The organism is Shinella sp. JR1-6 (assembly GCF_004284735.1).
GTDB lineage: Bacteria > Pseudomonadota > Alphaproteobacteria > Rhizobiales > Rhizobiaceae > Shinella.
The window spans coordinates 1-53,835 of record NZ_SHMI01000003.1 but is presented as its reverse complement, the minus strand read 5'-3'; the positions used below and the strand labels follow the sequence as shown (position 1 = coordinate 53,835).

Genomic DNA, 53,835 nt, shown 5'->3' with positions numbered 1-53,835 from the left:
CATGCGGTCCCAGTCGAGCAGGAGATAGAAGGCAACGACGGGCGTGATGACCAGAAGCGAGACGATGTTGACCAGCGCCATGCCGGAGTTCCAGACCTGCTTGAACACCGTGCCGAGGAAACCCGCGCCTTCGGCGAGGATGGAGGAAAAGCTCTGCTTGATCGTGCCCATCTGGCTGCTGATCCAGGTGGGCAGCAGGTCGGGATTGAAGCTCGCCACCAGCTCCTGCAACTGCGTGACGTAGCCCGGCAGCTTCTCCAGGAAATCCGCCGCCTGCGTGGCCAGCAGCGGGATGACGATCATCAGCGACAGCGCGAAGAGGATGACGAAGGCGACGAGGATGACCACCGTCGCCATCAGCCGGCTGAGGCCCCAGCGCTCCAGCCGGTCGGCGACCGGATCGAGGAAATAGGCGAGCGCCATGCCGGCGATGAAGGGCAGCAGGATATCGCTGAACACGAGGAGGAAGAGGAGGAAGAAGGCGAGCGCGATGAGCCAGAAGACCACCTGCCGCTTCAGTCCCGCACCGCTGATATGGGCTGCCATCGCGTTTCTTCCTCGTGTTTTGCCGCAATGCATGAGGAGATAGGATGCGGGCATGAGAAAGGTCAAGGCTCGGTGGGGTGATGGGGGAATGGCGTTTGTCCTCAATTTTCCCCTCATCCGGCCTGCCGGCCACCTTCTCCCCGCAAGCGGGGCGAAGGAAATGTGCCGCGCCGTTTTCCCCTATTTCCACATCATGCGGGGCAGGTCCCCTCTCCCCGCCTGCGGGGAGAGGGCTAGGGTGAGGGGCAAGCAGCGCCGCCATCCCCGCAAACCGGTGAAAAAATCCCTGCATTCCCGGCATTCTGCTTGCACTTCATCCCCCGTCATGCCAATCGGGCGCGACAAGCCTCAAGCGGGCCTCAAGCCGGAGACGTGAGCATGAGCCAGTCGGAAAAGAACGGTCTGACCTATAGCGACGCGGGCGTCGACATCGACGCGGGCAACCTGATGGTCGAGAAGATCAAGCCGGCCGTGCGCTCGACGCGCCGCCCGGGCGCGGATGGCGAGATCGGCGGATTCGGCGGCCTGTTCGACCTCAAGGCCGCCGGGTTCAAGGATCCGGTCCTCGTTGCCGCCAATGACGGCGTCGGCACCAAGCTGAAGATCGCCATCGACGCCGACAGGCACGACACGGTCGGCATCGACCTCGTTGCCATGTGCGTCAACGATCTTGTCGTCCAGGGCGCCGAACCCCTCTTCTTCCTCGACTATTTCGCCACCGGCAAGCTCGACCCCGACCAGGGCGCCGCAATCGTCGAAGGCATCGCCGAAGGCTGCCGGCAGGCCGGCTGCGCGCTCATCGGCGGCGAGACGGCGGAAATGCCGGGCATGTATTCGCATGGCGACTATGACCTCGCGGGCTTTGCCGTCGGCGCGGCCGAGCGTGGCGAGCTGCTGCCCTCGGGCGACATCGCCGAAGGCGACGTCATCCTCGGCCTCGCCTCCTCGGGCGTGCATTCCAACGGCTATTCGCTGGTGCGCAAGATCGTGACGCTCTCGGGCCTCGCCTGGGATGCGCCCGCCCCGTTCGACACCGCAAAGAGCCTCGGCGAGGCGCTGCTGACGCCGACGAAGATCTATGTGAAGCCGCTCCTGAAAGCGATCCGCGAGACCGGATCCATCAAGGCGCTGGCGCATATCACCGGCGGCGGTTTTCCGGAGAACATTCCGCGCGTGCTGCCGAAGCACCTTGCCGCCGAGATCGACCTTGCCGCCGTCAAGGCGCCGGCCGTGTTCTCGTGGCTGGCGAAAACCGGCGGCGTGGCGGCCACGGAAATGCTGCGCACCTTCAACTGCGGCGTCGGCATGATCGCCGTTGTACCCGCCGACAAGGCCGACGCGGTTGTCGCTGTCCTCGCCCGCGAGGGTGAAACCGCCTTCCGTCTCGGCCGCATGGTCGCGCGCGACGAGGGCGCCGCCGGCACGATCTACAAGGGCACGCTCGCCCTATGAGCGGATCCCGCAAGCGCGTCGTCGCCTTCATTTCGGGCGGCGGCTCCAACATGCTGGCTCTGGCGAAGGCCGCGGAGGCCCCGGATTTCCCGGCCGAGATCGTCGCCGTCTTCTCCGACAAGGCGGAGGCCGGCGGCCTAGCCAAGGCCGAGGCGCTGGGCATCGCGACCCGCACCTTCCTGCGCAAGGACTATGCCAGCAAGGACGCGCACGAGGCCGCCATTCTGGAAGCGCTCGAGACGCTCTCGCCCGATCTCATCTGCCTTGCCGGCTACATGCGCCTCATCTCCGGCGCCTTCGTCAACCGGTATGAAGGCCGCATCCTCAACATCCACCCGTCGCTGCTGCCGCTCTTCCCCGGCCTCCACACGCACCAGCGCGCCATCGACGCCGGCATGCGCGTCGCCGGCTGCACGGTGCATTTCGTGACCGAAGGCATGGATGAAGGCCCGGTCGTCGTGCAGGCCGCCGTGCCGGTGCTGCCGGGCGACACGTCCGACACGCTCGCCGCACGGGTGCTGACGGTGGAGCACCGCAGCTATCCGCTCGCGCTGCGGCTCGTTGCCGAGGGCAAGGTACGCATGGAGGGCGGCAAGGCCGTTTCCACCGATGACCTGCCGCAGATCGACGGCGCGCACCTGATCTCGCCGGCGGCGGTTTAAAGCCGTCCTGCGGCTGCTTTCTCCTGCCCGTTCATTCGGGCGGGCTTGCCCTACCCACCAGCGTCATCCTCGGGCTCGCCCCGTAGATCCATCACCGCACCGGAGTGTGGATGGTCGGGTCAGGCCCGACCATGACGAAGGAGGTTGGCGGGGAACGGTTTGCGCTCAGATCACCAGGATCGGCGCCTTGCCCTTCACGCGATCGTAGAGATCCATCACATCCTGGTTGAGCATGCGCACGCAGCCGGAGGACACGGCCTTGCCGATGGATTTCCATTCCGGCGAACCGTGCAGGCGATAGAGCGTGTCCTCGCCGTTCTGGAAGATGTAGAGGGCGCGCGCGCCGAGCGGGTTGTTGAGGCCGCCGGGCATACCCCCATTGGCGGCGGAGTATTTGACGAGTTCCGGCTGGCGCGCGACCATCTCGTCCGGCGGCGTCCATTTCGGCCAGGCCTGCTTCCACTGGATAACGCCGCGGCCCGACCAGGAAAAACCCTGCCGGCCGATGCCGACGCCGTAGCGCATGGCGCGGCCGTTCGGCTGGATGAGGTAGAGGAAGCGGTTTCCCGTATCGACGATGATCGTGCCCGGCCGCTCGCCGAACGGGCTCTCGACCTCCTGGCGGTAATAACGCGCGTCGATCTGCTGGTAGGGCACCGCCGGCACCTGATAGCCCCCGTCGGAGACCGGGGCGTAGATCGCGGCGTACCGGGAGGATTCGGGCAACAGGCCCGATGGCGGCGTCTGGCCGTAGATGCTGGTCGGCTGCCTGCCGTCGATATATTCCGGCCGGCCTTCGAGCGCGGGATTGCGGAAATAGGGCCGTGTCTCCTCGCGGAACCGGTCGGTGTTCATCGAGGATGTGCAGCCCGCAAGCCCCGTCGCCATGGCAAGGCCGGAGAACTGCAGAAAACGGCGGCGGGAGAGCGCGGTGTCGGTCATGGAGATCGTCAAATCCGTTGTGCGGAAACGTAGAATGGGGCGAGAGGCTGAATCACTAACTAACAAGCGGCAAATTAGGTCCATAACCCTGCCGCAATTGTGGCAATTGCGGCTGACCTCAGGCTTGCGCGCCCGCTTTTCGCCGCGCTGTCGCCGCCCGGCCACGGCGGGCCCGGTTTGTGAACGCTGTGTCAATCACCGGACGAATTGCCGTTTTCGCGCGCGCGGACTATCCCGGATGGCAACTTCAACCGAAACGAGGGTGGCACGATGCTTGTCAACGGCAAATGGACGGAAGACTGGCAACCCGTCCAGGCAAAGGACGCCAAGGGCGGCTTCGTGCGGCAGGTTTCAAGCTTCCGCAACTGGGTGACGCCCGACGGCAGCGCCGGCCCGACGGGCGACGGCGGCTTTGCGGCCGAGGCCGGGCGCTACCAGCTCTATATCGCGCTGATCTGCCCGTGGGCCTCGCGCACGCTGATCACCCGCACGCTGAAGAAGCTCGACGACGTGATTTCCGTCTCGATCGTCGAGCCGGCGCTGTCCGCCCAGGGCTGGCGCTTCGGCGACTATCCCGGCGCGAACCGCGACGACCTCAACGGCGCGACCTACATGCACGAGCTCTACACCCGCGCCGCGCCGACCTTTACCGGCCGCGCCACCGTGCCGGTGCTCTGGGACAAGGCATCGAAGACGATCGTCAACAACGAATCCGCCGACATCATACGCATGCTGAACAGCGGTTTCGGCGCGCTGGCGGACGAAAGCGTCGACCTTTATCCCGAAGCCCTGCGCGGCGAGATCGACACGCTCAACGAACGCATCTATCCCGCGCTCAACAACGGCGTCTACCGCGCCGGCTTCGCCACCACGCAGGCCGCCTACGAGGAGGCCTTCGACGGCGTCTTTTCGATGCTGGACGAATTGGAGGCACGCCTTGCCGCCGGCGGGCCGTTCCTCACCGGCACGATCTTCACCGAGGCCGACACCCGCCTCTTCGTCACCCTCGTCCGCTTCGACGCCGCCTATTTCGGCCTCTTCAAGTGCAACCGCCGGCAGCTTGCCGACTATCCGGCGCTCTCGGCCTATACGAAGCGCGTGCTCGACCTCCCCGGCGTGCGCGAGACGGTCAGCATCGACCACATCAAGCACGGCTATTATTCGATCAAGACGCTGAACCCGAGCGGCATCGTGCCGCTCGGACCGGATCTTTCGGCACTGGGGCTTTAAGCCTCCTTCGCCTCCACCATCGCCATCAGCGTCTCCAGCCGGTCGGCGTCGGCGGGCAGCTTGTCCTGTCGCAGGCGGGCGATGCGGGGGAAGCGCATGGCGACACCGGATTTGTGGCGGGTGGAACGGTTGATGCCTTCGAAGGCGACCTCCAGCACGAAGCCGTAGCCGGGCTCGGCCCGGACGGCGCGCACGGGGCCGAAGCGGTCTGTCGTGTTGTTGCGCACATAACGGTCGAGCACGTCGAGTTCGGCATCGGTGAAGCCGAAATAGGCCTTGCCAACGGGAACCAGCATGGGGCCTTCTGGACCATCGGTCCAGACGCCGAAGGTGAAATCGGAATAGTAGCTCGACCGTTTGCCGTGGCCGCGCTGGGCATACATCATGACGGCGTCGATGTTGAAGGGATCGCGCTTCCACTTGAACCACGGACCCTTCATGCGGCCGGCCTGATAGGCGCTGTCGAGCCGCTTGAGCATCACCCCCTCGATGACCGGATCGGGCGGATCGCGGCGGATTTTCTCCAGTTCCTCCCACGAGGTGAACGGGACCAGCGGCGAGAGGTCGAACCGGTCGTGCGGCGCCCTTTCGATGATCGCGCCGAGGCGGGCGCGGCGAGCGGAAAAGCCTTCGGGACGCACATCCCCGTCGCCGTCGAAGAGCACGTCATAGGCCCGCACGAAGGCGGGATAGTCTTCCAGCATGCGCGCGGTGACGGTTTTCCGGTTGAGGCGCTGCTGGAGGTCGGAAAAGGTGCGCGTCGGGCTGTTCGTGCGGGCCGTGCCGCCGACCAGCAGCTCGCCATCCACCACGCCCTCGAAGTTGATCGCGTCGAGCACATCGGGAAAGGCGGCGGAGATATCATCGCCGGAGCGGGAATAGAGGCGGCGCGTGCTGCCGGCCGCGGAGAGTTGCACGCGAATGCCGTCCCATTTCCACTCGGCAGCAAAATCCGCGGGATCGAGCGTGTCGAGGTCCCCCTCGCCCACGGGATTGGCCAGCATGACGGAATGGAAGATGGCGGGCGTTGCGGGCACCGGGCGCTCCGCCCTTCCCTCCAGCCAGGCGAAGAGCGGCTCATAGGGCGGCGCAAGCCCGTGCCACAGCGTCTCGATCTCGGCGACATCCTTGCCCGCGAAATCGGCGAGCGCCTGCTTGGCGAGGCGGGCGGAGACGCCGATGCGCAGGCCGCCGGTCGCCAGCTTCAGGAAGGCGAAGCGGGCGGAGGGATCGAGCCGATCGAGAAGATCGCGCACGGCGCCGCGTACCTCCGTGCGGCCGAGCCCGTTCATGCGCGCGACGACCGTACCGAGCCGGGGCTGTGTTTCGTCCGGCACCCGCTCCTTGCGCTCCTGGTCCCAGACGAGCGCGATGGTTTCCGCGAGGTCGCCGACATAGTCGTAGGAATAGCGGAAGAGCACCTCGTCCATCCGCTCCAGCACGAGTTCGCGCAGGAGCGCCGGCTTGACGCTCTTCAGGTCCAGCGTGCCGGCAAGGGCGGCAAGGCCGTAGCCGCGATCGGGATCGGGCGTATCGCGGAAGTAGTCGGCAAGCAGCGTGAGCTTGCCGCCCCGCGACGGGGTGAGAACGAGGCGGTCGAGGAGTGTGGCGAAGGCTCTCATGGATGACCTTTCGCGCGATGGCAGCGGGTGCGTTTCAGCCTCAATCCCCCTCATCCTCATAGCCAACGAGATGCAGCGGCCGGGCCGGGACGCCAGCGAGTTCGCACCAGCGCACCAGTGCCTCCTCACGGCCATGTGTCACCCAGACCTCACGCGGCGCAAGCTCGCGGATCGTCTCGGTCAATTCAGGCCAGTCGCAATGGTCGGAGATGACGAGCGGCAGCTCGACGCCGCCCTGTTTTGCCCGCTGGCGCACCATCATCCAGCCGGAGGCGAAGGCGACGAGCGGCTCGTTGAAGCGCCGCGCCCAGCGGTCGGCGAAGGCAGAAGGCGGGCCGACGACGACGGCGCCGCGGAAATCGGCGGGGCTGCTGCCCTCCGTCGTGGCGGGACGCAGATCGCCGAGCGCGATGCCGCAGCTGACATAATAGTCGCAAAGGCGGGCGAGCGAACCGTGGATGTAGATCGGTGCGTCATAGCCACAATCACGCAGCAGGCGGATGACGCGCTGCGCCTTGCCCAGCGAATAAGCGCCGAGGAGATGGCTGCGCTCTGGGAACTGCCGCAGCGAGGACAGCAGCTTGCCCATCTCGCCCTTCGGCTCGGGATGGTGGAAGACCGGCAGGCCGAAGGTCGCCTCGGTGATGAAGACGTCGCAAGGTACCGGCTCGTAAGGGGTCGAGGTCGGGTCAGCGCCGCGTTTGTAATCGCCCGACGCGACGATGCGCAGCCCGTTCCGTTCGACGGCGATCTGTGCCGAGCCGAGCACATGCCCGGCGGGATGGAAGGAGACGGTGACGCCGGAAAGGTCGATGCGCTCGCCGAAGGCCGCCGCCTGCCTCGTCCCGCAAAAATCCGCGCCGTAACGGATTTCCATGATGTCGAGCGTCTCGCACGTCGCCAGCACTGCGCCATGGCCGGCGCGGGCATGGTCGGAATGGCCGTGCGTGATCAGCGCCCTCGCCACGGGGCGGACGGGATCGATGTAGAAATCGCCGGCAGGGCAATAGAGGCCGGCGGGCGCCGGATGGAGGAGCTGGTCGGGCTTCATCGGGGAGAAGATAGTGGGTTTCGCGCGCGCCGCCAGTGGCAGGCGCGCGCGGCGGGCCGCAAACCGAGGCTCTCGCCCTGTGCGTCCGCTCAGGCGATCGCCAGCATGCCGGCGCGCAGCACGGCCATGTCGACGTCCGAAAGCTGGCGGTCGATCTTCTCGTGCGTTTCCTTCCAGACCGGGAAGGCCTTCGTCAGCAGCCGGCGCCCCTCGCCCGTCAGGCGCAGCAGCCGACCGCGCCGGTCGCGCGGATCGGCCTCGATGACGACGAGGCCGCGACGCTCGAGCGGCTTCAGCGCGGCCGTCAGCGTCGTGCGGTCCATGGCTAGCACGGCGGCGACCGGGCCCATCGGCGGCGGTTCCGGCCGGTTCAGCGCCATCAGCAGCGAGAACTGGCCGTTGGTAAGACCATAGGGGCGCAGGGCGTCGTCGAACCGCCGGGCCAGCGCCCGCGCCGCGCGCTGGGCATGCAGGCACAGGCAATTGTCGCGCACGAAAAGGGTCGTCTCGTAGGGAATCAGGACATCGTCGGACATGCCCCTTACTGTTGATATCAACATAACAATGTCAAGGCCCATTCGGCCAACGAAGAAATCCCGCCTGCGAAAGCCTGACAATCGTCATTTTTAGACTTTGTTTAACAAGAAAATTCATACTTCGTGCACCAGTCGCCGGCAGCGAGGATTCCGCCCCCATGATGACAGACAAGACGCTTCTCGAGCAGATGCGCATCAACGAGATCGAAATCTTTCATCGCATGCAGCTGCTCGACCTCAGCCAGGACGAGCTGGACCTCATCGCCAGCCTGAAGAAACTGATCGAAAGCGAGATCGAGGACATCGTCGAGGCCTTCTACCGGCACCAGACGGAATTTGACGAGATCTCCATCGTCATCGGCGATTCCGAGACGATGCGCCGGCTGCGCGCGGCCCAGCGCAAATACATCATCGAGATGTTCTCCGGTTACTACGACGGCGAATATGTCAACAGCCGCCTGCGCATCGGCCTGGTGCACAAGCGCATCGGCGTCGAGCCGAAACTCTTCCTGTCCGGCGTGCGCACGCTCAAGCACATCCTGTTCTCCACCCTCGAACGGCATTTCGCCGATCCGGCGATCCTGCGCCCGATCATGGTCGCGATCGACAAGTTGTTCTTCTTCGACATCACGCTCGTCTTCGACACCTATATCGACACGCTGGTAAGCGAGGTCGAAAGCGCCAAGAAGCGCACCGAGGCCTATGCCTATGCGCTGGAAGAAAAGGCCAAGACGCTCGGCAACCACGCCGAACGGGACTCGCTGACCGGCCTCTACAACAAGCGCGGCATGATGAAGATCATGAAGAGCGAGCTGCGCATGGCCCAGCGCCGCCACACGCTGCTCAGCCTCATCTATATCGACGTCAACAAGTTCAAGCACATAAACGATACCTACGGCCATGCCAAGGGCGACGAGATCCTCATCTCGCTCGGCCACTGCATGAGCAACCAGGTGCGCTCGGCGGATTTCGCCTGCCGGGTCGGCGGCGACGAATTCTGCGTGATCCTGCCCGATTGCGACCATGCCGGCGCTCAGCAAATCGCCCAGCGCATCGCCAGCGAATTCTCTCTGGAAAACCCGGATTTCTCGATCAGCATCGGCGTGTCGGAAACCGGCACGCAGGAATATATGAGCGAGGACGCGCTCATCAAGGACGCCGACCAGCGCATGTACCTGCACAAGACCGGTGCGAACCTGCGCGCGGGCGCAGCGCCGGAGCAGACCGCGCAGAAGCGCTACAAGGCCGCCGGCTGAAGGCGAGAGCATTTCCGCCTTTCCTTGAATCGCGAAGGCGCTCCAGCTCCTTATTTTAACGCTATTCCGGGCGCAAAACCGCTGCGCACTTTTGCTGGAGTTGCCCTAGAGACTGGGAATACAGAGGATCGCCTGGAGGGCGCGGGCGTCGATGGGGCGGGAAAGGTAATAGCCCTGGATCTCGTCACAGCCGGCGTCGCGCAGGAAGTCCACCTGTTCGCGCGTCTCGACGCCTTCGGCGATCACCCGCAGCTGCAGCGTATGGGCGAGCGAGATGACGGCGCGGGCGATGGCGGCATCGTCACCGTCGTCGGGAAGGTCCTGCACGAAGGAGCGGTCGATCTTCAAGCGGCCGACGGGAAAGCGCTTCAGCGAGGAAAGGCTGGAATAGCCGGTGCCGAAATCGTCGATGGCCAGGTGCACGCCGAGCTTTTCGAGACGGTGCATGGTCTCTACCGCCTGCTGGACATCCTGCATGATCAGGCTTTCGGTGAGCTCCAGCTCCAGATAGCGCGCCTCCAGCCCGCTTTCGGCGAGGGCTGCGGCAACGCGCTCGACCCAGTCCTTCTCCTGGAACTGGCGGGCCGAGACGTTGACGCTGACGACGATGGGCGGCAGGCCGCTTTCCTGCCACGCCTTGTTCTGCCGGCAGGCGGCGCGCAGGGTCCAGTCGCCGATCGGGCCGATCAGCCCGGTCTCCTCGGCCAGCGGAATGAAATCACCTGGGCCGATCAGCCCGCGCTCGGGATGGCGCCAGCGGATCAGCGCCTCGACGGCGAAGATGCGCCCGGTCGCAAGATCCATCTGCGGCTGGTATTGCAGGAAGAGCTCGCCCTGGGCGAGTGCGTGGCGCAGTTCCTCCTGGCGCTCCAGCTTCTCGTGCGCCCGGTTGGCAAGCTCGGCGGTGAAGACCTGCATGGCATCGCGGCCGATCTCCTTGGCGCGGTACATGGCGGCATCCGCGCGGGCCATCAGCTCGGTCGCGTTGCGTCCGTGCTCCGGATAGGCGGCAACGCCCATGCTGCAGGTGATCTGGAAGGAACGGCCCTCGATGAGAACAGGCTCGGCGACCGCCTCGCGCACGGCGCGCAGCCGGTCCTCCACGCTCTCGCCCTTGCGCATAGCACCGTTGATCAGCACGACGAACTCGTCGCCGCCGAGACGCACGATGCTGTCGCTCGCCCGCACGCACTGCTGCATGCGCGCGGCGACGATCTTCAGCAGCGCGTCGCCGGCATGGTGGCCGAGGCTGTCATTGACCAGCTTGAAATTGTCGAGATCGAGGAAGGCGAGCGTCATCGAGCCACCGCGCTCGTCCGCCGCCTCGATGGCCGAGGCGACGCGCTCGTCGAGCATGCTGCGGTTCGGCAGGCCCGTCAGCGTGTCGTGATGGGCCATGAACTGGATGCTGTCTTCCGCTTCCTTGCGCTCGATGGCGATGCCGGCAATGTGCGTCGCCATGCCGACGAGCTTCATGCATTCGGCAGTGGGCTCGCCGCTGCTGAGCGAATAGAGCGCGAAGGAGCCGAGCACCTTGCCCTGGTAGGAGCGGATCGGCGAGGACCAGCAGGCGCGGAAGCCATAGGGCGCAACGAGCGCCTTGAAATCCTCCCAGAGCGGGTCGGTCTGGATGTCGGAGACGATGACGGGTTCGCCCCGCCACATGGCCGTGCCGCAGGAGCCGACCTTCGGGCCGATCTCCAGGCCGTCGATCAGCTTGCAATAACCGGGATCGAGATTGGGCGCGGCGCCGCTCAGCATGCGCTTGCCGTCGTGCGCTAGCATCAGGACGGAGCCTAGGACATCGGGCACATGCGCCTCGATGAGGAGGATGAGCGAAGAGAAGACCTCGGTCAGCGGCGCGCCGAGCGCGATCATCTTCAGAAGATGCGCCTGGCCGACATGCAGGCTCTCGGAGCGCTTGCGCTCGGTGATGTCCCGCGCGACGCCGACAAGGCCGATCACCTCGCCCTCGCCGTTGCGCACGGGCAGTTTCGAGGTGAGCAGCCATTTGAGCCGGCCCGTGGAATCGCGGATCAGCTCCTCCATGTCGAGCATCGGCCGGCCGGAACGGATGATCTCCTGTTCGGTCTCGAAGAAGCCGCGCGCGACATGTTCCGGATGGATATCGAAATCGGAGAGGCCTTCGAGGCTCTCCAGCCCCTCGCGCCGGTTGTCGATGACGATCGCGCGGTTGGCGACGACGAAGCGGCTGTTCCTGTCCTTGAAGTAGAGGTAGTCGGGCACCTCGTCGATCATGGCCTCGAGCCACATCGTGCGCTCGCTCTGCGCGGAGGCGAGCGGGAAGAGCCGGGCCGCCTCGCTGATGAGACGCTGGCTGGCGGACATCAACCGCACCGTCGGGTCGGCCTCGTCGTTGCCAAGGTGAGACAGTTTTGTCGACATGAATCCCTGCAAGTCCCAAACGCGAGGAAAGACATTGCCGGCCGCCTCTCCTTTCGGAATGCCCGACGGTACACCTAGAGTCGTTATCCAACCCTAAAGGAAACCGGCGAAATGCTGCCAATCCGGGGCCTTCCGCCCCATTTCGGCAACCCTGGCGCGCAGCATCCTTACCGTGCCGTTTCGGCACAACACCACCTGGCACGGTTCCTGCTCCTTTGCCGGCAAGGAGCTTTCATGGTTAGCAGACGGTTGTTCCTCTCGGGTCTCGGTCTCGGCGCGGCAGGCATCGCCGCCCCGGCACACGCCCGCACACAGCTGCCGGTCGTCGACGTCGACCTCAGGGGCAGCATCGATGCGTCGGCGCACGGCATCCGTCCCGGGGCAGACGACCGCAAGAGCAAGGCCTTCGCCAAGCTGCTGAAGGACGCGGCGGCGAAGAACACGCCGGTCTTCCTGCCGCCGGGCGACTATGCCGTCTCCAACATCACGCTGCCCGACAACACCCGCCTCACCGGCGTACCGGGCGCCACCCGCATCGTCTATGGCGGCGACGGCCACCTCTTCGCGGCCGATGGCGCGGGTCGGATCGAGCTTGCCAATCTCGTCATCGACGGGGCGAACCGCTGGCTCGGCGACACGGTGGACGGTCTCGTGCATTTCAGCAACGTCGCCAATGTGATCATCGAGAACTGCGAGATCCAGGGCTCTTCCAAGACCGCCGTCAGCCTGCAGCGCTGCGGCGGGCGCGTCGAGCGCAGCCGGCTTTCGGGCGCGGCCGAATACGCGCTCTATGCCGTCGAGAGCCGCGACCTCTCGGTCACCGGCAACCACGTCTTCGACTGCGGCAACGGCGGCATCCTCATCCACCGCTGGGAGAAGGGCCGCGACGGCACGATCGTCTCGGGCAATCGCATCGCCCGGATTTCCGCCACCCATGGCGGCACCGGCCAATATGGCAACGGCATCAACATCTTCCGCGCCGACGCGGTGATGATCAGCAACAACCACATTTCCGGCTGCGCCTTTTCCGCCATCCGCGCCAATGCCGGCTCCAACGTGCAGATAGCGGGCAACACCTGTCTCGACAGCGGCGAGACGGCGATCTACTCCGAATTCGGCTTCGAGGGCGCACTGGTCAACAGCAACCTCGTCGACGGCGCCGCCAACGGCATCCTCATCGTCAATTTCGACGAGGGCGGGCGGCTGGCCACCGTCAGCGGCAACGTGGTGCGCAACCTGAAGCTCGAAGGCCCCTATGTCCACGACGGCGCCGGCTTCGGCTTCGGCATTGCCGTGGAGGCCGATACGGTCGTCTCCGGCAACACGGTGGAGAATGCCCCGAAATGGGGGCTGATGCTCGGCTGGGGGCCCTATATGCGCGGCCTCGTCGTCAGCGGCAATCTGGTGCGCCAGAGCCCGGTCGGCTGCGCGGTGACGGTCGTGGAGGAAGCGGGCTCGGCCCTCATCTCCGGCAATATCTTCGAGGATACCCCGAACGGCGCCATTGCCGGCTACCGCTGGAACGAGCGCACCACCGGAGACCTTGCAAGCGAGGGCTCGACCTTCGCGCATCTGACGATCGAACGGAACCGGACGGGCTGACCCCGTTCCGCGACGCGTCTCTCCTTCCTGCCCGAACGGAGAGGCGCCATGGTGGATGAGGGGGCAGCCGCATCGCCCCCTCATCCGCTCTCATCCCCTGGTGGCCACCATCACCCCTTGGTGATCAGGATCAGCACCGTGAAGATCACCGGCACCATGGCGAGCGCCGGCAGGATGATCGCGGGGTAGCCGAAGATCGCGATCGCGAGGATCCAGATCAGCAGGCAATTGACGACGAACAGCGTCTTGGCGACCGCCGGGCCCTCGGCGGCTTCCCGCAGCATCCACCCGAAAACGGGGAAGGCATAGGCAAGCCGCAGGACGAGCGGCCGCCCGCTCGCTCGCGTCTCTTCACCCGCAGCCACTATTGATGGCCTTCATGGCTGGCGGCGGCGCCGTCAGCCGGCTTGGCACCCGGCTTGGCGGCCTCGATCTTGAAATCCACGTCGATCTTGCCGGCCTTCTTGAAATTCAGCGTCGCCTTGAATGTCTCGCCTTCCTTGAAGGGATGCTTGATGCGCATGAACATGACGTGCAGGCCGCCGGACTTCAGCTCGACCTTGGCGCCGGCCGGGATCTCGATGCCGTCGGGCAGCTGGCGCATCTTCATCACGTCGTTCTCCACGGCCATTTCGTGGATCTGCACGTCGTCGGAGACGTCGGGCGCGGTGATGGAGACGAGGCGGTCGGCCTCGGTGCCCTTGTTGGTGATGGTCATGAAACCGCCGCCGACGGGCTGGCCTGGCAGCGTCGCCTTGGAGGCGGGATGGCCGATCTCCAGGCTGCCGAGGGTGAACTCGTGGGCGAAGACGGCCGAGGCGGAGAGCGCCAGGGCGACGACGGAGGCAAGAATACGTTTCATGGAGAAAATCCTTTCTGGCTTTCGGTTCAGGAAAAGAAGCGCCGCAGCGGCGGCACGAAGCGGATGACAACCTGGTCGAGGAGGATCATGGCGAGGATGGTGAGGCCGGTCAGCGGGAAGAGCACGCCGAAGATGGCGGCGATGGCCCACAGGCCGGCATAGATGCGCCCCTCGCGCGGGCCAGGCGGCACGCCGATGCGGCCCTTCGGCCGGCGCTTCCACCACATGACGACACCCGACAGGCTCATCGCAATGACGACGAGGCAGGTGGAGAGCATGAGAAGCTGGTTGAACAGCCCCCACTCCTGCCCCTTGTGCACGTTGATGCCCCATTCGATCAGCTTGCCGGTCGCCGGATAGTCGGCATAGGCGGTATCGACGAGGCGTTCGCCGGTATACTGGTCGATGTGCAGCGTACGCTCGTATTGCAGGTCGGCCGGATAGATCGCCGCAGTGTAGACACCGGTCTCGCCCGAGGGCGGCGAGAGGTCGTAGCCGGGCAGCATGCCGGCAGCATTGGCGATCGATACGGCATTGTCGAGGCCGATGGCGGGCAGTGCCACCTGCCCCTCGCCCGGCGGCGTGGAAGTCGGCACCGGCGCGTTTTCGAGGAGCCAGGCGGTCTTCGGCAGCACATCCGTGGTGACCAGCATGGAATGCGGCACCCGGTCCCACAGCTCGACCGGATAGCCCATGCCGTTCGCCGTGAGATAACCGTTGACCTTGCTGCCCCAGAAACCGGTCCACAGCAGGCCGCTGAAGGCCAGGAACAGGATGAGCACGGCGGCGAAGATGCCGGTGACGGCATGCAGGTCGCGCCAGAAGACGCGCCGGGCCGGCGTGCCGCGCACGCTGAGCACGCCGCCCGTCTGGTTGCGCGGCCACCAGAGATAGACCCCGGTCAGGACGAGCACCACGGCAAACCCGGCGACGACCTCGATGATGCGCTCCCAGGAGGTGCCGAAGTAATCGAGGCTGTGCAGGTCCTCGACGACCTGGTTGAACTCCTCCTTGGCGCCGACCGTATCCAGAACGGCGCCGTCATAGGGATTGACGAAGACCAGCACCTTGCCGGCCTCGGTGGAGACGGTCACGCGGGCCGAGCGGTCCGTGCCGGCCGGCGTGCGGTAGGAGGAGAGCGCCGCGCCGGGCACGGCGGCGACGGCCTTTTCCACGATGGCCGAGGGCGGCAGCTCCGTGCCGCCGACCGCGACATAATTGCGGTAGCGGAACAGGCTGGCGTCGATCTCGTCGTTGAAGAGGTAGAGCCCGCCGGTGATGGCAAGGCTGATCATGAAGGGCACGGCGAGAAGGCCGGCGAAGAAGTGCCATCGCCAGATGGCGCGGTAGAGGCGCTGCGCGAGCGCGGAGGGTTCAGCGGCGGCAACGGCCGGCGCATCGGAAATCACGGACATGCAAGGGTCCTGTCAGGCTGGAGTTTCGGCACACGGCGGTAAACCGGCGTGCGGGCGCAACGATCAGGCGGACAGGAAGGGAGGCGCGCGGGGCGGCGCGCCGGGACGCTCGCGCCGCGGGCGCAACGCCTCCTCGACGAGGGGGAGCGCCGCGACACGGCGGAAGACAAACACGGCGCCGTCAAGATCGGCCGGCGTCGGTATCAGCATGGCACTGCCGATGCGGCAGGCCTCGCACTTCACCGGCGTCACATGCTTGACCTTGCCGTCGACCATGTCGTTGAGGCAGATGTCCGGCAGGGTGCCGTCGGGAAGAACGTACTGGGTGAGCTCCAGCGCGCTCGGCTGGGTGGCCGAGGCCGGCTGGTGGGCGAAACCGACGAACAGCAGGGCGACCGCGCAGAGAATGCGCAGGCAAGCGGCCCAGCGTGTCATGCATCGTGTCATCGGTCGTCCCCATCCGCGATCCGCACGGACCCTTCGCCCTTAGCCCCAGGCCGGCGGAAGGTCAATGCGACAATGCAGGCCCGGCACCATCACGACAATTCATGGATCGATCAGGCCGGCGCTCTACCGCTTCCCCGAACCGCCGCCTATGGTGCGGCACGGCCCGGGCCGTTTCGTCTTTCATCTAGCGCGAGAGATCGTCCGGGTTCTTTGTTCTGACGCAAGCCCGCACCAAGCCGGGCATCCCAGGGAGGATCCATGCTCACCATCTACGGCGTCTACCGCTCGCGCGCCTCGCGCAACTACTGGCTTGCCGGCGAACTCGGCCTTCCCTTCGAAAGCGTGCCGGTCATCCAGGCCTACCGGCTCGACGACCCGCAGGCGGCCGACGCCCCGCTCAACACCCAGTCGCCGGCGTTTCTCGCCGTCAATCCGACCGGCCTCATTCCCTGCATCGACGACAATGGCTTCGTCATGATGGAATCGCTGGCGATCAACCTCTACCTCGCCCGCAAGCATGGCGGCCCGCTCTCCGGCCAGACGATCACCGAAGAGGCCGACATGCTGCAGTGGACGATGTGGGCGGCAACCGAGGTCGAGCCGCATGCCGTGAAGATCATCATGCTGAACAACAGCAAGTCCGCCGAGAGCGAGGAAGGCCGTCTTGCCATCCGCGGCGCCGCGCGGGCGCTGAGGACCTGTTTCAGGCGGCTGGATGCCCATCTTGCCGCCACCGGCCATGTCGTCGGAGACCGCTTCACCGTCGCCGACCTCAACCTTGCGGAGGTCTTCCGCTATGCGATGAGCCAGGAGCAGCTCTTCGACGCGGCGCCGAACGTCAAGGCCTGGCTTGCGGCCTGCCAGGCGCGCCCGGCCTTCAAGGCGATGATAGCGACGCGGCTCGCCGAGCCGGAATGACCGCGCCGGCAAAGCCGTCCTCGTCCTCGGCGAGCGCCGCGCGCAGCCAGCGCTTGAACAGCGAAACCTTGCGCGGCTCCGGCACGCCCGGCGCCGTCACGAAATAATAGCCCATGCCGGTTTCCACCCGGATGGGGAACGGCGCGACGAGCCGCCCCTCCTTCAGTGCCCAGGAGGCCAGCACCGGATAGGCCAGCAGCACGCCCTGCCCCGCCAGCGCCGCATCGAGGCAGAGCGAGGCATCGGAAAAGACATGCCGCGCCTTGGGCGGCGGCACGGCGAACCCGGCAAGCGCCAGCCAGCGCTCCCAGGTGAAGGCGTCGTTGCCGTCGACCACGGCCGGTTGCTCCGACAGGTCCTGTGGCGTCCGGATCCCCTCCGCCAGCGCCGGCGCGCAGACCGGGAAGACGACCTGCGGCACCAGGAATTCCGCCGCCACATCCGGCCAGGTGCCCGGGCCGACACGGATGCAGAGGTCGACATCGGAGCGCGCCAGATCGACCAGTGTCGTCGAGGCCTCGATGCGCAGGCTGATATCGGGATGGGCGGCGGCGAAACGGTCGATGCGGTGGATGAGCCAGCGCGAGGCGAAGATCGGCGCGACCGAAATCGTCAGGATCGCATCGTCGCGGCGCTGGGTGGTGGCGACCGCCTCGGAAAGCTGGCCGAAACCTGCCGAAAGCCGCGCGAGGAACGGCGTGCCGAAGGCCGTGTGCTGCAGGCCGCGCGCGGTGCGGTCGAAGATCGCCCGGCCAAGCTGGTCCTCCGCCTTGATGATCTGTTGGCTCACCGCGCCCACCGTTACGCCGAGCTCTTCCGCCGCCGCCTGCAGCGAGCCGAGCCGACCCACCGCTTCCAGCGCCCGCAGGCCGTTGAGATGCACGCGATTGAGGTTTCTCATATAGCTTTTCTATATCCTCATCCTGAACTGCTCGATTGCGGGAACGGCCTTTCAGCGCGATTATCAGCCATCATCCATGGTAACGAACCACAAGGAGAAGGCAATGTTCAAGATTTTCTCCAGAGCCGCAGAAGCACTGCGTGCCGAGGCCGATGCTGCGGAAGCGCCCGTCTGGCTGCGCGATCCGCTGTCCCATCCCGAGATCGAGGCGATGGATTCGCGCGCGCTCGGCGACCTGCCCTTCGGGCTCTTCCGTACCCCGGCCCTGCGGGCCGAGGCCTGCACCCGGCCACTCTGATCCTCCCCTCGCCGTTCCCCCCGGTCCGGTCTATCCTGGCCGGGGAGGATGGCACATGCCTGAAGACACGATCGAAGCGCTCCTGGCGCGGCTCAAGCGCCTCGCAACAGGCCTGCCGGGCGTCGAGACGGGCACATCCTACGGCACGCCCGCACTCAAGGTGGCGGGAAAACTCTTCCTGCGCATCAAGGATGCCGAGACCTTGGTCTTGATGGCGCCGATGGACGAGAAGGAGCGCCTGATCGAGATGGCGCCCGAAATCTACTATGAAACGGGCCACTACAATGGCTGGCCGGCCCTCCTTCTGCGCGCCGCCGCGATCGGCGATGCGGAACTGCGGCAGCGGATGACCGAGGCCTGGCGCCTCAAGGCGCCCGCGCGGCTGCGCAAGCTGTTGGCGTAGGATCTTACGGAGCAATCGCCGGGGATGCGCGGTCTCATCGAGTGAAAAAGGCCCCTCATCCCGCTGCCGCGACCTTCTCCCCGCAGGCGGGGAGAAGGAGTTGCCGCACCGCTTTCCCGAAACGGCGCCAATTTCCCAGACATTTCCGCCCGTTCCTTCTCCCCGCTTGTGGGGACAAGATGCCGGCAGGCGGGCGGATGAGGGGCGGGACGCCAGTCTCCGCGCAGTCCCTCGCCCGCCCTCAGCCGCCCGACTGGTCCATGTGCATGAACTCCCAGACATTGCCGTTCGGATCCTGGAAGGAGCAGCCGTACATCGGGCCGAACTCGATGTTCGGCTTCCATTCGCGCCCGCCGGCGGCGAGCGCTTTCGCCTTGATGTCGTCGACCTCCTGACGGCTCGCGGCGGAAAGGCAGGTCAGCACCTGCGTCGCCTCCTCGGGATCGCCGACCTTGCCCGTGACGAACTGGGCGAACTTCGGCTCCGTCAGGTGCATGACGAAGATGTTGTCGTCCACCACCATGCAGGCGGCGGTTTCGTCGCTGTAGGCCTCATTGAAGGAAAAGCCGAGGGCGCCGAAGAAACGGCGGGTCGCGGGCAGGTCCTTGACGAGCAGGTTGACGAAGATCATGCGCATGAACGTTCTCCTTGGTTTGCCATGTCGCGGGCGCCGCCGGCGGCGGATCGCCCGTTATGCCACAAGGACGGATCACCGCGCCCCTTCCCGACAGGACCTGCAAAATTTATGCAGCCGCCGCGCAGCCCGGCACGTCCTCCAGCCGGTGCCAGACCGGAATGCCGCGCTCGCGGGCGATGCGCACGTCGTTGTCCGCCCCCTTGGAGTCCCCCGGAAGGCGCAGCACGCCCTCGCAGAGTTCGAGCAGGCGGTGCGCCGTCGGGTAGAAAATCTCCTCGTGCAGTGCGTCGCCCACCGTCTTGCCCCCGGCCGCATGCCAGACGGGCAGCGCCACCCATTCGCCGATCATCGGCACATGGCCCGCCTTGAACAGCGCATAGGACGGCGCCTCCAGCCGCTTCAGGTTCTCCGTCATCTTCACGGGATCGTCTCCGGTGCCCGAACGATAGGGGCCGGCAATCAGGATCAGCATGTCTTACTCCTTACCATTGATGCATGAAATATCCGGAATTTTCTGGATATTTCATGATTATTCGTGTAATTTCGTGCAGAGTCAAGATGGAGCACAGATATGCTGACCAGCCAGAGAAAGACGCTGATCGCCCAGCGTCTCGATCGCGACGGCGAGATCGTCGCAAAGACGCTCGCCGCGGAACTCGACCTGTCGGAGGACACGATCCGGCGGGATCTTCGGGAAATGGCGGCGGACGGCCTGCTCAAGCGCGTGCATGGCGGCGCGCTGCCGCTCGCTCCACCGCTGCCGGATTTTTCGGCGCGACAGGCGGTGGCGACGGACGAGAAGACCGCGCTCGGCGCGCGCGCGGCGGCGATGATCGAGCCCGGCCAGGTCATCTTCCTCGATGGCGGCACGACGACGGCGGCGCTTGCCCGCCTGCTGCCGCGCAATTTCGCCTTCACGGTGGTGACGCACAGCCCGACGATCGCCTGCGAGCTCGAGCGCCACCCGACCGCCGAGATCGTGCTGATCGGCGGCAGGCTCTACAGACATTCGATGGTGTCGACCGGCGCCATGGCGCTGGAGGCGATACGCGGCCTGAAGGCGGATCTCTACTTCATGGGCGTGACGGCCGCGCATCCGACGCACGGCTTCACCACCGGCGACATGGAGGAAGCCGCCACCAAACGCACCATCGCCGAGAACGCCGCGGCGACCTGGGTCCTGCTGACGCGGGAAAAACTCGGCTGCGCCTCGCCCTGGAAGATCCTGCCGCTCGCCGCCGCCACCGGTCTCCTTCTCCCGCCCGGCCTGCCGCCGGAGACGCTTGCCCCCTACCGGGAAGCGGGGATGGAGATCATCGAGGCCTGATCAGGCCGCGAAAGCGTCCGTGACGCGGACGTCGCCGACATGAACGCCGTTCCAGTTCGACATGGAGCGGTTGGCTTCGGCCATCAGGGCGGCGTGGAGGGCGGGTTCGTCGACGAAGAAGCGGGCGAGCGTGGCGGCGACCATGCTTTCGGCGGCGCGGGTCGTGCCGTCCTCGCATTTGAGGGCGATGGCGATGCCCTTTTCCGGGATGGCCGCGCAGAAGACGCCCTCGGCGCCGGTCTTGGCGAAGATGCGGCCGGGAGCCGTCTTCATCAGCCGCGTGCAGGCCCGCTTGGTGCCGGCGACGTAGAAGGGCTCGGCCATGCACGCCTCCATCAGCCGGCGCGCGGCCTTCGCGCGCTCAGGGGCAAGGCCGGTGCCGGTCGCCATCTTGGCAAAACCGTGCGCGAGGCTCTTCAGCGGCATGGCATAGGTGGGGATGGAGCAGCCGTCGACGCCGCAATTGTCGGTCGCGAGCGCAGCGCCCGTCAGGCTTTCCATGACGCCGCGGATCTCCGCCTGGACCGGGTGCTCGTAGCGCACATAGCCCTTGAGGTCCTTGCCGGTGTGGCAGGCGGCGCAGACGAAGCCGGCATGTTTACCAGAGCAGTTGTTGTGGAGCGCACTCGGCCGCTCGAGGCCGCGCGCCTGACCGATCAGCACCGGCTGCTCGAAGGACCAGTGGGCGCCGCATTCCAGGACGCTCTCGTCGACGCCGGCGGCGGCCAGCATGGCACCGGCAAGGCTTGCATGTTCCGGCTCGCCGCTGTGCGAAGAACAGGCGAGCGCCAGTTCCCTATTGCCGAAGCCGTAGGCGTCCGCCGCGCCGCTTTCGACGAGCGGCAGGCCCTGCATGGCCTTGCAGGCCGAACGCGGGAAGACGCCGGCCTCGATATCGCCCTGCGAAAACACCACCTTGCCATCGCCGTCGACCGCGACGACCATGCCGCGATGGCGGCTTTCGACGAGATTGCCGCGGGTGACTTCGACAAGGACGGGGTTTGCCATGTTCATGCCCTCAAATTTCCGGTTTCCGGTGCGGTATTATCCGAAAACCTGGGTCCGCACACGCGATTTCGGAGGTGCCGCGCATGAAACTGTTGAGGAATGTCCTTGTCCTCTTCCTCGTGATCTACCTCATGCCGGCGCTCGCCTCGGCGGGCTACTGGTACATCAAGGACCGGCCGCAGAACTGGCGGGAGGCGAACTGGAAATCCGCCGGCATCCTGCCCGGGGCCGAAGACACGCCACAGGCGACGATCCACATCTTCTCCGCCGCGACGGGCGGCCTCAAGGGCGCGGTGGCGAGCCACGCCTGGATCGTCACCAACGAGGCGAACGCCGGAAGCTACAACCGCTACGACAAGGTCGGCTGGGGCACGCCGGTGCGCAAGAACGGCTATGCGCCGGACGCCTTCTGGTACTCCAACACGCCCCGCGTGGTGGTCAGCGTCAGCGGCGAGGAGGCGGCGCGGCTGATCCCGAAGATCGAGAAGGCCATCGCGGCCTACCCCTACTCCAAACCCGGTGGCTATCGCATCTGGCCGGGGCCGAACTCCAACACCTTCGTCGCGCATGTGCTGCGCTCGGTGCCGGAACTCGGCGTGGTGCTGCCGCCGGACGCGGTCGGGCGCGACTACCTGCCGGAGGGCAGGATCTTCGCGATCGATCCCGACGGCAAGGACGTGCATGCGACGCTCTACGGCCTCGTCGGCATCTCCGCCGGCCTGCGCTCCGGGCTGGAGCTGCACATCATGGGCCTCGTCGCCGGCGTGGATTTCTACCGCCCGGCGATCAAGATCCCGGCGATCGGACGCATCGGCGTGTAGCGCCGTCCGCCCGAATCCCCCCTTTACAGATACGCCACCTCGCAAGCCGCAACGCGCGCGGGATCGGCAATGGAATCGATTGCGATGATGTGATCGCCCTCCACCTCCATGAGCACGACGAGCTTGAGCGCGCCGCCGAGAATGAAGGCGAGGCCGAGCTGGCCGTCGATGAGCGCGAGCCTTGCCGCCGTCGCCTTGCCCTTGAAGTTGGTCGCCACGGCCTGGGCGCCGTGCATTTCCGCAAGCGAGCCGAGCCGGACGGCATCGGCGTCCGCATGGAAGACGACGTCGGGATCGAGCACGGCGAGCAGGCCGGAAAAATCACCGTCGCGCGAGGCGGCGAGGAAGGCCGCGACGACGTTCTTCCGACGGTCGTAATCGGCGGACGGGGTTTCCGGCAGGCCCTGCACGCGGCGGCGGGCGCGGCTGGCGAGCTGGCGGGCGGCGACGGGCGAACGGTCGACGATGCGGCCGATCTCCTCGAAGGGCACGTCGAACATGTCGTGCAGCACGAAGGCGAGGCGTTCGGCGGGCGCAAGGCGCTCCAGCACGACGAGAAGCGCAAGGCCGACCGAATCGGCAAGCGCCGCCTGCTCGTCCGCCGCCGCGCCGGGATCTGCGTGCTGGACCGCGCCGTCCTCGCCGTCGATCGGCTCCTCGCGTCGCCGGGCGCGGGCGCGCAGCATGTCGAGGCAGATGCGGCCGACGACGGTGGTCAGCCAGCCGCCGAGATTGTCGATCTCGCCGCCGCCCGCCCGCTCCAGCCGCAGCCAGGCCTCCTGCACCGCATCCTCGGCCTCGCCCTGGGAGCCCAGCATGCGCAGCGCAACGGCGCGCAGGCGCCCGCGCTCGGCCTCGAAACGATCGGTCCAGAAACTTTTTTCGCGCATCGGTCACACTCCTTCGTCCAGCGGCGTCATGGCCATGACGAACGAAGCCGCACCGGTGTGACAGGGCTCGCTGCCGTCGATGCTGAAAACAAATCAAGGAGTGATGAAATGCAATCCCGTATGACCAATATCGTTACCGTGCTGCCCGACGTCATGAAGGCCATGCAGGCGCTGCAGGGCGCTGCCCAGAAGACGGAACTGCCGGAAAAGACCGCACATCTCGTGCATCTGCGCGCCAGCCAGATCAACGGCTGCGGCTTCTGCGTCGATCTGCACCCGCGCATCATGAAGAAGGCCGGCGAGAGCGACCGGCGCATCCTCTCCGTCGCCGCCTGGCGCGAGGCGCCGTTCTACACGGACGCGGAACGGGCCGCTCTGGCGCTGACCGAGGCTCTGACGCGCATCGCCGACCGCGAGGAGCCGGTACCGGATACGATCTGGAACGAGGCTGCCCGGCACTATGACGAAAAGACGCTCGCCGCGCTGGTCGTCGAGATCGCGGCGATCAACGTGTGGAACCGCTTCAATGTCGCGACGCGGCAGGTGGCGGGGGAATGGAACCCGTAAGCCCCGGCGAAGCCTGCCTCACCTGCGCGACGGCCCTTCCCCGACCCGGGAAGGGCCGACGAAGGCCACCGCCGCGATTGCCGTTTCTGCAAGGCCATGCTTTCATACCCGCCAATCTTTCAGGGGCGAGCGACGCATGGCCGAGCAAGGTTCCCAATCCAGAGCAGCGATCGCTCTTGCGGTTGTTGCCGGCTTCCTGATCCTGCGCTGCCTGTGGAGGGTGTTCATCCCGGGCACCGAATTTGCCCTGCCGCCATGGCCCCTCGTCTCGGTCATCTTCGACATTCTCGTGATGATCGCGCTTTTCATCCTGAAGCCCATGGTGCCGGCCGCCACGGCGGGGTCTCCGGCCTATGTCCGGCACGCGACGGCGCTGTTCATCGGCGGCATCATCGCGACCGTGATCATGGTGCTGATCAGGGTGTCCAGCGATCGCGGCTGGTGGACCGGGCATCTGATGTAGGTCTGCCTCCGCGTCTACCGAGCAGCTTTTCATCGGCATCGGCCACGCCCCGCGCCTGACGGCTCCCCTTTCACCCAAAAGTCACGGCTTGAACTGCCGTGTGCCCCATGCGAGGTCTTCGGCCTCGAATTCGCAAGGCCTATCCATGTCCGACAGTGTCACGATCCCGAAGGATGCCGCACCGCGGCTTTCCAGCCTGTTCTCCCGCGCCTATCTGTTCAGCACGCTGATGCTCGGCGGCGGCATCATGCTGCATGCGGTGGAGACCTATATCACCGCCACGCTGATGCCCTCGATCGTGCGCGATATCGGCGGCCTTTCGCTCTTCGCCTGGGCGACGACGATCTATGTGGCGGCTTCCGTGCTCGGCTCCACCTTCGTCGCCGTGCGGCCGGAAAGGGTGACGCTCAACCATTGCTACAGGGCCGGCGCGCTGCTCTTCGGCATCGGCAGCCTCGTCTGCGCCATCGCGCCGACCATGGAGACGGTGCTTGCCGGCCGGGCGGTCCAGGGGCTCGGCGCGGGCTTCCTTGTGGCGCTCGGCTATGCCTTCATCCGCCATGTCTATCCCGAACCGCTGTGGAGCACGGCTTCGACGCTCTATGCCGCGGCCTGGGGCATCGCCACCTTCCTCGGCCCGACGATCGGCGGCATCTTTGCCGCCGGCAGCGCCTGGCGCGAGGCCTTCGCGCTGCTCGTGCCGCTCTCGGTGCTGATGACCGTCGCCGCGCCGCGCCTGCTGCCGTCGGGCGAAGGCGAGCGCGTGACGACGAAGACGCCGTTCCTGCAGATCGCACTGCTCGTTGCCGCCGTGGTGGTGCTGTCCTTCGCCAGTTCCGTGGCGGCGCCGGTGCTGCGCGGCGCCTTTGCGGCGGCCGCCGTGCTTGCGGTGCTGGCGACGGTCGCGATCGAGCGCCGGGCCGAGGGACGGCTGCTGCCGGCGGGCACGATCAGCCTCGGCTCGCCGCTCGCCCGCGTCTACCTCATCATGCTCTTGCTGCTGGTGACGATCTGCTCGGATATCTATATCCCCTACTTCCTGCAGGTGCTGCATGGCGTGAGCCCGCTCGTCTCCGGCTATCTCGTGGCGCTGCTGGCGCTGGGCTGGACGATCGCAGCCTTCGCCACCGCCGGCCTCAAGGGGCGCCGCGCCAACCGGGTGATCGTCGCGGGCGCGCTGATCGAGACGCTGGCGACCGTCCTCCTCGTCGTCGCGCTCGCCCGGCACAATCCGGCAAGCGGTCTCGTGCTGCTCACGATCGCCACCGTCTTCATCTTCCTCATGGGGTTCGGCATCGGCATGGGCTGGGCGCATCTCGTCACCCTCGTTCTGCATCTTGCGCCGCCCGGCGAGACGGACAAGGCCTCGGCGGCGATCACCACCATGCAGGCGCTGGGGGCCGCCTTCGGCGCGGCGCTTGCCGGCGTCATCGTCAATTCCACGGGCCTCGTGCACCCCGGCGGCGTGGACGGGGCGTTGACGGCGGCGCGCTGGCTCTATGCGCTGCTCGCCCTGCCGGCTGCCGTGGGCATCCTCCTCGCCCTCCGCCTTCCCGCCGTAAGGGGCACGGCGGCGGGTTGAGGATTTGTTAACGGAAACCGAGGGTCTTCGTTGCGACCCCGCCACCTTCTGCCACAAACAATGGCGATCGTCCGGTGCGACACCCGACGATTCGGTCACGAGAAGGAAACGGCGGGTGAAACGCAACGACGGGCACAGGTGGCCGGGCGGGAGCGGCATGACGCATGTCGATGCGATCCTGCCGCTCGCCCTCATCCGGGACCGGGCCACAACGGATCTCATACTGTCCGGGCTCGACGCGTCCGGCGTCGCCTTCGCGCTGTTTTCACCGGAGGACGAGCTTTCCTATGCCTCGATGGTCTTTCGCGCGCTTTTCGACGTACAGCCGGGCGCCCGCACCTTTGCCGACATCATGCGCCACTGCCATGCCAACGGTGTCGGCCCGCGGATGAGCGGACCGATCGATGCCTTCCTGGACATGGCCCATGCCAAGCGGCGCAGCCGCCCGCAGCGCGCCTTCGAGATCGACATCGGCGACGACCGCTGGTTCCTGGTGAACGAGACGCTTTTGGGCGACGGCTGGCTGTGGAGCGTCTTCACCGACATCACCATGCTCAAATCCAACGAGCGCATGCTGCAGATCGCCCGCGACGCGGCGCAGCTTGCCGCCGACACGGACCCGCTGACGGGTCTCCTCAACCGCCGCGCGGCGATGGCCCGGCTGGACGCGGAAATGCGGATCGCCTTTCGCGACGGTGCGCGGCTCTCGCTCGCGCTTATCGACCTCGATCATTTCAAGGCGATCAACGACCGCTATGGTCACGCCCGGGGTGACGAGGTGCTCCGGCATTTTGCCGCGGCGGGACGGCAGCAATCGCGCGCCGGCGATCTCTTCGCCCGGATCGGCGGGGAGGAATTCCTCATGCTGATGCCGGGCGCCGGTCTTGGCGAGGCGATGCACGCCATGGAGCGCCTTCGCTGCCATGTGGCGCGGGCAGAAGACCGTGCCGGCCCCGGCTGCGCCTACACCATGTCGGCGGGCGTCGCGGAATTCTGCGGCAATGCGGTGGAGGACCTGTTCGAGCGGGCCGACCGCGCACTCTACAGCGCCAAGCGCCTCGGCCGCGACCGCATCGAGCAGGCGCCTTGAGCCGCCCCGCGCCGAGGCGCCGCCACCTCGGCCGGAAGCGCGCTACTCGAAGGTCAGCATGATCTTTCCGATGTGATCGCCATGCTCCATCATGCGATGGCCGGCGGCCGCCTCGCTGAACGGCATGACGGCGTGGATAACGGGGGCGATGCGCCCCTCCTCCAAGAGCGGCCAGGCCTTCTCCAGGAGCGCGTCGCGGATCTCCTGCTTTTCCGCCGCCGTGCGCGGGCGCATGGCCGAGCCCATCAGGTGCAGGCGCTTCTGCAGGATGGGCGCAAGGCTCACCTTCTCCGCGAAGGTGCCGCCGAGGAAGGCGATGATCGACAGGCGCCCGTCGCGGGCGAGCGACTTCAGGTTCCGCTCGAAATAGGCCGCGCCGATCATGTCGAGGATGACATCGACGCCGGCCCGGCCGGTCTCCTCGGCAATGACGGCGCAGAAATCCTCGCTGCGGTAGTTGATCGCCCGGCTGGCGCCGAGATCGACGCAGGCGGCACACTTCTCCGCCGTACCGGCCGTCGTGAAGACGCGTGAACCGAGCGCGCTGGCGAGCTGGATCGCCGTCGTACCGATGCCGCTCGACCCGCCGTGGATCAGCACGCTCTCGCCGGGCTTCAGGCCCGCCATCATGAAGAGATTGGCCCAGACGGTGAAGAAGGTTTCCGGCAGGGCCGCGGCCTGCACCGCGTCAAAACCCTTCGGGAACGGCAGCGCCTGGCCGGCCGGCACCGCGCAATATTGCGCATAACCGCCGCCATTGGCCAGCGCGCAGACCCTGTCGCCGAGCGCGTAGCCGGTGACGTCCTCGCCGAGCGCCACCACCTCGCCGGCGATTTCGAGGCCGAGAATGGGGCTGGCATCGGGCGGTGGCGGATAATCGCCCTTGCGCTGAAGCACGTCAGGCCGGTTGATGCCGGCGGCCGCGACGCGCACGAGGATCTCGCCGCGCTTCGGCTGTGGCGTGCGGCCCTCCATCACCACGAGATTGTCGGGGCCGCCATGTTCGCTGAGCCCGACATGGGGCATGGATGAGGGAAGTGACATGGGCTTATCTCCCGGCAGGCATGAGGTGGCGCTCACTTGCGGCGATTCTAGCCGAAAGCGCGAATCTTTTGAATCGCTTGCGAGGGTTTGTGCGACAGAAACGTTACCGGCGGATATGCCAAGTTTCGGCCGCAAAGCCCTGAAATTCCGGCCGTTTCGCGACAGTCAGAATTAAATCTTGTTAATTTGAAAACGGATTTTTCCGGGCCTACCGTCCATCTCGAAGCCGGGGAGCGCCGGCGGCTCCACCCCCAGGGGGCCGCGACACGACGCTTCCGGACGGTTTCACAGCGCCCCGCCCGGGGCCAATTCAGGACGACACAGATGCGTGTTCTTCTTTCCAATCTCGCCATCGTCACGGTTCTCGCCACCCCGGCGCTTGCCCTCGCCGCCCAGACGGCGACCGGCACGGTCAAGGACTACAACAAGGCGTCGATGTCTCTGACGCTTTCCGATGGCACCGTCTACCAGCTTCCCAAAGGGTTCCACGATCCCGGGCTGAAGGCTGGCGAGAAGGTGTCCGTCTCCTTCGACATGTCCGGCAAGAACCACGAGGCGAAGACGGTGAAGATCCTTCGCTAACGTGGCAGGGGCAGGCTCGAAAGGGCCTGCCCTCCTGTATCAACGGAGGGCGGCCCCCTGCCCTGCGTTCGCGGATGCCGAGGACAGCACGAGCCCCCCGTCGCTGCCCTTGGCATCCGCCTTCAGGCCGGCGATGCGGCTGCTGATCAGCCCCGCCTCGCCGATCACCTCCCCCTCCGGCAACACGAGAACGACGGCCGAGCAGCGCATCAGCGGAAAGGTCGTCTCCTGGCCGGCACGGTCGCGGCCGCGGATCTCTCCGGCCAGCCGATCCTCCGGCGAATAGAGCGAGCGCACCTCGCGGGTAAAATCAGCCAGCAGCCGCTCCAATACCTCCCGCACCGCCTCGACGGAACGTCCGGAAACGCCCGCGAAGAAATCGTCCCCCCCGACATGGCCGATGAAGACGTCCTCGCCGACGAAATCGCGGCGCATCAGCGAGGCGAAGAGCGAGAGCGCAAGGTCCCCCTTGTGGAAGCCGTAGTGATCGTTGAACGGCTTGAAATTGTCGAAATCGAAGTAACACAGGCATCGGGTCTGATCGCCGTCGAGCGCCTTGTCCTGCAGGTAGTCGCGGATCGAGCGGTTGCCAGGAAGGCCGGTCAGCGGGTTCTGGTCCTCCGCCGTCTTCAGGCGCTTCTCGTTGATGATCTTCAGGAGCGAGGAGGCCGAGAGGATGCCGGCATACCGCAGGTTCTCCGTCAGGATCACGCATTCGTTGCCGCCCATGCCGGTGAAGACGTCGAGCAGCTGTTCGGCGGGCGTGTCGAGATCGGCGATCGGCGCCATGGTGACGAAATGCGACAGGCTCTTCTGGTAGAGCTTGTTCTTCAGGAGATCGCGGCCGAAGGGGTGATAGGAGAGCTCCTTGACGTGGTATTCGTGCAGGATGCCGCGCGGCTCGTCATTGGCGTTGAGCACCGGGAAGAAGGTGCGTTTCGGATCGCGCCGGAAGAATTCGAAGACCGATTCCAGGCTCTCGTTCTCGCGCAGCACCGCGACCTGCTCGATCTCGCGGCGAATGAGGATGCTGTCGAGCGTGCGGGAGGAGCGGCGCCGCCCGCCGGCCCGCGCGACCTGCGCATAGACCGGGCTCAGCGCCGAAAAATCCGTGACCGGACGCGACACGAACCAGCCCTGCACGAGATCGCAGCCGGCATCGCGGCAGGCGATGAACTCCGCCTCGCTCTCCACCCCCTCGGCGATGACGCGGATGCCGAGCACGTGGGCGGCATTGACGGTGTTGCGCACGAGATGGCACCGGCGCGCGTCGCTCTCCATGCCGGAGATGAAATGACGGTCGATCTTCAGGTAGTCGACCGGGTGGTCGCAGAGCAGCTTCAGGCCGTTGTGGCCGACGCCGAAATCGTCGATGGCAAGCTTGAAACCGGCAAGGCGCAGCTTGCGGACGAGCACGGCGAATTCCGGCAGCGTGTCGTTGTCGAAGCGCTCGGAGATCTCGAAGCAGATCGAGGAAGCCGGAATGCCGGCGCGAGCGAGATGCCCGGAGAGCCGGTCGACGAGATCGGCGCCGTCAGGCACCAGACGGGAATCGAGATTGACGAAGAGTGTGCGCGAGCGGAAGTCCGGCAGCGCGGCGAAGGCAGCGATGGCGCGGCTGTTGACCATGTGCTCCAGCGCCAGGAGCTGTCCCGCCTCGTGCGCCCGGTCGATCAGGTCGAGCGGCGAGCGGAAGCCGAGGCGATCGAAGCCGCGCATCAGCGATTCGTAGCCGAAGACCGCCCCTGTCGCAGCCTCGACGATCGGCTGGAAGGCCGTTTCGATGACCAGCTTGGCGAGCGTGACGATCTCGCCATCCCCGAAGCGGCGAAGGGCAAGCAGTTCGGCGGCGGACATGCGCGGCTCCGAGACGTGGACGTTGCCGCGAAGTTTCTCCGCCGAGACCTGAAAAAATCGTTTCCGTACTGTGACAGTTCGGTGAAATCTCAATGACTACAAGGAGTTGAAAAAGAATTCCCTCATATAGGCAGAGCCAGCAGCAAGGCGCCGCCGCCGATCATCAGGACGGCGATCCAATGGGCCGTGGAAAGCTGTTCGCCGAGGAACAGAACGGCGAAGATGGCGACCAGAACGACGGAAAGCTTGTCGACCGGCGCGACCTGGGCGGCCTTGCCGATCTGCAGCGCGCGGAAGTAACAAAGCCAGGAGGCTCCGGTCGCAAGGCCCGAGAGAATGAGGAAAATCCAGCTTCTTGCCGGCACCGAGCCCGGCGCCTGCCAGTTCCCGGCCAGCGTCAGCATGAGGGCGAGCGCCAGGAGGATGACGACGGTGCGCACGAAGGTCGCGAAGTCGGAATTGACCTCGGAGATGCCGATCTTGGCGAAGACCGCCGTCAGCGCGGCAAAGACCGCCGAGCCGAGCGCCCAGACCTGCCAGGACGTCAGGAGCGCCTTCACATTGCACCTCCTGCGAGCATAAGACGTGAAACTGCAAGTCCCGCCGCCACGGCGAGCAGCGAAAAAATTACTGATGCGCCGACATAAAGCACCGCCAGCCCCGCTTCGCCGCGCTCCCAGAGCAGCGCCGCATCGAGCGAGAAGGCGGAAAAGGTGGTGAAGCCGCCGAGGATACCCGTCGTCAGGAACAGCCGCATCTCCTGCGGCAGGTGACCGCGGAAGGCGAAGATACCGGCGATCAGCCCCATCAGAAGGCAGCCGAGCACGTTGATGGCGAGCGTGCCGGCGGGAAAGGCCGTGCCGAACAGCCGGGCGGCCAGCACATTCACCCCATGGCGCCCGGCCCCGCCGATGCCCGCGCCGAGAAAGACGATCAGATAGCTCATGTGCGTTGCCCTCACAGTCCGTTGATGCGACATCCGGACAACAAAAAACCGCCCTCGGGCGGTTGCAGAACATGCTCCCGCCGCCGACGGCCATCGCTGGCCGGTCTTGGCAGGAGCTATCAGCCGGTCAAACGGCGGTTGCCGGGGAGCTCCATCCCCATCCCACGCGATTTTTCTAGGCCTTGCCGTCCCGCCTGTCAAACGCCACCCCACCGGCACCCGGCGGGGCGGCTGAACGGGTGGCTACTTCCGCAGCGCCAGGCCGAAGGCGATCAGCGCCCAGCCCTGCATGGCAAGGTCGAAAGCGAGGAACAGGCCGAGCAGCCAGAGGCTGTTGACCGGCCAGCCGATGAGGAAGACGAGGCCTGCGAGCGCCGTGACGATGCCGCCGGCAAGCAGCCAGCCCCAGCCCTTTTCCGGCCGGACCCGCAGGGCCGCGAAGATGCGGAACAGCCCCGCGACGAGGAGCGCGGCCGCCATCAGCAGGGTCAGCACGGCCGAGGTCAGTACCGGATTGACGAAGGCGAGCACGCCGGCGGCAAGATAGAGCAGTGCACTCAGCGCCCAGGCGATCGTCTCCCGCCAGGCCTTGACCTGGAAGGCATGGGCGAGATGCACCACGCCGCCGACGATCATCAGCATGCCGACATAATAGACCGAAGCGACCGTCGCCCAGAAGAGATTGGCCGCGGCGATGCCGCCGAAGACGAGCAGGACGACGCCGAGCGCGACGAACCAGCCCCATTTTGCGCGCACGTCCGAGAGGGGGTTCATTCCGGGAGAGAGGACCATGTTGCACCTCGAAAGAAGAATGAAAACAAAGGCAGGCTAACACGGAACGCTCCCTCTTCGCGACAGCGAATTGACGCAGCGCGAAGCGCAAAGATTTTTATTGATTGATCGATCAATTAAAAATACCCTTGCAGAAAATCAGGAAAACGCCATGCCGAAAGTTGGAATGGAGCCGGTGCGCCGCAAGGCGCTGGTGGACGCGACGCTGAGGGCGGTCGGCGATCATGGCTCGCTGGCTGTCACCATGTCGGAAATCGCCCGCCATGCCGGCGTGTCCCCCGCCCTTGCCCATCACTATTTCGGCTCGAAGGAACAGCTCGTCATCGAGACGATCCGCAGCCTGCTGCGCCAGCTGCGCGCCGATGCGGTGGCGGCGCTCGGGGCGGCGGAAACGCCACGGGAACGGCTCTCGGCGATCATCCGCGTGAACTTCCAGGCGCACCAGTTTGCGCCGGAAACGGTCGCCGCCTGGCTTGCCTTCTATACCGAGGCCCAGCGTTCGGAAGCGGTGCGCCGTCTCCTCGTCGTCTATGCACGGCGGCTGAACTCCAATCTCCTGTCGAGCCTCAAGCAACTCTGCCCGGCCGGGACCGCGGGGGAGATCGCCGACGGGGCGGCAGCAATGATCGACGGGCTCTACCTGCGGCAGGGCCTGAGATCCGCGCCGGTCAGCATCGAATCCTCGATCGCGCTGACGGAGAGTTATGTGCAGGCGCAGCTGGCGGCATCAGGTGCGGCCGGGGTTGTCGCAGGATCGCCCCCGCCCGCCGCAGGGCGGCGGCCTTCCGTCGCCGCGCAGCGATAGAACTGTCAAAACCTCGCTTCCCCTTCAAGGATCTGCCCGTGACCGCCAGCAAGCCGAACATCCTGATCATCATGGTCGATCAGCTCAACGGAAAGTTCTTCCCGGACGGGCCGGCGGATTTCCTGCATGCGCCGCACATGAAGGCGCTCGCGGCGCGCTCGGCGCGGTTCCGCAACAACTACACCTCTTCCCCGCTCTGCGCGCCGGCCCGCGCCTCCTTCATGGCCGGCCAGCTTCCGAGCCGCACGCAGGTCTATGACAACGCCGCCGAATACATCTCCTCGATCCCGACCTTCGCCCATCACCTGCGCCGCGCCGGCTACTACACGGCGCTGTCGGGAAAAATGCACTTCGTCGGGCCGGACCAGCTGCACGGCTTCGAGGAGCGGCTGACGACGGACATCTACCCCGCCGATTTCGGCTGGACGCCGGATTACCGCAAGCCGGGCGAACGCATCGACTGGTGGTATCACAATATGGGGTCGGTGACGGGCGCCGGTGTTGCCGAGATCACCAACCAGATGGAGTATGACGACGAGGTCGCCTTCCTCGCCAACCAGAAGCTCTATCATCTCTCCCGCGAAAACGACGACGACGCGCGCCGCCCCTGGTGCCTCACCGTCTCCTTCACCCATCCGCACGACCCTTACGTGGCGCGGAGAAAATTCTGGGATCTCTACGAGGACTGCGCGCACCTTCTGCCCGAGGTCGGCATGCTCGAGAGCCAGGACCCGCATTCCGCCCGCATCCTGCATTCCTGCGACTATGCCAAATTCGCCATCAGCGGCGAGGACGTGCGCCGCTCGCGCCAGGCCTATTTCGCCAACATTTCCTATCTCGACGAGAAGGTCGGCGAACTCGTCGATACGCTGACGCGCACGCGCATGCTGGACAAAACACTGATCCTCTTCTGCTCGGATCACGGCGACATGCTCGGCGAGCGCGGCCTGTGGTTCAAGATGAACTTTTTCGAGGGTTCGGCCCGCGTGCCGCTGATGATTGCGGGCCCGGGCGTCACCTCCGGCCTGCACCTTGCGCCGACGTCGAACCTCGATGTCACGCCGACGCTCTGCGACCTCGCCGGCATTTCCATGGAAGAGGTCATGCCCTGGACGGACGGCGAGAGCCTCTTGCCGGTCATCAACGGCGCCGAGCGGACCGCGCCCGTGCTGATGGAATATGCGGCCGAGGCCTCCTATGCACCCGTCGTCGGCATCCGCGAGGGCAAGTGGAAATACATCCACTGCGAACTCGACCCGGAACAGCTTTACGACCTCGACGCCGACCCGCTGGAGCTGACGAACCTTGCGGCCTCCGACGATCCCGTCATCAAGGCGACGCTCGCCGCCTTTAGGCAGATGCGCGAAGCGCGCTGGGACATGGAGGCCTTCGACGCGAGCGTTCGCGAAAGCCAGGCGCGGCGCTGGGTGGTCTACGAAGCGCTGAGGAACGGGGCCTATTATCCCTGGGACCACCAGCCGCTGCAGAAGGCGTCCGAACGTTACATGCGCAACCACATGAACCTCGACAATCTCGAGGAATCCAAACGCTACCCGCGGGGAGAATGAGATGAAAGCCCAACCGAAAGCCTCGCACTTCATCGACGGCGACTATGTGGAAGACACCGCCGGCACGCCCTTCGACAGCATCTACCCCGCCACCGGCGAGGTGATCGCCCGCCTCCACGCCGCAACGCCGGCCATCGTCGAAAAGGCGATCGCGTCCGCCAAGCGCGCGCAGAAGGAATGGGCCGCGATGAGCCCGACCGCGCGCGGCCGCATCCTGAAGCGGGCCGCCGAGATCATGCGCGAACGCAACCGCGCGCTTTCCGAACTCGAAACGCTCGACACGGGCAAGCCGATCCAGGAGACGATCATCGCCGATCCGACTTCGGGCGCCGACGCCTTCGAATTCTTCGGCGGCATCGCGGCCGCCGGCCTCAACGGTGACTATATCCCGCTCGGCCAGGATTTCGCCTTCACCAAGCGCGTGCCACTCGGCGTGTGCGTCGGCATCGGCGCCTGGAACTACCCGCAGCAGATCGCCTGCTGGAAGGGCGCGCCGGCCCTCGTCTGCGGCAATGCCATGGTCTTCAAGCCTTCGGAAAACACCCCGCTCGGCGCGCTGAAGATCGCGGAAATCCTCATCGAGGCCGGCCTGCCGAAGGGTCTCTACAACGTCATACAGGGCGACCGCTCCACCGGCCCGCTGCTCGTCAACCATCCTGACGTCGCCAAGGTCTCGCTGACCGGCTCCGTGCCGACGGGCAAGAAGGTGGCGGGCGCGGCGGCCTCCGACCTCAAGCACGTCACGATGGAACTCGGCGGCAAGTCGCCGCTCATCGTCTTCGACGATGCGGACCTTGAAAGCGCCATCGGCGGCGCGATGCTCGGCAATTTCTATTCGACCGGCCAGGTCTGCTCGAACGGCACCCGCGTCTTCGTGCAGAAGGGCATCAAGGAAAGGTTCCTGTCTCGCTTGAAAGAGCGCACGGAAAAGATCGTTATCGGCGACCCCATGGATGAGGCGACGCAGCTCGGCCCGATGGTCTCGAAAGCCCAGCGCGACAAGGTTCTGGACTATATCGAAAAAGGCAAGGCCGAAGGCGCGACGCTGCTGACCGGCGGCGGCATTCCGAACGACGTGTCGGGCGAAGGCACCTATATCCAGCCGACCGTTTTCGCCGACGTCACCGACGAGATGACCATCGCCCGCGAGGAAATCTTCGGCCCCGTCATGTGCGTGCTCGATTTCGACAGCGAGGACGAGGTGATCGCCCGCGGCAACGCCACAGAATTCGGCCTTTCCGGCGGCGTCTTCACGACGGATATCACCCGCGCCCACCGCGTCGTCGACCAGCTCGAAGCCGGCACGCTCTGGATCAACACCTACAACCTCGCCCCCGTGGAAATCCCCTTCGGCGGCTCCAAACAATCCGGCTTCGGCCGCGAGAATTCGCTGGCGGCGCTGGAGCACTATTCCGAGCTGAAGACGGTGTACGTGTCGATGGGCAAGGTCGAGGCGCCGTATTGAGGGGTTGCCCCTCACCCTAGCCCTCTCCCCGCAAGCGGGGAGAGGGAACGTGCCTTACGCACGTCCAGAGAACGGAAAACGGCGCGGCACATCCCTTCTCCCCGCCTGCGGGGAGAAGGTGGCGGCAGCCGGATGAGGGGCATTTTAGGGGAAAGCGAAGTTCACCATGCAGAACGCAGACTACATCATCATCGGCTCCGGCTCCGCCGGCTCGGCGATTGCCTACCGACTCTCGGATGACGGCAAGCATACGGTCATGGTGCTGGAATATGGCGGCTCGGATATCGGGCCGTTCATCCAGATGCCGGCAGCGCTTGCCTGGCCGATGAGCATGAAGCGTTATAACTGGGGCTACCTTTCCGAGCCCGAGCCACACCTCAACAACCGCCGGATCACCGCGCCGCGCGGAAAGGTGATCGGCGGCTCGTCGTCGATCAACGGCCTTGTCTATGTGCGCGGCCATGCGGAAGACTTCAACCGCTGGGAGGCGCTCGGCGCGCAGGGTTGGGCCTATGCGGACGTGCTGCCCTACTACAAGCGCATGGAGACCTCCAGCGGCGGCGAGGCCGGCTGGCGCGGCACCGACGGGCCGCTGCATGTGCGGCGCGGGCCGGTGACGAACCCCCTCTTCCACGCCTTCATCCAGGCCGGCAGCCAGGCGGGCTTCGAGCTGACGGAGGACTATAACGGCTCCAAGCAGGAAGGCTTCGGCCTGATGGAGCAGACGATCCACGACGGCCGTCGCTGGTCGGCGGCGAATGCGTATCTGCGCCCCGCCATGAAGCGGCCGAACGTCTCGCTGGTCCGCTGCTTTGCCCGAAAGATCGTCATCGAGAATGGCCGGGCGGTCGGCGTCGAGATCGAGCGGAACGGCAAGGTCGAACTCGTGAAGGCAAACCGCGAGGTGGTCGTCTCCGCCTCCTCGTTCAACTCGCCGAAACTGCTGATGCTGTCGGGCATCGGCCCCGGCCAGCACCTCAAGGATATGGGGATCGAGGTGAAGGTCGACCGGCCAGGCGTCGGCGCCAACCTGCAGGACCATATGGAATTCTACTTCCAGCAGGTCTCAACCAAGCCGGTCTCGCTCTATTCCTGGCTGCCCTGGTTCTGGCAGGGCGTGGCGGGGGCGCAGTGGCTTCTCTCCAAGGGGGGCCTTGGCGCGTCCAACCAGTTCGAGGCCTGCGCGTTCCTGCGCTCCGCGCCGGGGCTGAAGCAGCCGGATATCCAGTATCACTTCCTGCCCGTCGCGATTTCCTACGACGGCAAGGCGGCGGCCAAGAGCCACGGTTTCCAGGCCCATGTCGGTTATAACCTTTCGAAATCGCGGGGCAGCGTGACGCTGCGCTCGTCCGATCCGATGGCCGATCCGGTCATCCGCTTCAACTACATGAGCCACGAGGAAGACTGGATCAAGTTCCGCCATTGCGTGCGCCTCACCCGCGAAATTTTCGGCCAGCAGGCGTTCGACGAATTCCGCGGGCCGGAAATCCAGCCGGGCGCGAAGGTCGAGACGGACGCGGAGATCGACGCCTTCCTGCGCGAGCACTTGGAGAGCGCCTATCACCCCTGCGGCACCTGCCGCATGGGCGCGGCGAGCGACCCGATGGCGGTGGTCGATCCGGAAACCCGCGTCATCGGCGTCGAGGGTCTTCGCATCGCGGACAGTTCGATCTTCCCGCATGTCACCTACGGCAACCTCAACGCGCCGTCGATCATGACCGGCGAGAAGGCAGCCGACCACATCCTTGGCAGGCAGCCGCTCGCCCGCTCCAACCAGGAGCCTTGGAAGAACCCGCGCGCGGCGGTGAGCGACCGGTAAGAAGTTCGGAACCTTAATGGTTGCAAGGTGTTGAGGCGGGCAATCGCCTCAAAGGGGGACCCTGTGGCAATCTACAAAAAGGTTTCGCATCGTCATATCCGCAAGGAGACCGACCTCGTCGTCACACTGATCGAAGGCCTTGGCGGTCCCTGCGCTTTCCTCACCGACCCGGCACAGGGCCGCGACACGATCCCCATTCCCGTCGAGGAGGCGCTCGCCGGCGCAGAGCAGGTGATCGCCGGCGCGCCGGCACCGCGCGAGCTGGTCGTCGTCGACGAGGAGGATCTCTGGGACGAGCGCTGGGGCACCCTGACGCCTGACCCCGAGCGCACAATCAGATGAAGGCGATCCAGCGCCCTGCCAGCACCGCACCGATCCAGACGGCCAGCGACAACAGCGCCTGCGCGCGCACGAGAGGCGGCACGCTGTCCGTCTCGATCACCCCGCGCCACGCGCCGCGGGCGTGCAGAACAACCGCATTAAGGACGCCGAGGGCGATGAGCGCGACCTTGGCGAGGAAGGCGGGGTTTTCGGCGTATTCCTGCGGACGCACGGAGAAGAGACAAAGGCCGGTCGCGACCGCCGCGGCAACGCCGATCCCTGCTGTGCGTGACAACAGCGGCCCGATGGTCGCGACCGGCGGTGTCCGCAAGACGCCGATGAGGCGCAGATCGAGCGGCAGGATAGCGCCGACGATGAGGCCGATCGCCAGGATGTGGGCGGCGTTGACGAGGAGATAGAACGTGCCGGACGCCTTCAGCGCGGCGGCGGCGGCCGGCGTCGTCGAGAGCCAGGCGAGCGCCTCCATGTCCGCCTCGTCAGTTCGTTTGAATGCGCTCGGGATAGATGTCGAAGACTTTTCCGGCAACGGTGATGCGCACGGCCTTCATGCGCTTTTCCGTCTGGTCGAGCGAACGGTTGCCCAGGACGACGATCGTGTCGCCGGGCTTTGCCGAGTCTTGGGCAAAGCCGGACCGCTGCGTCTGGCGTGGATTGCCGAGTTCGATCTTCCACACGCCGTCCGAGGCCGTTTCGACGTCCAGCGAGGGGTGCGGCGGTGCGATCGACACGGTGCGGATCGTGCCGGTGAGGTCGCTCTGCGCCTCTTCGGCCCAACCCCAGCCGTGATGGGCGAAGGCGGCGAAAGTGGTCATCGACGCGGCAGCGGCAAGGACGACCATTCTGGTTGTTGCAGCTTGCATGGCATTTTCCTCTGTCGGTTCTGCCCCGACAGACAGGATACACGCCTCACCGGGTAAGGCCGTTCAAGGATAGTTGAACGGCCTTACCCAAATGAAAAGGCCGGGCAATCGCCCGGCCCTTCCTGTCCGCTTCCGACCGGAGGCTCAGAAGAAGAAGAAATCGTTGGCGTGAAGGTCTGCCTTGTCGATGCCTTCGAGCTTGATGCTGTTCTTGCCGTATTCGATGACGAGATCGCCTGACTTTTCGGTGGCGTGCGAAAGCACGTCGTTGAAGTTCGACAGGACCGACTTGTCGAGGCGGATCACGTCACCCTTGGCGCTGCCGGCCTGGAAGTCGGTGATCGTGTCGTTGCCCTGGCCCTTCTTGAAGATGAAGACATCGTTGCCGGAGCCGCCGGTCAGCCTGTCATTGCCCGTACCGCCGTCGAGCGTGTCGTTGCCGGTCCCGCCCGAAAGCTTGTCGTTGCCGGAATCGCCATAGAGCTTGTCATTGCCCGAGCCGCCGGAAATCGTGTCGTTGCCGCCGCCGCCTTTCAGCGTGTCGTTGCCGTTGTTGCCGGAGATCTTGTCGGCCTTGCCGAAACCGGTGAAGGTATCGCTGCCGGTGCTGCCGGAGAACTCGATGGCATTTGCCTTGAGGATTTTCTCGAGGCTGGTCGTCGCGCCGCCATCGGTGTTCTTGCCGCCCATGATGTCGCTCAGGATCTTGCCGCTGAGGGTCTTGTCCGTCACGTTGAGGCCGGTGATCTCGATATCGGAGACCGACTTGAAGCGGGAACCGACGAGCTCGACCTTGTTGCCGAAGGTGATTGCGTTCAGCGAGCCGGAGATCTTGTGGGTCGCCAGATCGTAGTCCCACTTCGCCTTGCCGGAGGTGAGCACGACGCCATAGTCCTTGGCATTGGTGCTGGCGTATTGCGTGCCGCTCATGGCCATCGGGTCCGTGCTGTTGAAGGAGCCGTAGCCATCGCGGAGGTAGGTCTTGTCGAAGTTGGCGAGGTAAGAGCCGAAGTTGATGCCCTTGCCATCCTTGTTCGCATCCTTGACCGAAATCTTGATCGCCATTTGCTCGTTCCTTCCTGTCGGGCGCACGCGCGCATAATACCTGAATTTGATACTCAGCTATTAAATCTGATTTTTTATGTCAAGTTTTTTAAAGCCCCTCTCGGCGTCGATCCAAGGCGGCAGGATTTCTGCCCGTGGCGCGAGATGGAGAGATATTTGCTCCCGCGCCGGTGTTTCAGAAATCCGTTTTGCTGTCTCGCGGGGGACAAGGCTGCGATAATCCGGCAACTTCTCATAAAGGCACCGAACGAATGACTGCTCTTACCGGAAACGGGACCGCGCAGGCCCTGAATGACAAACTCGCCGAACTCGACCTTGCCGGCCGTCTTGCGCTGGTGGCCGGGCTGGGCGGGCGCGCCGTGTTCACCACCAGCCTCGGCATCGAGGACCAGGTGATCACCGCCGCCATCGGCACCGAACGCCTGCCGATCGACGTTTCGACGCTGGAGACCGGCCGGCTCTTCAAGGAGACCGTCGATCTCATTGCCGAGACCGAGGACCAGTACGGCATCACCATCACGCGCTATCATCCCCGTAAGGAGGATATCGACGCCTATGCCGCGCAATACGGCCTCAACGGCTTCTACGAGAGCGTCGAAGCCCGCCACGCCTGTTGTGGCGTGCGCAAGCTGAAGCCGCTTGCGCGCGCACTCGAAGGGGCATCCTTCTGGATCACCGGCCTGCGCCGCGGCCAGTCCGGCAACCGTGCCGACACGCCGTTCGCGGAGTTCGACGCGGAACGGGGCCTGATCAAGATCAACCCGCTGGCGGATTGGGATATCGAGCGCATCAACGCCTATGTGGCCGACAATGCCGTTCCGGTGAACCCGATGCACAAGCGCGGTTATCCCTCGATCGGCTGCGAGCCCTGTACGCGCGCCATCAAGCCGGGCGAACCCGAACGGGCCGGCCGCTGGTGGTGGGAAAACGACGAAAAGCGCGAATGCGGCCTGCACGTTCCCGAATCGGCACTCCCCTCCCTCGAATCGAGCGCCCTTTAAAAAACCATTCGCCTCGACAGGCACAGTTATCCGGAGTTACCCCTTTCATGTCCGATACCCGTCACGAAGCGGAAGCGAAGCACAACGCAACGCCCAAGCCCCCGCTCGATCCGCATCTGAAGGCGCTGGAAAACGAAGCAATCCACATCTTCCGCGAAGTCGCCGCCGAATTCGAACGGCCGGTGATGCTCTATTCCATCGGCAAGGATTCCTCGGTTCTCCTGCATCTGGCGCGCAAGGCCTTCTATCCCGGCCGCGTGCCCTTCCCGCTGCTGCACGTCAACACGGGCTGGAAATTCGCCGAGATGATCACCTTCCGCGACAAGATCGTGAAGGACTACTTCCTCGACCTGATCGAGCACGTCAATCCGCGCGGCGCGGCTGAGAACGTCACGCCCTTCACCCATGGTTCCGCGCTCTACACGGACATCATGAAGACCGAGGCGCTGCGCCATGCGCTCGACGCCGGCAAGTTCGACGCGGCCTTCGGCGGCGCGCGGCGCGACGAGGAAGCCTCGCGCGCCAAGGAGCGCATCTACTCCTTCCGCACGCCGGATCACCGCTGGGATCCGCGCAACCAGCGCCCGGAACTGTGGAACGTCTACAACGGCATGATCCGCCAGGGCGAAAGCGTGCGCGCCTTCCCGCTGTCCAACTGGACCGAGGTCGACATCTGGCGCTACATCCAGGCCGAAGACATCCCGATCGTACCGCTCTATTTCGCGGAGAAGCGGCCTTACGTGGAGCGCGACGGCATGATGATCCTCGCCGAGGATCCGCGCCTCGAACTCTTGCCCGGCGAAGTCAAGCAGGAAGGCGTCATCCGCTTCCGCACGCTCGGCTGCTTCCCGCTGACCGGGGCGATCCGCTCGCAAGCCACGACGCTCGACGACATCATCACTGAACTGGAGACCGCCACCGTCTCCGAACGTCAGGGCCGCGCGATCGACCGCGACCAGTCCGGCTCCATGGAAAAGAAGAAACGCGAAGGGTATTTCTGAGATGACCGTTTCCGCCACTGCAACCGCCGAAGTGCTTCTCCCCGTAGGAGAGCCGGCCATTGATCAGGTTCGGGCGATCCGCGATTCCCGCCCGCTTCGCCTCATCACCTGCGGCTCGGTCGACGACGGCAAGTCGACGCTGATCGGCCGCCTGCTCTGGGACACCAAGGCCGTCAAGGAAGACCAGGCCGCAACGCTGGAGCGTGATAGTTCCGGCAAGCAGAACGACCTCGGCCTGCCCGATTTCGCCCTGCTGCTCGACGGCCTCCAGGCCGAACGCGAACAGGGCATCACCATCGACGTCGCCTATCGCTACTTCTCGACGGACCGCCGCTCGTTCATCGTCGCCGACACGCCCGGCCACGAGCAGTACACCCGCAACATGGCGACCGGCGCTTCGACGGCCGACCTTGCCGTTCTGCTGGTCGACGCCCGTGCCGGCATCCTCGAACAGACGCGCCGCCACGCGACCATCGCCTCGCTGATGGGCATCCGGCAGTTCGTGCTCGCCGTCAACAAGATCGACCTGACCAACTATGAGCGCGCCCGTTTCGAGCAGATCACGCACGATTTCAAGGAATTCGCGCTGACGCTCGGTGTCAAGCAGATCACCGCCATTCCGATGTCGGCGCTGAAGGGCGAGAACGTCGTCTATGACGGCAGCGCCGCCATGCCCTGGTATGACGGCCCGACGCTGGTCGAGACGCTGGAGAAGGCCACCACCCGCTCGAACCAGACGGTCGGCTTCCGCCTGCCGGTGCAGCGCGTCTCCCGCCCCGGCGAAAGCTTTCGCGGCTATCAGGGTACGGTTGCCGGCGGCTCGGTGAAGCCGGGCGACAGCGTGGTCATCCTGCCCTCCGGCATGGTGGCGAACGTCACCAAGATCGTCACCTTCGACCTCGTGCGCAACGCCGCCGTCGCGGGCGATGCCATCACGCTCGTGCTCGACCGCCAGGTGGACGTTTCGCGCGGCGACATGATCGTCGCCATCGACAGCCAGCCGATGACCGGCCGCGGTTTTGACGCGCAGCTCGTCGCGCTCCAGCCCGAGGGCATCGAACCCGGCAAGCGTTACTGGCTGAAGAGCGGCTCGCGCCGCCAGCGCGTCAGCGTCGATCCGATAAGCCAGCTCGACCTCAAAACCTCGAAGTGGAGTTCGGCCGAAAAGCTTGGCATGAACGCCATCGGCAAGGTGCATCTCACCTTCGACGAACAGGCGATCTTCGACACCTACGAGCAGAACCGCACGACCGGCGCGTTCATCCTGATCGACCCCGACACCAACAACACGGTGGCCGGCGGCATGATCACCGGACGCCGCTCGGAACTCGGCGGCATCCACAAGGACGACCAGCGCGTGCTGCTCTCCCTGCCGGCCGATCTGGCCGAAAAGATCATGGCAACAGAACTCTTCGCGAGCCGCCGTCAGGACGTGGACGTGCGCCACACCAGTGTCGGCCGGGCGGCGGAAATCCTGGCGGATCTCGACGAATAGGGTTTAGCGCAAGGCCCCTCATCCCGCTGCCGCGACCTTCTCCCCGCAAGCGGGGAGAAGGAAAGGGAGGCAAGGGTTTCCCGGACATCCATGGCAGCGCGGCATATCCCTTCTCCCCGCTTGCGGGGAGAAGGTGCCGGCAGGCGGATGAGGGGCCGCGTCAGCTTCGAGAACAAAAAAGGGGCCGCAACGGCCCCTTTTTCCTGTGTCGTACGCTCAGAAGAAGAAGTACCAGAGCAGGAGCACGACGAAGAGCGGAACGCCCATCAACCAGAGGATCAAAGCCCGAGCCATCGAAGTTTCCTTTCCCAAACCGTTGTGTTGACCGGGAAATGGCCGAGGCAGCGAATTGTTCCATCAGCGGTCGGTCAGGGACGCCCTCTCTCCCTCGGCGATCAGCGCGCCTGCGTCTCGAGCCGGCCGGCATCCTCATCGTTCGGTACCTGCGAAAAGTAGTTCGCGATCAGCGCGCCGGAAATATTGTGCCAGACGCTGAAGATGGCGCTCGGAACGGCGGCGACCGGCGAAAAATGCGCGTTGGCAAGCGCTGCGCCAAGGCCGCTGTTCTGCATGCCGACCTCGATGGCGATCGCCTTGCGCTTGGCGACCGAAAGCCCGGACGCGCGCGCGGCGAGGTAGCCGAGCAGATAGCCGATCCCGTTGTGCAGCACGACGACGGCGAAGATCATCAGGCCCGACGAGGCGATTGCCGCCTTGCTGGCGCCGACGACGGCAGCGACGATGAGCACGATGCCGACGACGCTGACGAGCGGCAGGGCCGGAACCGCCGCCTTTACCATGCCGGGCAGCAGCTTCTGCAGCAGGAAGCCGAGCGCGAGCGGCAGGAGAATGACCTTCACGATGCTGATGAACATGGCCATGGCATCGACCGGCAGGAACTGGCTGGCGAAGAGCCAGACGAGGAAAGGCGTGACGATCGGCGCCGCCAGCGTCGTCACGCTGGTGCAGGCGACGCTGAGCGCGACATCACCCTTCGACAGATAGGTCATGACATTGCTGGACGTGCCGCCCGGGCAGCAGCCGACGAGGATGACGCCCGCGGCGACTTCCGGCGACATGGGGATGATCATCGTCAGGATCACGGCGACGATCGGCATGATGAGGAACTGTGCGGCCACGCCGATGCCGACATCCACCGGGCGCCTGGCGACTTCCTTGAAGTCATCCAGCGACAGCGTCAGGCCCATGCCGAACATGATGATTCCAAGCAGGGTGACGATATAGGGCGTCAGTTGCTTGAACGTATCGGGAAGGACGAAGCCGAGCACGGCGAAAAGAATGACCCAGAGGGCAAAGGTCTTTCCGACAAAGGCGGAAAGAGAGGCGATGGCTTTCACGGTTTTACTCCACGAATTGTTCTTCCGCCCGCCCTACGCCTCGGGGACGAATGTTTCAACCCGCTAAATTTACCGAAAATTACGCCTTCTCTCCACTTCCCGACCGATTCATCTTTCCCGGAATGCCTTGGCGAAATAATCGGCGAGCGGCTTCACCAGATATTCCAGCGGCGAGCGCTCGGAGGTCTGGATGAAGGTTTCCACCGGCATGCCGGGCATGACATGCTTGTCGCCGAGCTTGGCCATCTCGCCGCTGTCCGGCTTGATCTCCGCCTTGTAGTAGGTGGCGCCGGTGCGCTGGTCGGCGAGCACGTCGGCGGCGACCTTCGTCACATGGCCGAAGATTTCCGGCGTCGAGCGGTGATCGAAGGCGGCAAAGCGGATATGCGCCTTCTGGCCGATATGGACCTGATCGATCTGCGTCGGCGAGATCTGCGTGGTGATGATGAGGTCCTGCTCCTGCGGGATGATGTAGAGCAGCGGATCGGCCGGGCGGATGACCGAGCGCAGCGCGTGGACCTGCATGCCGAGCACGACGCCGGCCATCGGCGCGGTGATGTCCATGCGGCTCAGCGTCTCCAGCTTGGCGTTGCGGTTTTCCTTGAGCTCGGCGACCTTCGCCTCGATCTCGCGCAGCGCCGTCGTCGCTTCCTCGCGCACCGTCGAATGGATGTTGAGGATGGCGATCTCGATCTCGGCAACGCGGCCGGCATTTTCCGCGATATTGGCGCGGGCCTGGCTGATCGTGCCGAGGATTTCCGCCTCTTCCCGCTGCAGCGCCAGCACGCGGCTGGCATTGGTCAGCGACTGGGCGAGCAGCTTGTTCTGGGCCTCCAGCTCCTTGCCGATCAGGCCGAGCTGGGTTTCCAGCGCCTTGATGCGGCTTTCCAGGCCCTCGTTCTGCTTGGCGATCTGCGCCTTCTTCTCCTGAAGCTGGCCGGCCTGCTTGCCGCGCGTTTCGGCGCGGGCAGCCATCAGCCGCTTCTGGCCGGCGACGATTTCAGCCGCCTCCGGATCGGTGGCAACGGCCTTGAGCAGTTCGGGATCGAAGCTGATCTCGGTCTTCTCGTCCTGCTCCGCCTGCAGGCGCGCCGCCGTGCCGAGCAGGCTGAAGAGCTGGCCTTCGATGACGGCAAGCTCGGAGCGGTCGAAGGTGTCGTCGAGGCGCATCAGCACGTCGCCCGCCTTCACGGCATCGCCTTCCTTGACGCGGATATCGCCGACCACGCCGCCCGTCAGGTGCTGCACGATCTGGCGGTTGCTGGCGACCTCGATGATGCCGCCGGCGACGACCGCGCCGTTGATGCGCGTCAGCGCGGCCCAGGCGCCCATGCCGCCGAGCAGCACGAAGACCGTCGCATAGCCGGCGATCGCGTAACCGCGGCTGGTCCACTTCTTGTCCTTGGCGCCCGTTTCCCGAACCATGGCTTCAAAACCCTTACTTGTTGCTGCCGCCGGTGCCGGCGACGACCTGCGTGTGGTTGCGCAGATGCGCCCGCAACACGTCGTCGCGCGGGCCGAAAGCCAGGCGCTGGCCGTTTTCCATGATGAGGATGAGCTCGCACTCCTCGATCGCCGCCGGGCGATGCGCCATGATGACGACGGACTTGCCCTCCGCCTTCATGTTGCGGATGGCAAGGTTGAGCGCCATCGAGCCCTCGGCATCGAGATTGGAATTCGGCTCGTCGAGCACGACCAGCACCGGATCGCCATAGAGGGCGCGGGCGAGGCCGACGCGCTGCTTCTGGCCGCCGGAAAGACGTCCGCCCATAGCCGGCAGCTTGGTATCGTAGCCGTCGGGCAGGCGCAGGATCATGTCGTGCGCACCGGCCTTCCTGGCCGCCTCCACCACCTTGACCGGATCGGGATCGAGCGCCATGCGGGCGATGTTTTCCGCCACCGTCCCTTCGAACAGCACGACATCCTGCGGCAGGTAGCCGACATGGTCGGCAAGGCCATCCGTGCCGTACTGTTCCAGCGAGGCGCCGTCGAGGCGCACCTTGCCGGCGGCCGGCGGCCAGATGCCGGTCAGCACGCGGGCGAGCGTCGACTTGCCGGAGGCGCTCTGACCGATGACGCCGAGCGCCTGGCCCGGATGCAGCTCCAGGTTCAGCATGCGGAGCGTTGCGACCTGCTCGCCGGGCGGCACGACCGTGACCTGCTCGACCTCGAGGACGGCGCGCGGCTTCGGCAGCGCGGTGCGCGCGTCTTCCTCCGGCACGCGCGCGAGCAGCTGGGAAAGGTTGCGCCAGCCCTGCATGGCACGCTGGATGAGCGACCACTGGCCAATCGCACCCTCGATGGGTGCCAGTGCCCGCCCGATGATGATGGAACTTGCGATCATCGCGCCGGCAGTGATCTCGTTCTGCAGCACCAGATAGGCGCCGAGCGCGAGGATCGCCGACTGCAGGAAGACGCGGAAGGTCTTCGAGCTGATGGAATAGAAGCCGTTGCTGTCCGAATAGCGGATGTTGGCCTCGAGCGCCTTGTCGCGCAGGAGCTGCCAGCGGCCGGCCACCGCGCGGCGCATGCCGAGGGCGCGCACCGTGTCGCTCTCCTTCTGCAGCGTCTGGGTCATCTCGTCGCTGAGCCGGCCGGCGATCATCGCCCGCTCCTGGTCTTCCTTCGTGCCGTTCTGGTTGAGCCAGGTGAGCCCGACGAGAATGAGGCCGCCGACGACGCCGAGCATGCCCATCCAGGGATGGAAGGTGAAGATGACGAAGAGGAAGAAAGGCGTCCACGGAATGTCGAAGACCGTAAAGAGCGCGGGCGAGGACAGCACCTTCTGGATCGAATCGAGATCGCGCATGCCGGTGACGGTGGAAATGCCCTGGGCGTGCAGGTTCGTGCGGTCGAGCACGGCGTTGAAGACGCGCTTGTCGAAGCGGGCCTGGAAGCGGGCGCCGATGCGCGCGGCGACGCGGCTGCGGATATGGTCGAGCACGCCCATGACGAGATAGAGGCCGATGATCAGCCCCGTCAGCGCCACCAGCGTCGCTTCCGAGCGGGAGGAGAGCACCCGGTCGTAGATCTGCAGCATGAAGAGCGGCCCGGTCAGCACGAGCAGGTTCACGAAGAAGCTGAAGAGCCCTATGGCAAGGAAGCCCGCAGCGCTCGACTTCAGCGCGGCTCTGAGTTCCTCTACACCGGCCTTGCCCGATGGACGCATGACAATGTCTCTTTAAAGATCGACGCCGGAGGCTGGCCGATGGGACGACCATCATCCGGGCGGCGAAGGGCCACTCGACCGCTCCGCCGCGACAGGCCGGATGCGGGGGCCGCCCGCATCCTTGCGCGCGTCCTCGTTTGAAGACGGTATAGGGCCCGATTTATTCGCAAATCAACAGAATTCCGATGAAATGATCAAAACATAACCTGAACGGTCACGTTTCCTTGTTCCGTGTCGGCTCGTCCTGCGCATCGCTGCCAATCTCGATCTTGGCGAGAATGAAGAGAACGACGAAACACGCAACGGTCGCAACGACCGCCACGAACCAGTAGCCGAGGCCAACCGAAAGCCCGACGGCACCGGCAAGCCACATGCCCGCCCCCGTCGTCAGCCCCCTCACCTCGCCCCGTGAAAACACGATCATGCCCGCGGCCAGGAAGGCGACGCCCGAGGTGACGGCCTCGATGACGCGCAGCGGATCGATGCGCACCTGATCATCGGAAAAACCCGCCATGTGCACGCTTTCGATGGAGAGGAGGGCGAAGACGCACGCGGCCAGCGCCACGAGGATATGGGTGCGCAGCCCCGCGGCGTGGGCGCGGTATTCCCGCTCCGCCCCGATCACCGCACCGAGCAGGATCGCCCCCGTCAGGCGGGCGAGGAGCACGGGATAGGGCACCGCTGTGCGCGGAAAGAGGTCGGCGATGGTCTGTTCCATGGCGCGCAAACGCAAAAACCGAGCGCCGGTTCCCACCATCCACATGCCCGGAACAAAAATTTCCCGGCCTTCCGGCACTTTCCCCAACAGTGCGAATTTTTTTGATATTTTGCGCTTGTCGAAACGAAAAGCCTGTTCTATAGAGGCGCCGCTGGTCACGGAGTGTAGCGCAGTCTGGTAGCGCACCACGTTCGGGACGTGGGGGTCGAGTGTTCGAATCACTCCACTCCGACCAGCTCGAACCCCTGAAATTCAGGCGGTTCTGACATTTTCCCGAAACAACCCCAAAAATCACGGCAATGAATACGGCAATGAATGGCTACTTCATTCGCCCTGCCCTCCCTGTTGTAAATGCCTCACCGACCCCAGCCTGATGATCCGGGTGGTGATGGCCGTAGGTTTTCTCTAGTGTCTCCAGGGTCATCCCCAGATAGCCGGATGCCTCCCACTTGTCGGCGGCTGCCTGCATGAGCCAAGTGGCCGCGGTGTGCCGTAAGGTGTGGCGGACGACGCCCTCGGCGCCCTCACCCAACACCTTGTCGACCAGGTTGCGGAAGGCTCGCTTGGGGTCTGCCGGCTTGCCGTTATACTCGACGACATACTTGGAGCCCTTCGCATGCCACCGCCTCATATGGGCGAGCAGACGAGCAGGAAGGCGGATCGGCGGTGCACGCTTATTCGAGGCCACCATTTCGCCTTCCCACGCCCTGTAGAAGACACCCGCATGCAGATCGATGTAAGGACGGCCCTCTTCCTTCACGAACGACGCCTGCCATATCCGCGATGAGCGACTGCCTGTATAGACTGCCGCAAGAGCGAATCGCGCGATGTGGACGGTTGGCTTCCGCTTGTTGGGAGCGCCGCGAAACCTCCCGCGCTTGCGATAAGCGGCCCAGATCAGCTTAGCGAGGGTCGAGCGGTCCAGGTGCTTTACCCTGCCCTTGGCCTTCGGTGGCAGGGTAACGGTTACAGACTGGCGCGTGACGTTATCGGCGATAGCCTGGCGACACGCGGCGCGCAGATCTTCCAGTTCGCGGCGCGAGCCATTCTGATTTCCACGGCGCTTCACATACTCCGCACAGGTACCACTCGTGATGTCGTCAAGTGTTTTGTCGCCCCAGAACGCCATAAGGTTCTCGGCACGCGCCGCGAGTTCCTTCGGACGGGTCGCGGTGTCCTTCTTCAAGGAAAGATAGTGCGCCAGCACCTCGGCGATCGTCACTTCGGATGCCACTCGGTTGCGCTTCGGAGCCTCGGCAAGAAACTGCCTCCCGATATGTTTCGCTAGCGCTTTCTCAGCTCCTGCACGATCATGCTGACCGCAGCCTGTGCGGAACTGCTTCCCCCCGTCGAGGATGAGCCAGACCGCCTCTCGGTCCTTGTCCGCCGGGCGGAGCCACAATCTGGCTGGTTTGCGGGCACGCGACATTGCTCCTTCATCTCCTCTATCGATCGCATCGTCGTGAAGTCCTTGCCAGCAATCCTCATAAGCACAAGGCGACCGCGCGCGGCCTCCTTTCGGAGACCGCTTACAGTCATTCCGCCGTGCGGAAACGCGACAGGGAGGATCTCAGCCAGCCTGACCGGCGCGTCAGGCTGAATGTTGTCATTTACCGGGGTCGGGAGCATCAGGCGATTCCGCCAGATGTCCTGGTTCGAATGAAATCGTTCAAGAACTGCTGGGCCGATTCAGCAAAGTATGAGAACCCAATCGTTCGAAGCATCTCATTCCATGCTTCGATATCGGGCGCGTCCTCAACGAGTTCTGCTGCCGCGGCGACCAAGCGGTCATCGGCATCCGCCGATGAGGCGGCCAGCATTCGCAGATGCTTTGCCGCGTCCACATTTCTATCATCGTCAGGGTACTCTGCAGCCTTTCCGTCGCGCCAGTCTGCTTGTTCCGCGAAGATTTCGGCAAGCGTGGTCTTATCCATGTCTTATCCTCTCAATGCATCATGCCGGATGACGGCGCGTTTTAGTGAGTGGTGACGAGCTTGTGCTTGGCCGTCACGCGGTCGATAGCGGCGGCGACATCAGGATGCAGGTCTTCCGCTCCACCGCGCCCGCAATCAATGTCGACATAGCTCTGCGACTGGTCATCCCAATAGAAGCCTTCGCACTTCATGTTTGCTTCATTCTCGGCGTCACGGATCAGAGGCTCCACGTCCACGTCAAGCGCTTCATGCTCTTCGGTGACCGCCTCGCTCTCCTTCTCGAACGCACGCAGCAGCTTTGCCGTGCTGCTATAAACGCCGGCCGCATTCATGAACGCAGCATTGACGGCACGTCCAATTTGAAGACCGATCTCGGAAATCGTTACGACCTCGGCTTCGCTGTACCCTTCACGATCGAGCCGGTCGACCGTCTCAGAGTAGATCGTCTTGTTGCGGAAAGCGCCTGCGGCGGCGAGCTCCCTTCCCTTCTCAGCAAGGCCCGCGATCGAGCGCACGTCGATCATTCCCATAGCCGATACCGCCGGCTCTGCTTCCGCGATGGCCCTCGCGAAGGCATCAACAAGCTTTTCGCGGTCAATCTGAATCATATTGGTCAATGTCTTCTCCTCTTAGGTGACGCGCCCGCCTTTGGATTGGATGCGTATCGACAGTGATAGTATCGATTAAATCGACAGTCAAGATATCGATACTAAAAATATCGATACTATCACTGTCGATAGATTGACGGATTAGAGTGATGCCGCTATAGGACCCTGACAGAATAACACCGGAGACGGCGACTTGGCGAAACCAGGTGAACTCGCAGAATTGATTGCGCGACTGTTTAGGCTGGAAGAGGCAACGGTTCGTCAGCAGGCACGCGAGCTTCGCGACCATGGACTGATGAGTAAGGAGAAGGCTGGCCGCGGCGCGGGTTCGATGACCGCGCGAGATGCGGCGCACCTCTTAGTGGCGGCAGCGGTTACCACTTCGGTCAAGAAAAGCGTTGAATGCGTCCATCATTATCAATCGTGCCGCGTGACCGACTGGCGTGGCCACCGAAAGACATGGACCTTAGCGTTCCTACCGTGCATAGAAATAAACATCTTGCCGGACGACCACAGTATCGTTGACGTTATTGAAGCGGCACTAGTTTCATTTTCTAAAGGTGATTGGGCTGATGAGCGTAACCCGTTCGAAATGGAACGACGCGATACTGGAAAACCGGAAATGAGGTTTTATCTTTCTGGTCCGGTTGTTTCTGCATCGTCTAATATTACGTTGTTTAAATATGATAGAGCAGGACATTTATCTCATGATGCTGAACAAGAACATCACTACTATGGCGATCCAGAAGAGAAAAAGATTGACTATATATTTCATGCAGTGTTTACGCACGTTACATTGATTGAAATAGCAAATCTTCTCCGCGCCTAAACTCGTTTTTCTTCGGCTGGCTTTCCACATCTGCGATAGCGAGCAGCGCCTTCAATGCGTCGGGTTCACCGCAGCGGCCATGCCGATTACATCTCGACTCGCCGCCTCCGCCTCATCCTCTTCTTGTACTTCGCGTTCTGCCTGGAGCCAGCGCCCAAGTGAGCGGCCATCCAACGACCCTTCGCGCTGCCAGAGTTCGAAGGCTCGCTCCTTGATGCGTCTCTCGCGTTCGTCGTCCATGATCAGCCGAGCCCAAAGAACGACAGGACGGCGATCACGACTACGACCAGGCCGACGAGATAGATTATGTTGTTCATAGTGCGTCTCCTTTTCTGTTCGGGGTCAAACGTGCCCGCCGCGGTTCTTGTTCCTGCTCGGAACCACCGCGAGCCCCAGCCGTTTCCCCTGTCCAGCAGGAGGATGCAGAATGGCAATTGAGAACGCACCGACCGAGAAGGGCAAAGAAGGCGCAAGAGGCCTCCACAAGGCCACACGGGCCGAGGAGCGCAAGGTCGAGCATGAAAAGGGTTCGGACCTCGCCAAGGGAGCCGATCGCTTTGAGGAGCGCTCCAGCAGCTCTGACGGCAAAAGCGCAGGCGAGAAGCAGCGGTAAAACGAAAGGGCGAAAGTCGCCAGTCAAGCCGCCGGAGGGAGGTGGCGCAGGAATGGGCGGATCTGATAGCTGCTGATTTGGTGCCGGCCGCGGACCTGCTGCTCGGGAAGAGGCGGTGATGCTATTGTCCCGCCGATGGCGGCGTCTCGCCCCTTCTCCGCGACTAGCTTCGCCCTTATCCGGTCTACCTGCTTAGGCGGAGGCGGCTGCTTCGCCTTCTCGTATTCCATTTCGAATCGGTCCAGCCACGGCTGCATCACCGGCCCGTATTCATCGACCAACTCGGCGCAGAGAACCAGGTAGCGCTCCAGATCCGCCAGCGTGAAAACTCTCTCTTTCTTTTCTGCCCATTGTCTCATTCCCACCTCCTCTTGGCTGACAAGGTGATGGTCGCGCAGGATGGTTAATGAAGCGCTAACTTTAGGTAGCGCGCTTCCTGACGCCGCCCTCAATGAATTCGATGCCGGCCGACTCGAGGGCCGCGATAACGGCGGCGATGTTGTTCCGCATCCCCGGAAGCTCGCCTGTAGCTGCCTCCATACGCCGCAACGTGGGTGCAGATATCTTTGACATGTCCGCCAATTCGACCTGTCCCAAGCCCAACAGCACGCGAGCCGCAGCGATCTGCTTCCCCGAAATATGATTAAATTCGCTCACTATGACAAAAAACGCTTGACGCGCCCCCAGTTAATGGTAATTGTTATCGCATTGAGCGAAACTAATCAACACAAGGAGGACCACCAGCAATGGCCACCACCACGCACGACTCCCTAACCGACAGAAGGCTGGAACCCCGCAGGCTGCTGCCGAGAAGACAACCACCGCACTTCCCCTATGACCAGGCCAGCGCCACCGAGATTCCACGCATGGCAGCTCTCGCTGAACAACTGCAGACCAGCATGCTCGAACTCCAGCCCATGCCAGATGAGGCTATGGACGGCATCAACAACGCACATACGGCCGTCGTGGAGGCGCTCGCCGTCGCGCCGGTCACTAAGTCCAGTGAGCTTGCCGATAAGCTGCGTGTGCT

Annotated in this window: 58 protein-coding genes, 1 tRNA gene and 1 riboswitch (1 of these 60 only partly in view); of the genes, 27 read left to right on the top strand and 32 right to left on the bottom strand. The window is 64.8% G+C overall.

All coding sequences use genetic code 11. The annotated features are described in order from the left end of the window. A protein-coding gene (locus tag EXZ48_RS05505; protein ID WP_023515515.1) for an AI-2E family transporter crosses the window boundary here: on the bottom strand, positions 1-546 show its 5' portion. It extends 573 nt beyond the left edge of the window; only the first 546 of its 1,119 coding nucleotides appear in the window; the start codon lies at positions 544-546; its stop codon lies off the left edge, out of view. A 378-nt stretch (positions 547-924) separates the two neighbouring features. Between EXZ48_RS05505 and purM the strand changes: the two genes are divergently transcribed. Beyond that, entirely contained in the window at positions 925-1,998 is a 1,074-nt protein-coding gene (gene purM, locus EXZ48_RS05500) for a phosphoribosylformylglycinamidine cyclo-ligase (protein ID WP_130514718.1), read from the top strand. Continuing rightward, on the top strand, positions 1,995-2,660 hold the full coding sequence (gene purN / locus EXZ48_RS05495) for a phosphoribosylglycinamide formyltransferase (protein WP_130514716.1): 666 nt from the start codon (positions 1,995-1,997) through the stop codon (positions 2,658-2,660). Before purM ends, purN begins: the two co-directional genes overlap by 4 nt. Before the next feature lie 165 nt (positions 2,661-2,825). Here purN and EXZ48_RS05490 read toward each other — a convergent pair whose 3' ends face one another. Beyond that, positions 2,826-3,602, bottom strand: coding sequence for a L,D-transpeptidase (locus EXZ48_RS05490; protein ID WP_023515072.1), 777 nt, complete (start codon positions 3,600-3,602; stop codon positions 2,826-2,828). A 270-nt stretch (positions 3,603-3,872) separates the two neighbouring features. Here EXZ48_RS05490 and EXZ48_RS05485 point away from each other — a divergent pair, with 270 nt between their 5' ends. After that, a complete protein-coding gene (locus EXZ48_RS05485) occupies positions 3,873-4,832 on the top strand; it encodes a glutathione S-transferase family protein (protein ID WP_130514714.1) in 960 nt (319 codons plus the stop codon). On the opposite strand, the gene EXZ48_RS05480 is transcribed toward EXZ48_RS05485, so the two are convergent. The 3 genes from EXZ48_RS05480 to EXZ48_RS05470 all read right to left on the bottom strand — a co-directional run bounded on the left by EXZ48_RS05480 (position 4,829) and on the right by EXZ48_RS05470 (position 8,041). Then, a complete protein-coding gene (locus EXZ48_RS05480) occupies positions 4,829-6,454 on the bottom strand; it encodes a cisplatin damage response ATP-dependent DNA ligase (RefSeq protein WP_130514712.1) in 1,626 nt (541 codons plus the stop codon). The genes EXZ48_RS05485 and EXZ48_RS05480 overlap by 4 nt on opposite strands. A gap of 40 nt (positions 6,455-6,494) precedes the next feature. Then, positions 6,495-7,505 (bottom strand): ligase-associated DNA damage response exonuclease, encoded by a 1,011-nt coding sequence (locus EXZ48_RS05475; protein WP_130514711.1) that lies wholly within the window; start codon positions 7,503-7,505, stop codon positions 6,495-6,497. A gap of 89 nt (positions 7,506-7,594) precedes the next feature. Further along, on the bottom strand, positions 7,595-8,041 hold the full coding sequence (locus EXZ48_RS05470) for a MarR family winged helix-turn-helix transcriptional regulator (protein WP_024271212.1): 447 nt from the start codon (positions 8,039-8,041) through the stop codon (positions 7,595-7,597). A 158-nt stretch (positions 8,042-8,199) separates the two neighbouring features. Between EXZ48_RS05470 and EXZ48_RS05465 the strand changes: the two genes are divergently transcribed. Beyond that, the gene (locus EXZ48_RS05465; RefSeq protein ID WP_050743504.1) at positions 8,200-9,297 is read left to right on the top strand and encodes a GGDEF domain-containing protein; all 1,098 of its coding nucleotides are present in this window, start codon (positions 8,200-8,202) and stop codon (positions 9,295-9,297) included. Between the two features lie 105 nt (positions 9,298-9,402). Here EXZ48_RS05465 and EXZ48_RS05460 read toward each other — a convergent pair whose 3' ends face one another. Further along, positions 9,403-11,703: an EAL domain-containing protein gene (locus EXZ48_RS05460; RefSeq protein WP_130514709.1), complete on the bottom strand. Its 2,301-nt coding sequence runs from the start codon at positions 11,701-11,703 to the stop codon at positions 9,403-9,405. A 234-nt stretch (positions 11,704-11,937) separates the two neighbouring features. Between EXZ48_RS05460 and EXZ48_RS05455 the strand changes: the two genes are divergently transcribed. Further along, positions 11,938-13,305 (top strand): TIGR03808 family TAT-translocated repetitive protein, encoded by a 1,368-nt coding sequence (locus EXZ48_RS05455; RefSeq protein WP_130514707.1) that lies wholly within the window; start codon positions 11,938-11,940, stop codon positions 13,303-13,305. Between the two features lie 110 nt (positions 13,306-13,415). On the opposite strand, the gene EXZ48_RS05450 is transcribed toward EXZ48_RS05455, so the two are convergent. From EXZ48_RS05450 to EXZ48_RS34765, 4 genes are all read right to left on the bottom strand, one after another. Beyond that, positions 13,416-13,670, bottom strand: coding sequence for a hypothetical protein (locus EXZ48_RS05450; RefSeq protein ID WP_050743502.1), 255 nt, complete (start codon positions 13,668-13,670; stop codon positions 13,416-13,418). After that, a complete protein-coding gene (locus EXZ48_RS05445) occupies positions 13,670-14,167 on the bottom strand; it encodes a copper chaperone PCu(A)C (protein WP_130514705.1) in 498 nt (165 codons plus the stop codon). Before EXZ48_RS05445 ends, EXZ48_RS05450 begins: the two co-directional genes overlap by 1 nt. Positions 14,168-14,193: 26 nt before the next feature. Next, positions 14,194-15,573, bottom strand: a complete 1,380-nt coding sequence (locus EXZ48_RS05440) for a PepSY-associated TM helix domain-containing protein (RefSeq protein ID WP_371687644.1) — start codon at positions 15,571-15,573, stop codon at positions 14,194-14,196. A gap of 72 nt (positions 15,574-15,645) precedes the next feature. Beyond that, positions 15,646-16,017, bottom strand: a complete 372-nt coding sequence (locus tag EXZ48_RS34765; RefSeq protein ID WP_165909284.1) for a hypothetical protein — start codon at positions 16,015-16,017, stop codon at positions 15,646-15,648. 270 nt (positions 16,018-16,287) lie between these two features. On the opposite strand from EXZ48_RS34765, the gene EXZ48_RS05430 reads away from it, so the two are divergent. Next, positions 16,288-16,947, top strand: coding sequence for a glutathione S-transferase family protein (locus EXZ48_RS05430; RefSeq protein ID WP_130514701.1), 660 nt, complete (start codon positions 16,288-16,290; stop codon positions 16,945-16,947). On the opposite strand, the gene EXZ48_RS05425 is transcribed toward EXZ48_RS05430, so the two are convergent. Next, positions 16,907-17,848, bottom strand: a complete 942-nt coding sequence (locus EXZ48_RS05425; RefSeq protein WP_130514699.1) for a LysR substrate-binding domain-containing protein — start codon at positions 17,846-17,848, stop codon at positions 16,907-16,909. The two genes, EXZ48_RS05430 and EXZ48_RS05425, sit on opposite strands and share 41 nt — an antisense overlap. 103 nt (positions 17,849-17,951) lie before the next feature. Between EXZ48_RS05425 and EXZ48_RS05420 the strand changes: the two genes are divergently transcribed. Both EXZ48_RS05420 and EXZ48_RS05415 read left to right on the top strand, forming a co-directional pair. Next, on the top strand, positions 17,952-18,146 hold the full coding sequence (locus EXZ48_RS05420) for a hypothetical protein (protein ID WP_023515003.1): 195 nt from the start codon (positions 17,952-17,954) through the stop codon (positions 18,144-18,146). A 55-nt stretch (positions 18,147-18,201) separates the two neighbouring features. Further along, a complete protein-coding gene (locus tag EXZ48_RS05415) occupies positions 18,202-18,549 on the top strand; it encodes an MmcQ/YjbR family DNA-binding protein (RefSeq protein WP_130514697.1) in 348 nt (115 codons plus the stop codon). A gap of 241 nt (positions 18,550-18,790) precedes the next feature. On the opposite strand, the gene EXZ48_RS05410 is transcribed toward EXZ48_RS05415, so the two are convergent. Together EXZ48_RS05410 and EXZ48_RS05405 are read right to left on the bottom strand one after the other, a co-directional pair. Continuing rightward, positions 18,791-19,186: a VOC family protein gene (locus EXZ48_RS05410; RefSeq protein ID WP_023515001.1), complete on the bottom strand. Its 396-nt coding sequence runs from the start codon at positions 19,184-19,186 to the stop codon at positions 18,791-18,793. Positions 19,187-19,292: 106 nt separating this feature from the next. After that, on the bottom strand, positions 19,293-19,658 hold the full coding sequence (locus EXZ48_RS05405; RefSeq protein ID WP_130514695.1) for a DUF4406 domain-containing protein: 366 nt from the start codon (positions 19,656-19,658) through the stop codon (positions 19,293-19,295). A 99-nt stretch (positions 19,659-19,757) separates the two neighbouring features. Here EXZ48_RS05405 and EXZ48_RS05400 point away from each other — a divergent pair, with 99 nt between their 5' ends. After that, entirely contained in the window at positions 19,758-20,513 is a 756-nt protein-coding gene (locus EXZ48_RS05400) for a DeoR/GlpR family DNA-binding transcription regulator (RefSeq protein WP_130514693.1), read from the top strand. On the opposite strand, the gene EXZ48_RS05395 is transcribed toward EXZ48_RS05400, so the two are convergent. After that, entirely contained in the window at positions 20,514-21,521 is a 1,008-nt protein-coding gene (locus tag EXZ48_RS05395; RefSeq protein WP_130514691.1) for an asparaginase, read from the bottom strand. A gap of 83 nt (positions 21,522-21,604) precedes the next feature. On the opposite strand from EXZ48_RS05395, the gene EXZ48_RS05390 reads away from it, so the two are divergent. Continuing rightward, positions 21,605-22,342, top strand: a complete 738-nt coding sequence (locus tag EXZ48_RS05390) for a DUF3750 domain-containing protein (protein ID WP_130514689.1) — start codon at positions 21,605-21,607, stop codon at positions 22,340-22,342. A gap of 23 nt (positions 22,343-22,365) precedes the next feature. On the opposite strand, the gene EXZ48_RS05385 is transcribed toward EXZ48_RS05390, so the two are convergent. Next, positions 22,366-23,232: a sigma-70 family RNA polymerase sigma factor gene (locus EXZ48_RS05385; protein WP_130514687.1), complete on the bottom strand. Its 867-nt coding sequence runs from the start codon at positions 23,230-23,232 to the stop codon at positions 22,366-22,368. A 108-nt stretch (positions 23,233-23,340) separates the two neighbouring features. Here EXZ48_RS05385 and EXZ48_RS05380 point away from each other — a divergent pair, with 108 nt between their 5' ends. From EXZ48_RS05380 to EXZ48_RS05365, 4 genes are all read left to right on the top strand, one after another. Beyond that, complete coding sequence (locus tag EXZ48_RS05380) at positions 23,341-23,799, top strand: carboxymuconolactone decarboxylase family protein (RefSeq protein WP_130514685.1); 459 nt, start codon at positions 23,341-23,343, stop codon at positions 23,797-23,799. Between the two features lie 136 nt (positions 23,800-23,935). Next, positions 23,936-24,262: a hypothetical protein gene (locus tag EXZ48_RS05375; RefSeq protein ID WP_023515726.1), complete on the top strand. Its 327-nt coding sequence runs from the start codon at positions 23,936-23,938 to the stop codon at positions 24,260-24,262. A gap of 145 nt (positions 24,263-24,407) precedes the next feature. Then, on the top strand, positions 24,408-25,844 hold the full coding sequence (locus tag EXZ48_RS05370; RefSeq protein WP_130514683.1) for an MFS transporter: 1,437 nt from the start codon (positions 24,408-24,410) through the stop codon (positions 25,842-25,844). A 157-nt stretch (positions 25,845-26,001) separates the two neighbouring features. Beyond that, complete coding sequence (locus tag EXZ48_RS05365) at positions 26,002-26,934, top strand: sensor domain-containing diguanylate cyclase (protein WP_050743492.1); 933 nt, start codon at positions 26,002-26,004, stop codon at positions 26,932-26,934. A gap of 42 nt (positions 26,935-26,976) precedes the next feature. On the opposite strand, the gene EXZ48_RS05360 is transcribed toward EXZ48_RS05365, so the two are convergent. Further along, positions 26,977-27,978, bottom strand: a complete 1,002-nt coding sequence (locus EXZ48_RS05360; RefSeq protein ID WP_130514681.1) for an NAD(P)H-quinone oxidoreductase — start codon at positions 27,976-27,978, stop codon at positions 26,977-26,979. A 324-nt stretch (positions 27,979-28,302) separates the two neighbouring features. Here EXZ48_RS05360 and EXZ48_RS05355 point away from each other — a divergent pair, with 324 nt between their 5' ends. After that, entirely contained in the window at positions 28,303-28,560 is a 258-nt protein-coding gene (locus EXZ48_RS05355) for a DUF1344 domain-containing protein (RefSeq protein WP_023514432.1), read from the top strand. A 39-nt stretch (positions 28,561-28,599) separates the two neighbouring features. Here the strand turns inward: EXZ48_RS05355 and EXZ48_RS05350 are convergent, their stop codons facing one another. The 4 genes from EXZ48_RS05350 to EXZ48_RS05335 all read right to left on the bottom strand — a co-directional run bounded on the left by EXZ48_RS05350 (position 28,600) and on the right by EXZ48_RS05335 (position 32,155). Further along, positions 28,600-30,417, bottom strand: a complete 1,818-nt coding sequence (locus EXZ48_RS05350) for a GGDEF domain-containing protein (protein WP_130514679.1) — start codon at positions 30,415-30,417, stop codon at positions 28,600-28,602. A gap of 122 nt (positions 30,418-30,539) precedes the next feature. Further along, entirely contained in the window at positions 30,540-30,977 is a 438-nt protein-coding gene (locus EXZ48_RS05345; RefSeq protein ID WP_130514677.1) for an EamA family transporter, read from the bottom strand. Next, positions 30,974-31,363 carry a fluoride efflux transporter CrcB gene (gene crcB / locus EXZ48_RS05340; protein WP_130514663.1) on the bottom strand — a complete coding sequence of 130 codons (390 nt, stop codon included), beginning with the start codon at positions 31,361-31,363 and terminating at the stop codon, positions 30,974-30,976. Before crcB ends, EXZ48_RS05345 begins: the two co-directional genes overlap by 4 nt. 103 nt (positions 31,364-31,466) lie before the next feature. Beyond that, positions 31,467-31,531: riboswitch (Fluoride riboswitch) on the bottom strand. A 75-nt stretch (positions 31,532-31,606) separates the two neighbouring features. Then, on the bottom strand, positions 31,607-32,155 hold the full coding sequence (locus EXZ48_RS05335; RefSeq protein WP_130514660.1) for an HdeD family acid-resistance protein: 549 nt from the start codon (positions 32,153-32,155) through the stop codon (positions 31,607-31,609). Between the two features lie 151 nt (positions 32,156-32,306). Here EXZ48_RS05335 and betI point away from each other — a divergent pair, with 151 nt between their 5' ends. The 5 genes from betI (at position 32,307) to EXZ48_RS05310 (ending at position 38,154) form a co-directional block, all read left to right on the top strand. Continuing rightward, positions 32,307-32,960 (top strand): transcriptional regulator BetI, encoded by a 654-nt coding sequence (gene betI / locus EXZ48_RS05330; RefSeq protein WP_050743489.1) that lies wholly within the window; start codon positions 32,307-32,309, stop codon positions 32,958-32,960. Between the two features lie 38 nt (positions 32,961-32,998). After that, positions 32,999-34,528: a choline-sulfatase gene (gene betC, locus EXZ48_RS05325; RefSeq protein ID WP_130514658.1), complete on the top strand. Its 1,530-nt coding sequence runs from the start codon at positions 32,999-33,001 to the stop codon at positions 34,526-34,528. 1 nt (position 34,529) lies between these two features. Further along, the gene (gene betB, locus EXZ48_RS05320; protein WP_130514656.1) at positions 34,530-35,993 is read left to right on the top strand and encodes a betaine-aldehyde dehydrogenase; all 1,464 of its coding nucleotides are present in this window, start codon (positions 34,530-34,532) and stop codon (positions 35,991-35,993) included. A gap of 166 nt (positions 35,994-36,159) precedes the next feature. Then, positions 36,160-37,812: a choline dehydrogenase gene (gene betA, locus EXZ48_RS05315; protein WP_130514653.1), complete on the top strand. Its 1,653-nt coding sequence runs from the start codon at positions 36,160-36,162 to the stop codon at positions 37,810-37,812. Positions 37,813-37,875: 63 nt separating this feature from the next. Further along, complete coding sequence (locus EXZ48_RS05310) at positions 37,876-38,154, top strand: hypothetical protein (RefSeq protein ID WP_023514423.1); 279 nt, start codon at positions 37,876-37,878, stop codon at positions 38,152-38,154. Here EXZ48_RS05310 and EXZ48_RS05305 read toward each other — a convergent pair. From EXZ48_RS05305 to EXZ48_RS05295, 3 genes are all read right to left on the bottom strand, one after another. Then, a complete protein-coding gene (locus EXZ48_RS05305; protein ID WP_130514651.1) occupies positions 38,147-38,620 on the bottom strand; it encodes a DUF6644 family protein in 474 nt (157 codons plus the stop codon). The two genes, EXZ48_RS05310 and EXZ48_RS05305, sit on opposite strands and share 8 nt — an antisense overlap. Before the next feature lie 10 nt (positions 38,621-38,630). After that, entirely contained in the window at positions 38,631-38,993 is a 363-nt protein-coding gene (locus tag EXZ48_RS05300; protein WP_082342368.1) for a DUF6152 family protein, read from the bottom strand. A 165-nt stretch (positions 38,994-39,158) separates the two neighbouring features. Further along, on the bottom strand, positions 39,159-40,079 hold the full coding sequence (locus EXZ48_RS05295) for a calcium-binding protein (protein ID WP_207900371.1): 921 nt from the start codon (positions 40,077-40,079) through the stop codon (positions 39,159-39,161). Positions 40,080-40,330: 251 nt separating this feature from the next. Here EXZ48_RS05295 and EXZ48_RS05290 point away from each other — a divergent pair, with 251 nt between their 5' ends. Genes EXZ48_RS05290 through cysN form a run of 3 tightly spaced genes read left to right on the top strand, consistent with a single transcriptional unit; the run spans position 40,331 to position 43,576 of the window. Continuing rightward, positions 40,331-41,080, top strand: coding sequence for a phosphoadenylyl-sulfate reductase (locus tag EXZ48_RS05290; RefSeq protein ID WP_130514649.1), 750 nt, complete (start codon positions 40,331-40,333; stop codon positions 41,078-41,080). Positions 41,081-41,127: 47 nt separating this feature from the next. Beyond that, a complete protein-coding gene (gene cysD, locus EXZ48_RS05285) occupies positions 41,128-42,081 on the top strand; it encodes a sulfate adenylyltransferase subunit CysD (protein ID WP_130514647.1) in 954 nt (317 codons plus the stop codon). 1 nt (position 42,082) lies between these two features. Beyond that, complete coding sequence (cysN, locus tag EXZ48_RS05280) at positions 42,083-43,576, top strand: sulfate adenylyltransferase subunit CysN (protein ID WP_130514645.1); 1,494 nt, start codon at positions 42,083-42,085, stop codon at positions 43,574-43,576. Between the two features lie 395 nt (positions 43,577-43,971). Here cysN and EXZ48_RS05275 read toward each other — a convergent pair whose 3' ends face one another. The 4 genes from EXZ48_RS05275 to EXZ48_RS05260 all read right to left on the bottom strand — a co-directional run bounded on the left by EXZ48_RS05275 (position 43,972) and on the right by EXZ48_RS05260 (position 48,821). Beyond that, complete coding sequence (locus tag EXZ48_RS05275) at positions 43,972-44,934, bottom strand: bile acid:sodium symporter family protein (RefSeq protein ID WP_050743480.1); 963 nt, start codon at positions 44,932-44,934, stop codon at positions 43,972-43,974. Between the two features lie 108 nt (positions 44,935-45,042). Further along, positions 45,043-46,359, bottom strand: a complete 1,317-nt coding sequence (locus tag EXZ48_RS05270) for an HlyD family type I secretion periplasmic adaptor subunit (RefSeq protein ID WP_023517090.1) — start codon at positions 46,357-46,359, stop codon at positions 45,043-45,045. Positions 46,360-46,372: 13 nt separating this feature from the next. Continuing rightward, complete coding sequence (locus EXZ48_RS05265; protein ID WP_023517089.1) at positions 46,373-48,103, bottom strand: type I secretion system permease/ATPase; 1,731 nt, start codon at positions 48,101-48,103, stop codon at positions 46,373-46,375. Between the two features lie 214 nt (positions 48,104-48,317). Further along, the gene (locus EXZ48_RS05260) at positions 48,318-48,821 is read right to left on the bottom strand and encodes an MgtC/SapB family protein (protein ID WP_130514643.1); all 504 of its coding nucleotides are present in this window, start codon (positions 48,819-48,821) and stop codon (positions 48,318-48,320) included. A 158-nt stretch (positions 48,822-48,979) separates the two neighbouring features. On the opposite strand from EXZ48_RS05260, the gene EXZ48_RS05255 reads away from it, so the two are divergent. After that, positions 48,980-49,056 (top strand) — tRNA-Pro (locus tag EXZ48_RS05255). Between the two features lie 84 nt (positions 49,057-49,140). Here the strand turns inward: EXZ48_RS05255 and EXZ48_RS05250 are convergent. The 3 genes from EXZ48_RS05250 to EXZ48_RS05235 all read right to left on the bottom strand — a co-directional run bounded on the left by EXZ48_RS05250 (position 49,141) and on the right by EXZ48_RS05235 (position 51,372). Continuing rightward, positions 49,141-50,250, bottom strand: coding sequence for an integrase (locus EXZ48_RS05250; RefSeq protein WP_130514641.1), 1,110 nt, complete (start codon positions 50,248-50,250; stop codon positions 49,141-49,143). Positions 50,251-50,449: 199 nt separating this feature from the next. Then, positions 50,450-50,755: a hypothetical protein gene (locus EXZ48_RS05240; RefSeq protein ID WP_130514639.1), complete on the bottom strand. Its 306-nt coding sequence runs from the start codon at positions 50,753-50,755 to the stop codon at positions 50,450-50,452. Between the two features lie 41 nt (positions 50,756-50,796). After that, positions 50,797-51,372: a hypothetical protein gene (locus EXZ48_RS05235; protein ID WP_130514637.1), complete on the bottom strand. Its 576-nt coding sequence runs from the start codon at positions 51,370-51,372 to the stop codon at positions 50,797-50,799. 184 nt (positions 51,373-51,556) lie between these two features. Here EXZ48_RS05235 and EXZ48_RS05230 point away from each other — a divergent pair, with 184 nt between their 5' ends. After that, on the top strand, positions 51,557-52,192 hold the full coding sequence (locus tag EXZ48_RS05230) for a hypothetical protein (RefSeq protein WP_130514635.1): 636 nt from the start codon (positions 51,557-51,559) through the stop codon (positions 52,190-52,192). A gap of 51 nt (positions 52,193-52,243) precedes the next feature. Here EXZ48_RS05230 and EXZ48_RS05225 read toward each other — a convergent pair whose 3' ends face one another. Beyond that, entirely contained in the window at positions 52,244-52,432 is a 189-nt protein-coding gene (locus EXZ48_RS05225) for a DUF2934 domain-containing protein (RefSeq protein WP_130514633.1), read from the bottom strand. A gap of 187 nt (positions 52,433-52,619) precedes the next feature. On the opposite strand from EXZ48_RS05225, the gene EXZ48_RS05215 reads away from it, so the two are divergent. Beyond that, positions 52,620-52,805 (top strand): hypothetical protein, encoded by a 186-nt coding sequence (locus tag EXZ48_RS05215; protein WP_130514629.1) that lies wholly within the window; start codon positions 52,620-52,622, stop codon positions 52,803-52,805. A 23-nt stretch (positions 52,806-52,828) separates the two neighbouring features. Here the strand turns inward: EXZ48_RS05215 and EXZ48_RS35410 are convergent, their stop codons facing one another. Then, a complete protein-coding gene (locus EXZ48_RS35410; RefSeq protein ID WP_245461955.1) occupies positions 52,829-53,164 on the bottom strand; it encodes a hypothetical protein in 336 nt (111 codons plus the stop codon). 387 nt (positions 53,165-53,551) lie between these two features. Here EXZ48_RS35410 and EXZ48_RS05200 point away from each other — a divergent pair. Then, on the top strand, positions 53,552-53,835 hold a 284-nt coding region (locus EXZ48_RS05200), incomplete at its 3' end, for a hypothetical protein (protein ID WP_130514627.1).

Excerpts from the sequence above, each read along its gene's own strand:
- EXZ48_RS05295 (WP_207900371.1), bottom strand. The coding sequence starts at position 40,079 with ATGGCGATCAAGATTTCGGTCAAGGATGCGAACAAGGATGGCAAGGGC.
- EXZ48_RS05400 (WP_130514693.1), top strand. The coding sequence starts at position 19,758 with ATGCTGACCAGCCAGAGAAAGACGCTGATCGCCCAGCGTCTCGATCGC.
- EXZ48_RS05455 (WP_130514707.1), top strand. The coding sequence starts at position 11,938 with ATGGTTAGCAGACGGTTGTTCCTCTCGGGTCTCGGTCTCGGCGCGGCA.
- EXZ48_RS05290 (WP_130514649.1), top strand. The coding sequence starts at position 40,331 with ATGACTGCTCTTACCGGAAACGGGACCGCGCAGGCCCTGAATGACAAA.
- betA (WP_130514653.1), top strand. The coding sequence starts at position 36,160 with ATGCAGAACGCAGACTACATCATCATCGGCTCCGGCTCCGCCGGCTCG.
- EXZ48_RS05385 (WP_130514687.1), bottom strand. The coding sequence starts at position 23,232 with ATGCGCGAAAAAAGTTTCTGGACCGATCGTTTCGAGGCCGAGCGCGGG.
- EXZ48_RS05485 (WP_130514714.1), top strand. The coding sequence starts at position 3,873 with ATGCTTGTCAACGGCAAATGGACGGAAGACTGGCAACCCGTCCAGGCA.
- betB (WP_130514656.1), top strand. The coding sequence starts at position 34,530 with ATGAAAGCCCAACCGAAAGCCTCGCACTTCATCGACGGCGACTATGTG.
- EXZ48_RS05355 (WP_023514432.1), top strand. The coding sequence starts at position 28,303 with ATGCGTGTTCTTCTTTCCAATCTCGCCATCGTCACGGTTCTCGCCACC.
- cysD (WP_130514647.1), top strand. The coding sequence starts at position 41,128 with ATGTCCGATACCCGTCACGAAGCGGAAGCGAAGCACAACGCAACGCCC.
- EXZ48_RS05430 (WP_130514701.1), top strand. The coding sequence starts at position 16,288 with ATGCTCACCATCTACGGCGTCTACCGCTCGCGCGCCTCGCGCAACTAC.
- EXZ48_RS05225 (WP_130514633.1), bottom strand. The coding sequence starts at position 52,432 with ATGGACGACGAACGCGAGAGACGCATCAAGGAGCGAGCCTTCGAACTC.
- EXZ48_RS05480 (WP_130514712.1), bottom strand. The coding sequence starts at position 6,454 with ATGAGAGCCTTCGCCACACTCCTCGACCGCCTCGTTCTCACCCCGTCG.
- EXZ48_RS05410 (WP_023515001.1), bottom strand. The coding sequence starts at position 19,186 with ATGCGCATGATCTTCGTCAACCTGCTCGTCAAGGACCTGCCCGCGACC.
- EXZ48_RS05475 (WP_130514711.1), bottom strand. The coding sequence starts at position 7,505 with ATGAAGCCCGACCAGCTCCTCCATCCGGCGCCCGCCGGCCTCTATTGC.
- EXZ48_RS05490 (WP_023515072.1), bottom strand. The coding sequence starts at position 3,602 with ATGACCGACACCGCGCTCTCCCGCCGCCGTTTTCTGCAGTTCTCCGGC.
- EXZ48_RS05260 (WP_130514643.1), bottom strand. The coding sequence starts at position 48,821 with ATGGAACAGACCATCGCCGACCTCTTTCCGCGCACAGCGGTGCCCTAT.
- EXZ48_RS35410 (WP_245461955.1), bottom strand. The coding sequence starts at position 53,164 with ATGAGACAATGGGCAGAAAAGAAAGAGAGAGTTTTCACGCTGGCGGAT.
- EXZ48_RS05375 (WP_023515726.1), top strand. The coding sequence starts at position 23,936 with ATGGCCGAGCAAGGTTCCCAATCCAGAGCAGCGATCGCTCTTGCGGTT.
- EXZ48_RS05250 (WP_130514641.1), bottom strand. The coding sequence starts at position 50,250 with ATGTCGCGTGCCCGCAAACCAGCCAGATTGTGGCTCCGCCCGGCGGAC.
- EXZ48_RS05415 (WP_130514697.1), top strand. The coding sequence starts at position 18,202 with ATGCCTGAAGACACGATCGAAGCGCTCCTGGCGCGGCTCAAGCGCCTC.
- EXZ48_RS05370 (WP_130514683.1), top strand. The coding sequence starts at position 24,408 with ATGTCCGACAGTGTCACGATCCCGAAGGATGCCGCACCGCGGCTTTCC.
- EXZ48_RS05335 (WP_130514660.1), bottom strand. The coding sequence starts at position 32,155 with ATGGTCCTCTCTCCCGGAATGAACCCCCTCTCGGACGTGCGCGCAAAA.
- EXZ48_RS05390 (WP_130514689.1), top strand. The coding sequence starts at position 21,605 with ATGAAACTGTTGAGGAATGTCCTTGTCCTCTTCCTCGTGATCTACCTC.
- betI (WP_050743489.1), top strand. The coding sequence starts at position 32,307 with ATGCCGAAAGTTGGAATGGAGCCGGTGCGCCGCAAGGCGCTGGTGGAC.
- EXZ48_RS05395 (WP_130514691.1), bottom strand. The coding sequence starts at position 21,521 with ATGGCAAACCCCGTCCTTGTCGAAGTCACCCGCGGCAATCTCGTCGAA.
- EXZ48_RS05305 (WP_130514651.1), bottom strand. The coding sequence starts at position 38,620 with ATGGAGGCGCTCGCCTGGCTCTCGACGACGCCGGCCGCCGCCGCCGCG.
- EXZ48_RS05360 (WP_130514681.1), bottom strand. The coding sequence starts at position 27,978 with ATGTCACTTCCCTCATCCATGCCCCATGTCGGGCTCAGCGAACATGGC.
- EXZ48_RS34765 (WP_165909284.1), bottom strand. The coding sequence starts at position 16,017 with ATGACACGCTGGGCCGCTTGCCTGCGCATTCTCTGCGCGGTCGCCCTG.
- EXZ48_RS05470 (WP_024271212.1), bottom strand. The coding sequence starts at position 8,041 with ATGTCCGACGATGTCCTGATTCCCTACGAGACGACCCTTTTCGTGCGC.
- crcB (WP_130514663.1), bottom strand. The coding sequence starts at position 31,363 with ATGAGCTATCTGATCGTCTTTCTCGGCGCGGGCATCGGCGGGGCCGGG.
- purM (WP_130514718.1), top strand. The coding sequence starts at position 925 with ATGAGCCAGTCGGAAAAGAACGGTCTGACCTATAGCGACGCGGGCGTC.
- EXZ48_RS05350 (WP_130514679.1), bottom strand. The coding sequence starts at position 30,417 with ATGTCCGCCGCCGAACTGCTTGCCCTTCGCCGCTTCGGGGATGGCGAG.
- EXZ48_RS05420 (WP_023515003.1), top strand. The coding sequence starts at position 17,952 with ATGTTCAAGATTTTCTCCAGAGCCGCAGAAGCACTGCGTGCCGAGGCC.
- EXZ48_RS05405 (WP_130514695.1), bottom strand. The coding sequence starts at position 19,658 with ATGCTGATCCTGATTGCCGGCCCCTATCGTTCGGGCACCGGAGACGAT.
- cysN (WP_130514645.1), top strand. The coding sequence starts at position 42,083 with ATGACCGTTTCCGCCACTGCAACCGCCGAAGTGCTTCTCCCCGTAGGA.
- purN (WP_130514716.1), top strand. The coding sequence starts at position 1,995 with ATGAGCGGATCCCGCAAGCGCGTCGTCGCCTTCATTTCGGGCGGCGGC.
- EXZ48_RS05365 (WP_050743492.1), top strand. The coding sequence starts at position 26,002 with ATGACGCATGTCGATGCGATCCTGCCGCTCGCCCTCATCCGGGACCGG.
- EXZ48_RS05445 (WP_130514705.1), bottom strand. The coding sequence starts at position 14,167 with ATGAAACGTATTCTTGCCTCCGTCGTCGCCCTGGCGCTCTCCGCCTCG.
- EXZ48_RS05465 (WP_050743504.1), top strand. The coding sequence starts at position 8,200 with ATGATGACAGACAAGACGCTTCTCGAGCAGATGCGCATCAACGAGATC.
- EXZ48_RS05460 (WP_130514709.1), bottom strand. The coding sequence starts at position 11,703 with ATGTCGACAAAACTGTCTCACCTTGGCAACGACGAGGCCGACCCGACG.
- EXZ48_RS05215 (WP_130514629.1), top strand. The coding sequence starts at position 52,620 with ATGGCAATTGAGAACGCACCGACCGAGAAGGGCAAAGAAGGCGCAAGA.
- EXZ48_RS05265 (WP_023517089.1), bottom strand. The coding sequence starts at position 48,103 with ATGCGTCCATCGGGCAAGGCCGGTGTAGAGGAACTCAGAGCCGCGCTG.
- EXZ48_RS05380 (WP_130514685.1), top strand. The coding sequence starts at position 23,341 with ATGCAATCCCGTATGACCAATATCGTTACCGTGCTGCCCGACGTCATG.
- EXZ48_RS05270 (WP_023517090.1), bottom strand. The coding sequence starts at position 46,359 with ATGGTTCGGGAAACGGGCGCCAAGGACAAGAAGTGGACCAGCCGCGGT.
- EXZ48_RS05240 (WP_130514639.1), bottom strand. The coding sequence starts at position 50,755 with ATGGATAAGACCACGCTTGCCGAAATCTTCGCGGAACAAGCAGACTGG.
- EXZ48_RS05425 (WP_130514699.1), bottom strand. The coding sequence starts at position 17,848 with ATGAGAAACCTCAATCGCGTGCATCTCAACGGCCTGCGGGCGCTGGAA.
- EXZ48_RS05300 (WP_082342368.1), bottom strand. The coding sequence starts at position 38,993 with ATGGTCGTCCTTGCCGCTGCCGCGTCGATGACCACTTTCGCCGCCTTC.